Source organism: Streptomyces sp. NPDC005496 (genome assembly GCF_042872045.1).
Taxonomy (GTDB): Bacteria; Actinomycetota; Actinomycetes; order Streptomycetales; family Streptomycetaceae; genus Streptomyces.
This window is the reverse complement of record NZ_JBIAJQ010000004.1, coordinates 338,036-391,498: the sequence shown is the minus strand read 5'-3', so window position 1 is coordinate 391,498 and position 53,463 is coordinate 338,036. Positions and strand designations below refer to the sequence as shown.

Sequence of the window (53,463 nt, the reverse complement as noted above, 5' to 3'; positions counted from 1 at the left end):
CACTCCGCCCCTGAGCAGAACTGGATCCCATGAGCGTCATCAGCGTCGGTCAGGCCGTCGTCCTCGGAGCCGTCGAGGGGGTGACCGAGTTCCTGCCCGTCTCCTCCACCGGCCACCTGAAGATCACCGAAGGGCTGATGGGCATTCCCGTCGACGACGACGCCGTCGTCGGGTTCTCGGCCGTCATCCAGGTCGGCGCGATCGCCGCCGTGCTCGTGTACTTCTTCAAGGACATCGTCCGGATCGTCTCCGCCTGGGGCCGCGGGCTGCGCGACCCCGAGCAGCGCCACTCGCACGACTACAAGTTCGCCTGGTGGGTCATCTACGCGACCATCCCCATCGTCGTCGTGGGCCTGGCCGCCAAGCCGCTCATCGAGGGGCCGCTGGCCTCGCTGTGGGTGGTCGCCGGCTCCCTGATCGCGGGCAGCGGGGTCATGTGGGCGGCGGACCAGATGGGGCGGCACAAGCGAGGGGAGGACGACACCTCCTTCAAGGACGCGATGCTGGTCGGCAGCTCGCAGATCCTCGCCCTGCTCTTCCCGGGGTTCTCCCGCTCCGGCGCCACCATGTCGACCGCGCTCCTCCTCGACCTGGACCGGGTCGCGGCCACCCGGCTCTCCTTCTTCCTCGGCATCCCGGCGCTGACCGGCGCGGGACTGTACGAGCTCAAGGACGCCCTGGGCGCGGGGGTCGGCGCCGCCCCGCTCGTGGCCGGGACGGTCGTCTCCTTCGTGGTGGCGTACGGCTCCATCGCCTGGCTCCTGAAGTTCGTCGCCAAGCACTCCTTCAACGCCTTCGTGATCTACCGGATCGCCGTGGGCCTGCTGCTGTTCGGGCTGCTGGGCGCGGGGGTGCTCTGACTCCGGGGACGGTACGAGCCCCGGGGAAGAGCCGGACGGGGCGTCGGAGAGCGCGTCCCTGGGACGAGGTTGAGAGCGCGACGGTGCGCGCCTGCGGGACGAACTGGAGGACGACGGTGCGCCCGGCGGACGAGCCTGAAGGCGCGATGCGTGCCCGGGGGACGAGCCAGGTCGCGGGGCGCGCGGCACAATGGCGATCATGTCCGTGCCCTCGTCCTCCCTCACCTTCCTGCCGGTCCTGGAACGCGTCGCCTCCGAGATCGCGCAGCGGCCCGGCCGGGGGCGGCCCGCCGACTACATCCCGGCGCTGGCTGCCTGCGATCCGCGCAGCTTCGGCATGGCCGTCGCGGAGCTGGACGGCACGGTGTACGGAGTGGGGGACTGGCGGCAGCCGTTCTCCACGCAGTCCATCACCAAGGTCTTCACGCTGGCGCTCGACCTGGCCCGTGAGGGCGACGAGCTGTGGGAGCACGTCGGCCGCGAGCCGTCCGGCAACCCCTTCAACTCCCTGGTGCAGCTGGAGTACGAGAACGGCATCCCGCGCAATCCGTTCATCAACGCGGGCGCGCTCGTCGTCACCGACCGGTTGCAGACCCGGACCGGTGACGCGGCGGGCGTACTGCTGGACTTCCTGCGCGAGGAGAGCGGCAACCGGGACCTCACCTTCGACGCCGACGTCGCCGCCTCCGAGGCCGCGAACGGGGACCGCAACGCGGCGCTCGGTCACTTCATGGCGTCCTACGGCAACATCGGCAACCCCGTGCCCGTGCTCCTGGAGCAGTACTTCCGGCAGTGCTCGGTCGAGGCGTCCTGCGCCGACCTCGCGCTGGCCACGGGTTTCCTCGCCAGACACGGCGTCCGCGCCGACGGCTCCCGGCTGCTGACCCGCAGCCAGGCCAAGCAGGTGAACACGGTCATGCTGACCTGCGGCACGTACGACGCGGCGGGGGACTTCGCCTACCGCGTCGGGCTGCCCGGCAAGAGCGGTGTCGGCGGCGGCATCATCGCGGTCGTACCGGGCCGCTGCACGCTGTGCGTCTGGAGCCCGGGACTGGACGAACGGGGCAACTCGGTGGCGGGCGTCGCGGCCCTGGACCGCTTCACGACACTGACGGGGTTGTCGGTGTTCTGACCGACGACGGAGTCCTCCGGGCTCGTTGGCGGATCCCGTCGACTCCGGACGACCGGCGCTGGGCCCGTCGCCGTCGGCAGGGGTGAGGACCGAGGGCAGGTCACCCCGGCGGTGCCGCGACCTTTCGGGTGTTCCGCCCGCCGGGTCAGCGGCCCGGGGCGTGGGGTCTGCGGCGTAGGGCCAGGGCCACCGCTCCCGCGCCCACCACCGCCGCGCCGACGATCGCCACCGTGTCCCACCAGCCGCCGTCGTCGGAACCGTCGGAGGCCGGGGACGCCGCGGCGGGGCCTGCCTGCGCCGTCGCCGGGGCGGGAGACGACGCGTCGGCGGTGGCCGGAGGCGACGAGGCGGCCGGGGTGGCGCGGGACGGTACGAGGGTGCCGACCGGGGTGACCCGGTCGGCCGCGGCGAAGCCCCAGTCGAGCAGGGAGCGGGCCTCCTCGTACACGGCGTGGGGGCCGCCCGCCCGGGGGTTCATCACGGTGACGACGAGGGTGCGCCCGCCCCGGTGCGCCGCGGCCACGAGCGTGCTGCCCGCGTTGGTGGTGTAGCCGTTCTTCACGCCGATCAGACCCGGGTACGGGGCGACCCCGTCCGCGCCCGTGAGCAGGCGGTTGGTGTTCTGGATGTCGTAGGACCAGCCCCCGGCGGGGAACTTCGCCCGCACGGTGGCGCAGTAGCGCGCGAAGTCCGGGTTGCGCAGCCCGGCCCGGCCGAACACGGCGAGGTCGTACGCCGACGAGACCTGGCCGGGCGCGTCGTAGCCGTCGGGGGAGACGACCCGGGTGTCGAGGGCGCCGAGCGCGCGGGCCCTGGCCTGCATCTGGACCGCGGTCGACTGCCAGCCGCCGTTCATCGCGGCGAGGACGTGCACGGCGTCGTTGCCCGAGTTCAGGAAGACGCCGCGCCACAGGTCGGCGACGCGGTAGGTGTGCCCCTCGGCGACCCCGACCCGGCTGCTGCCGTCGCCGATCCCGGCCAGGTCCGCCCCCTTGACGGTGTGCTGGACGCCTCCGGGCAGGACGGGCAGCACGGTGAGGGCGAAGAGCGTCTTGAGGGTGCTGGCGGGCGGCAGGGGCCGGTGCGCGTCGTGCCCGGCGAGGACCTCGCCGGTGCGGGCGTCCGCCACCAGCCACGAGAGCGCGGAGACCTCGGGAAGGGCGGGCGCCCCGGCGCGCGGCAGGACCTGGGTTCCGGGGCTGTGCAACGACGGCGACCGCGAGGCCGTGGGTCTCGCCGCCCCCGGGTCCGTCCCGACGCGGGCGGCGGCGGAGCCCGGCGCGAGAGCCGGCAGCCCGACCGCACAGACGACGGAGCACGCGATGGCGACGCGGGATGAGAATCCGATGGTCATATGATCAACGTAGGAATGCTCGCGCCGTCCGACGGGGTGCCAGGGCCGGGCCACGGGGATCCAGCACCCGGATGCCGCACGGTGGGCCTCAGGCGGCGGGCAGCGTCGGCTGGATCCGGCGCAGGAACGTGGCGTTGTCGGGCGTGGCCCGCAGCCGCTCCAGGAGGGTTTCGAGGTTCGCCTGGCCGTCCCGGGTCCCGAGGGCGCGGCGCAGTCCTCGTACGGCTGTCAACTCAGGTGCGGGGAGCAGGAGTTCCTCGCGCCGGGTACCGGACGGGACGATGTCCACGGCCGGGAAGACGCGCCGGGAGGCGAGGGTCCTGTCCAGGCGCAGCTCCATGTTGCCGGTGCCCTTGAGCTCCTCGAAGAAGAAGTCGTCCGCCCGGGACCCGGTCTCGACCAGGGCCGTGGCGAGGATGGTGAGGGAGCCGCCCTCCTCGGCCAGGCGTGCGGCGCCGAAAAGCTGCTTGGGCCCCTGGAGTGCGGAGGCGTCGACGCCTCCGCTGAGGGTCCGGCCACCGGCGGCGGCCGCGTTGTTGTGCGCGCGGCACAGCCGGGTCAGGGAATCCAGGAGTATGACGACGTCCTGGCCGGCCTCGACGAGCCGCTTGGCCCGCTCCACGACGAGTTCGGCGAGCGCGATGTGCTCCTTGGGCGTCCGGTCGAAGGTCGAGGCGAAGACCTCGCCGCGCACCGAGCGCCGCATGTCGGTCACCTCCTCGGGCCGCTCGTCGAGCAGCACCACCATGAGGTGGCATTCGGGGTGGTTGCCCGCGACGGCCGCGGCGATCTGCTGGAGCAGCACCGTCTTGCCGGTCTTGGGCGGCGCGACGATCAGGCCGCGCTGCCCCTTGCCGACGGGCGCCAGGAGGTCGACGACCCGTCCGGTGAGGGCGCTCCCCGGGTGTTCGAGGCGCAGCCGCTCACGGGGGTGCAGCGGGGTGAGATCCCGGAAGTGCGGGCGGTGCCGCAGCTCTTGGGGCGTACGGCCGTTGATCAGCCGTACTTCGGTGAGGGCGCGGGAGGCGCCGCGTACGCCCTCGACCGTGTCGCCCCTGCGCAGGCCGTGGCGGCGGATCAGCGCGACGGGGACCTGGACGTCGGACGGTGTAGGCTCGCAGCTCGCCCGGCGCAGGTACCCCTGCCCGTTGTGTGCGATGTCGAGGACACCGGTGGCCTGGGCCGGGAGCTGCTTCTTCACCTGGGGGTGTTCGAGTGTGATGGTCATGCGGGGTCCTTTCCAGGACGGTTTCACGAGGTCATGAGGAGGGGAGGGGGAGGGCCGGCGAGACGGGGTCGCGCACGCCTCGTGCGGCGGGAAGGCATCACCACGGGTGCGGCGGACGGCCGGAACGACGAAGGACGTCAGGGCCGTGCTCATGTGCAGGAGGTGGTGCCGGGAAGCCGGGAATCGCCGGTCCGTGCGGGACGGGCGCCACAGCTGAATGAGAGGGAGTTGGCACCGGCGCCCCGAGCGGGGCGTACACAAGTGCTGATGGCAAGGTACCACAGAAGGCGAGCCGGGCGGAGAAACGGCGGGCAGGGGAGTGACGCAACGGCTGCTCGGTGCCGCTGTGTTCTCGGTCCTTCCGCAGGTCAGGGTGGGTGTGGGCGGTCGGCTCGATCTCGCGCTTCTCGGGATGTCGCGTAGGTCCGGGAAGGGATGCGGCACGACCCCGGCGCGGCGGGCGAGCCGCGCGACGGTAGGGCCGCATGACAGCGTGGCCCGGATGGTCCGCGTGACCTGCATGGCCGCATGGCGCGCGCCAGGCCGTTGCGCCCGTTGCCCCGTCGACTCCGTTGTCCCCGTCGACCCCATCGACGCCGTCGGGCGAGCGGGACTCGCGGACGGGTTCCGGCCGAGGTCGGCCCCCGCGCGTTCTTCCTCCGCCGACCCGCTGCGCGCCGCGCCGCGAGCGGGCAGAATCGGCCCTCGCACGGTCCGAACTCCGCGTGTCAGTCAGGAGATCTGGGTGGAGACCACGTCCGGCGTGCCGCACACCATGAACGCGGCCGGTGGCTGCCCGCACCCCGCCAACGCGCGTCTGCTGGCGCGGGGTGCCGTCGCGCCGGTCGTCCTGCCCGGCGGGGTCGAGGGCATGGCCGTGCTCGGACACGACGCGCTCAGGGATTTCCTGGCGCACCCCGAAGTGGCCAAGAACGCCCGGCACTTCACGGCCCTGCGCGAAGGGCGGATAGCCGAAGGCTGGCCGCTGATGACCTTCGCCACGGTCCCGGGCATGACGACCGCGGACGGCGAGGACCACCGGCGGCTCCGTTCACTCGTCAGCAAGGCCTTCACTCCCCGCCGGATCGAGGAACTGCGCCCGCGAATCGAGGAGTTGACCGAGCGGCTGCTGGACGACCTGCGACGGGCCGCCGCCGCGGAGGGCGGCGTCGCCGACCTGCGACGGCACTTCGCGCTGCCGCTGCCGATGGGGGTCATCGGTGAACTCCTCGGTGTGGACACCGAGTTCCGGGACCGGCTGCACCACCTGTCGAATCAGGTGGTGGCCACCGACATCGGGCCGCAGGAGGCACTCGCCGCGAACCGGGAACTGGTGGAGGTGCTGAGTGCCGTGGCGGCCGCGCGGGCCGAGCGGCCGGGGGACGACCTCACCAGCGCGCTGATCGCGGCCCGCGACGAGGACGGCGGCCGGCTGAGCGGGCAGGAACTCATCGGCACGCTCGTGCTGATGATCATCGCCGGGCACGAGACCACCCTGAACCTGGTCACCAACGCGGTGCGCGCGCTGTGCGGCCACCGCGACCAGCTGGAGACCGTCAGGCGCGGGGACGCGAGCTGGGCGGACGTCGTCGACGAGACCCTCCGCTGGGACGCGCCGGTCAGCTACTTCCCGTTCCGCTACCCGGTGCGGGACCTGACCGTCGACGGCACGCTGATCCCCGCCGGCACCCCGGTCCTCGCCGGGTACTCGGCCGCCGGACGCGACCCCGCCGCGCACGGGGAGGACGCCGACCGGTTCGACGTGACCCGCCCCCGCAGGCCCGGCGCCGTACGGAACCTCTCCCTCGGGCACGGGGCGCACTACTGTCTGGGCGCCCCGCTGGCCCGGATGGAGGCGACCATCGCCCTGGAGCGGCTGTTCACCCGCTTCCCGGACCTCGCCCTCGCCGTGCCGGAGGAGGAACTCCCGCGGCCCGCCAGCTTCGTCGGGAACAGCGTGCGCGCGCTGCCCGTGCGGATCTGAGCCCCTCACGCCCAGCCCGGAGAAATTCGTGGGAGGGATGTGTCGATCCGGCGCCGGTCCGTTCGTCGGTGGGGTGTCAGGACCCGTGAACACATGGAGGAACCATGAAGTACATGCTGCTGGTCTGCGGCGACGACACCGCCGACGCCTCCGGCATGGCCCCCGTCGAACCCTGGGTCGAGGAGCACGGCGCCGAGCGCGGCGTCCGCCTCCACGGCCACCGGCTCCAGGCGCCCGCCGACGCGGTCACCGTACGGGTGCGCGACGGGGAAGTGCTGCGCACCGACGGGCCGTTCGCGGAGACCAAGGAGTACGTGGCCGGGTACGACATCCTCGAGTGCGACAGCATGGAGGAGGCCGTACGCGTGGCCGCCGGGCACCCCGTCGCGACCGTCGGCGCCCTGGAGGTGCGGGCGTTCTGGGAGGACGAGGACGCCGTGGGGGAGATCCGGCGGATCGACGCGGAACTCACCCACGCGGCCCGCGAACGGGACCTCGACCGGGCGATGGCCTGCTACGCGCCGGACGTCGAGGTGTTCCACCCCATGAGCGGGCTGGAGGAGCGCGGCGTGGACGCCCTGCGCAAGGCCGAGGAGTGGTGGTTCTCGACGGTCGCCGGGCCCGTGGACCGGGAGGTTCTCGAATTCCGCGTCCGGGTCGACGAGAGCGTCGCGTTCAGCCACGCGCTGGTGCGGGTGCGGGCCGCGCGGACCACCGGCGAACCGCTGGACAGCGTGCTGCGGGTGACCACCGGCTACCGTGCCGCCGGGGACCGCTGGCAGATCGTCCACCAGCACTCCTCCGTGCCCTTCGACGCGGGCGTCCGGCCGTGAGGTACGTGCTGTTCGTCTGCGCCCCCGGCGACGGCGAACCCGGCCCGCGGGAGAGCGCCGACGACCCACGCCTCGCCTCGTACATCGGGGACGCGCGCGGCCGTGAGGTGGTCAGGGGCGGCGCCCGTCTGAGACCGCCCGCCGACGCCACCTCGGTGCGCGTCCGCGACGGCGAGGTGCTGATCGGCGACGGGCCTTTCGTGGAGTCCCCGCAGCAATTCGCCGGCTTCGACCTGATCGAGGTCGCCGATCTCGACGAGGCCGTCGCGCTCGCCGCGTGCCATCCCGCCGCGCGGAGCGGTGGTTCGGTGGAGGTGCGGCCGGTCTGGGAGTGAACGACGTCGAGGAGGCGGTCGCGACCGCCTTCCGCGAGGAATGGGGCCAGGTCGTCGCCACCCTGATCCGGGTGACCGGCGACTGGGACCTCGCCGAGGAGTGCGCGCAGGACGCCTTCGCGCAGGCGCTGGACCGGTGGCGGCGCGACGGGGTCCCGCGCCGCCCGGGCGCCTGGCTGACCACGACCGCCCGCCACCGGGCCCTGGACGTGCTGCGCCGGGAGGCGGTCGGGGTACGGAAGCTGCGGGAGGTGGCGATGTCCGTCCGGGACGAGGGACCCCGCGACCCCGACGAGGACGGCGGCGTGGAGGACGACCGGCTGCGGCTGATCTTCACGTGCTGCCATCCCGCGCTGCCCGTCGAGGCGCGGGTGGCGCTGACGCTCCGTACGCTCGCCGGGCTGACCACGCCCGAGATCGCCCGCGCCTTCCTGGTTCCCGAGGCGACGATGGCCCAGCGCCTCGTGCGCGCCAAACGCAAGATCCGCAACGCCGGCATCCCGTACCGCGTACCGCCCGCGCACCTGCTGCCGGAACGCACCACGGGCGTCCTCGGGGTCGTCTACCTGCTCTTCAACGAGGGGTACGCCGCCACGTCCGGGACCGACCTGGTGCGCACGGACCTGTGCGCGGAGGCCCTGCGGCTCGCCCGCGTCCTCGCCCGGCTGATGCCCGACGAGCCCGAGGTCCTCGGTCTGCTGGCGCTGCTGCTCCTGCACGACTCGCGGCGCGGTACCCGGGTCGACGCGACGGGCGCCCTGGTGACGCTGGAGGACCAGGACCGCGGGGCCTGGGACCGGGCGGCGATCGAGGAGGGGGCGGCGCTCGTCGAGACCGCGCTGCGCCGCGGGCGGCCCGGGCCCTACCAGATCCAGGCCGCCATCGCCGCCTGCCACACCACCGCGGCCACGGCGGGGGAGACGGACTGGGCCGACATCGCGGCCCTGTACGCGGAACTGGCACGCCGCGTCCCGTCCGCCGTGGTGCGGCTGAACCGGGCGGTTGCCGTGGGCATGGCCGAGGGACCCGGGCAGGGCCTCGCCCTGGTGGCCGAACTGGAAAAGACGGGCGAACTCGACGGCTACCACCTGCTTCCCGCCACCCGCGCCGACCTGCTGCGCCGCATGGGGCGTACGGCGGAGGCGGCCCGGGCGTACGACGAGGCCCTGGAGCTGGTGGAGAACGCGGCCGAACGTCGTTTCCTGGAGTGGCGGTTGAGGGAGTGCCGGCCCGTCGAGTGAGATGCCGAGTCCACGGGAGGAGGAGGGAGGGACGTACGTCGGATTCCCGTCCGCGGTGTGGGCGGGGCGCGTGCGTCGTAAGCTGCACGCGATGTTCACTCCCGACGGTCCGACCCTGCGCGAACTGGCCGTTCAGGCCCTCTCCTCGGTCGAGCACGGCTACGACCTGCTCGCGCCGAAGTTCGACCGCACCCCGTTCCGGACGCCCGACGCGATCCTCGACTCCGTGGCGCGTGCCCTCGCCCCGCTCGGCCCCTTCGGCAGCGGGCTCGACCTCTGCTGCGGCACCGGAGCCGGCGTGGGTGTGCTGCGCGGGCTGTGCCAACAGGACGTGACCGGGGTCGACATCAGCGCCGGGATGCTGGCCGTCGCCCGGGAGCGGCACGGCGGTTCGTCGCGGGTGTCCTGGGTGCGGGGCGACGCGCGGGCGCTGCCCTTCGGGCCGGCCTTCGATCTGGTCGTCAGTTTCGGGGCGTTCGGCCACTTCCTGCCCCGGGAGCTGCCGGGCCTCTTCGCCGGGGTGCACTCCGTGCTGCGGCCGGGCGGACGTTTCGCGTTCCCCGTCGCCGCCCCCGCCCCGCCGAGCTCGCCCTGGTACTGGGCGCTGCTCGGGTTCGACGCGGTGATGCGAGTGCGCAACGCCGTCCGGCGCCCGGCGTTCGTCATGTACTACCGGACGTTCCGGCTGGGCGAGGTGCGGCGGGAGCTGGAGCGGGCGGGCTTCGCGGTGGAACTCCACGCCCTGCCCGAGTTCGGCCGCAGGCGCGACGGGAGCCCTCGCTGCCGGATGGTCGTGGCCACCCGGACGACGGCGACCACGACCGGCTGAGCCCCCTCCTCCACCGCCGCCTTCTCACCTGAGCTCTTCACCCGACTCCTGACCCGAACTCCTGTGCCGGACAGGCGACTTCGTCGTCCGGGTCCTCGGGGTGCACCGAGCCGTCAAGTCAGTCCGTTTTCCGGACCCGCACAGGTTATAGTGAGTCCGCTTTTCAAACTCACCAACCCATCGCCCTGGGAAGGGCCGACCGTGCGAGGAAACGCGATGAGGGCTCCGACAGCCACTGCACCGCCTGGCAGCACGCCCGCCACGAAGGACACCGTGGCCCGGATCGACCCCCTGTGGTGGTCCTGGGACGGGGCGCACGGCGGACACGCCGCGGCCGCCGCCCTCACCGCCGTACGCGAGCACCTCACCGGGGGCGCCGACCCCGTCCGCTCCCTGACCGCTCACTTCCTGGCCCCCGTGGACGCCCGGCCGCTGCGACTCGCCGTGACCGCCGCGAAGTCCGGACGTCGCGCGGCGACCTGCGCGTTCACCGGGCACCAGGACGGCACCCCGGCCCTCTTCGGCTCCGCGGTCTTCGGTCCGGCGCGCCCGGGACCCGCGTACGACGGACTTCCCGCGCCCGACGTGCCGCGCCCCGAGGACTGCCGACTCCTCGACCTGCCGGTCGGGTTGGCGCCCTTCGCCCGGCAGCTGGAGATACGCCCGGCGACCTCGGACCTCCCGCTCGCCGGCGGCGAGCGCGCCGAACTCGTCGCGTGGGTGCGGTGCACCGACCGCCGGCCCCTGGACGAGGCGACGGTCGTGACCCTGACCGACGTCCTGCCGCCCGCCCTGTACGCGTGCTGGCGCGTCCCGCAGCCCGTCCCGACGGCCGAGCTGACGGTGCACTTCACCGACGCGCTCACCGGCGGCGCCCCCGAGGGCTGGGCGCTGGTGCGGATGCGCACCGAACGGGCGGGCGGCGGCTGGGCGATCGACGACAGCGCCGTCTGGTCGTCCGACGGCCGCCTCCTCGCCGTGGCCCGGCAGGCCCGCGTCGTACTGGATCCGACGCCGGGCACGGACCCCGGCGCCCCCGCCGACTCCACCTCCGCAAGGGAGACCTCGTGAACGCCCCCACCGCCCTGCGCGACGCCGCCCGCTCCTCAGGGCCGACGCGCGGAGAACGCCCGCTGCCGGTGCTCATCGCCGCCTGCCTCGGCCTGTTCACGGTCTTCCTGCAGACCACGCAGACCATCGGCACACTCAGCGCCGTCCAGGACGACCTGGGCGTCACCGCGGCCGACCTGGTGTGGGTGCCCAGCATGTACACCCTGGTGGTCGCCTCCTGCGTCCTCGGCGCGGGCGCCCTCGCCGACCGCTGGGGCCGGCGCGCCGTGTTCCTCGCCGGAGCCGCGACGATGGCCGCGGGCGGGGTGGTGCTGGTCCTCGCGGGAAGTCTGGCCGCGGTGCTGGCCGGTCAGGCGATCGCCGGTGTGGGCGGCGCGCTGATCACGCCCAGTTCGCTGGCCCTCGTCACCCACGCGGTCCCCGACCCCAGGCGGCGGGCGGGCGCGATCGCCGCCTGGGCGGCGGCTTCGGGACTCGGCCTCGCGATCGGGCCCCTCACCGCGGGTCTGGCCCTGCGCTGGTGGACCTGGCACACGGCCTTCTGGCTGAACGCGGTGGTAGCGGTCCTCGCCGCGGCCGTCGCCCTGCGCTACGTCCAAGAGTCCCGCAACGGCTCCCAACACATCGACTGGGCGGGCCAGTTCACTGCCATCGGCGGTCTCGCCCTGATGGTCTACTGGCTGATCGACGGCGGCCACCACGGATACGGATCCGGGCGTGCCCTCGCGGCCGCGGCGGGCGCCGTGATCCTGCTCGCCGCGTTCGTCGTGGCCGAACTGCGCGGGCAGGCGCCGATGGTGGACCTGCGCCTGCTGCGCGACCCGTCCTACGGTGCCTCGCTCCTGCTCGCCGCGGCCGTCCTGTTCGGCTTCGTCGGCCTGTCCCTGCTCGAAGTGCTGTGGCTCCAGCGGGTGCGGGGACTGACCGCCCTGGAGGTGGGCGTCCAACTCCTCGCCCAGTTCGGCACGTTCATCGCCGCCTCGGTGCTGGCCGGAGTGCTCGTGCGGCGCCTGGGACCGCGCGCGCTGATCGCGGCCGGGCTGCTGCTCGCGGCCACGGGGGCGGCTCTCTTCGCCCGAGTCGAGCCCGGCACGGGGTTCGGCGGGTACGCCGCCGCCCTCGTCGTCTTCGGTCTCGGCTGCGGCCTCGCCAACGCCCCGTCCACCGCTCTCGCCGTCGGCCACGTCCCGCGCGGCCGGGAGGGCGAGGCGGGCGGCACGGTCAACGCGGCCCGGCAGATCGGCGCCGTCCTCGGCACCAGCGTCCTCGGCACGCTGATGACGTCACGGTTCGAGGACCGCGTCCTGGAGGTGCGCGATCCGCGGACCGCGTTCACGGACGCCGTGAGCGGCGCCGTGTGGGTCGTGGTCGCGGTCATGCTGGCCGGTACGGCGGTGGCGCTCGGCCTGACCCTGTGGTCCCGGACCCGCGGTAAGGCGGCGGCCGTTCCGGCACCGGCCGCGGAAACCCGGAGGACCGGCGGCACACCCGGAACCCCTTAGCGGGCCCGGGAAGGGCCGAGCCCGGTCGCCCTCCGCGGAAGGCGACCGGGCCGGGGCGTCAGCTCTTGATGAAGTCGAGCAGATCGGCGTTGAAGGCCTTCTCGTACTCGCCCACCAGGCCGTGCGGGGCGCCCGGGTAGACCTTGAGGGTGGCGTCCTTGACGAGTTCGGCCGTCTTCAGCGCGGCGGCGCCGATCGGCACGATCTGGTCGTCGTCGCCGTGCGCGACGAGCGTCGGTACGTCGATGCGCGCCAGGTCCTCGGTGAAGTCGGTCTCCGAGAACTGCTTGATGCAGTCGTAGGCACCCTTCACGCCGACCTGCATGCTCCACAGCCAGAACGAGCGGCGCATGCCCTCGGAGACGGCGGCGCCGGGCCGGTTGAAGCCGAAGAACGCCTCACTCAGGTCCCAGTAGAACTGCGAGCGGTCCGCCTCGACGCCCGCGCGGATCCCGTCGAAGGCGTCGATGGGCGTGCCCTCGGGGTTCGCGTCCGTCTTCAGCATCAGCGGGGGCACCGCGCCCAGCAGTACCGCCTTGGCCACCCGGGAGGTGCCGTGGCGGCCGATGTAGCGGGCCACCTCGCCGCCGCCGGTCGAGTGGCCGACCAGGACGACGTCGCGCAGATCGAGCTTCTCGATCAGCTCGGCCAGGTCGTCGGCGTACTGGTCCATGTGGTTGCCCTGGAAGGGCTGGCCGGAGCGGCCGTGTCCGCGGCGGTCGTGGGCGATGGCGCGGAAGCCGTTCTCGGCGACCAGGCGGAGCTGGTTGTCCCAGGTGTCGGCGTTGAGGGGCCAGCCGTGGCTGAAGACGACCGGCTGACCGCTGCCCCAGTCCTTGAAGAAGATCTCGGTGCCGTCGGAGGTGGTGAACGTGCTCATGTCGCTTGCCTTTCGGAGGGCGGACGGGGTGCGTCCGGTCGGGTGATGCGGTCTCCGCGCGCCGGTCGCGCGACGCGGCGCGGGGAGCGCCGGGAAGCCGGTACGGGCGCGGAGGGGCCGGTGGGGGAGGCGGCGCGCGGAGCCGATGCGCTGTCCGCGGTCTCCTGCCGGCCGGGGTCGATGGTCAGCGCGGGACCGGCGGGATCGACGGTGTCCGTCCCGGCCCCCGGTCCAAGTGCGGAGCCCGCCGCCCGGCGCGGTGGCGCGGGCAGGGCGCGCGTCCCGTACGGGCCGCCGTGCCCAGGAGGGCCGGGACGGCCCGAGCGCGCCACGAAGGCGGGGTGGCGTCGGCGGTGGACGGGCCGTGACCGGTGAGAATCCGGGCGGGCGGTCCGCCGAAGGAGTGACCGGATACGGCTGGCTCCCGCTCCGGTGTCGCGCCCGGCGGCGCCGGAAGGATCCGGTTCCGGATGGCGACCGTCGCGGGACGCTCGCCGGGCCCGGCGAGCGCGTCGAGGCCGTCCGGCCGGGTCCACGCGACGGCCGTGGACCCTGTCTGCCCGAGGTGCGCGGCCCGGTGGTTCGGGTCGCCCGGCGGCAGCCCCTGCCCGGGGGCGCGGACGACCGGGACCCGCTCGGTGGAGCAGGCCCGCTCGGTCCGCTGTGCGTCGTGGGTGGACATATCCAGCACGTTAGGCGTCCGCGGCCGTCAAGGAATCTGTCACATGACTGCATCTCGCCGCCGACCGTCGTGCCGGCGTCCGGGCACCTCGCCACTTCGGCACCTCACACCGGCGTCGGCCCTCCCGGCGGGCCGGGGCAGGGATGTGCGGCGGTCCCGGGAGTCCGTCGGTGCGTGTGCCACCCGGGGTGACCGGCGCACCGCAGGCCGGAAGCCGCCTGCTTCCAGGGCAGAAGTCCTGTCCCGGCCGGGTCAGAAGCAGGGCCCCGTGCGGCACAGGCAGCCTCGCCCTGCCGGCGTCGTGAGCCGAGTGCTTTCCGGTTGAGGCTTCCTGCCACGGCCACGGCAGAAGCCGGACTCCTCTCGGCCGGGAAACCCTGCATCGGCCGCGTCGTGAAATCGGCCGCCGCCGGAGGAGCCCCCGGTGGCCGTGGGGGAGACCGGGCCGCCCCGCGTCAGAAGTCGGCGTCCCGGCCTGTCCCCCCAGCGCCGGCGTCACCGCCGCCTCCGGCCCCAGCGCGCCCCCCGCGCACCGCCTCGGCGAAGCGCGCCTCACCCAGCGTCGCGCGCAGCCGGCGCTCGTTCCGTCGCCGGAGGGGGTCACCCGGCCGCGGGAAGGGTGAACTCGTACACCAGGGCGTCCTGTTGCGCCTCCACGACGAGGTCGGTGACCTCCAGCGGCCGGTCGTACTGGTCGTGCACCCGCCGGGTGACCCGCACCGACCGCGGCGATCGCGTGATGGTGTCCCGGTGGTGGAGGGTCAGTCCGGCCCTGCGCATCCAGTCGTAGGCCCGGCGCAGGTGCGCGGAGCCGCTGCCGTCCGCGCGGTCGCGGTAGCGGGCCAGTTCCTCGACCTCGGCGACGGCGACCGCCGAGAACGACGTCACGGCGGTGCGCAGCCCCTGCCCGTCCGCGGTGGCCGACTCGTAGCGGTGGACCAACGTCGGCCGCCGGGGCGCGAGTCCGAGCGCCCGGGCGTGCTCCGGCGGCGGAGGCTCCCAGGCGACGCTGGTCCGGTGGACGGCGCACGGCTCCGCGGTGTGCGCGCCGACGGGGAAGTCCAGGGAGGGCACGTGCTCGGCGGTGGTGCCCGGCAGCGTGGCGTGGCTGCCGCGCCGGTCGGTGGAGACCAGTCCGCTGCCGCGCAGCATCTGCAGGGCCTGGCGGACGGTCTCGCGGCTGACGTCGAATCGCGCGGCGAGAACCCGCTCCCCGGGCAGCCGCTCCCCGGGCGGGATGGCGCCTTCCCGTAGTTCGTCGAGCAGTTGGGTGGCGACGCGCCGGTAACGGGGTTCGTGGTCGGGCGTGTGGACGGTGCGGGCCATGTCCGCGCCTCCTGTTGGTGACAAGGCGTAGCCGTGCGGGCTCATTGCGCGACCACGTCTATCATTGGTCTAAAACACTAGGGAAGAGCGGCTCGTCGGTTCGGCCGGTTTCCACCCGCGCCCGCCCACGGCCCATGGAGCCTCAGAGGGCGGCGTACACGGCTTCCACGAGCGCCCTCTTGCGCGGGTCGTCCGCGATGTGCGGGCCCATGCGGTTCATCACGTAGCCCAGCGAGACGCCCGCCTCCGGATCGGCGAGGCCGCAGGAACCCCCGAAGCCGTCGTGTCCGAAAGCCCTCGGGTTCGGCCCGTACGAGCCATTGGGCCCGCTGAGCCACAGCCCGAGCCCGATCTCCGTCTCGTGCGCGAAGCCCGCGCCCAGCACCAGGTCACGGCAGCTGCCCTGGCCCTCACGCACCCGCTCGGCGGCAGCCGCCGACAGCACCTGACGCGAGCCGTACGAGCCCCGCGACGCGAAGATCCCGTACAGCGCCGCGACCGCGCGGGCCGTGCCGTGGCCGTTGGCCGCGGGTATCTCGGCAGCCCGCCACCACGAGGTGTTGGCCTCGGCGGCACCCACCGGCGGATTGGTCAGCGCGGCCAGCGCCGCGGGCGCCAACTGGGCGAAGACGGAAGCCTGCTCACTCGTCGTGGCGGCCGGCGGATGCACCAGCTCCGCCACCCGGCCGGCCTCTTTTCCGGGCAGTCCGATCGTGAAGTCGATCCCGAGCGGCCCGGTCACCTCCCGCTCCAGGAAGGCGCCCGGCAGCAGCCCCGAAACCCGCCGTACCACCTCGCCGACCAGGAAGCCGTAGGTCAGCGCGTGGTACCCGGAACGCGTCCCCGGCTCCCACCACGGCTCCTGCGCCGCCAGCCGGGCTACCGTCAGCTCCCAGTCGCACAGTTGCTCCAGCGAATGCGGCTCGCGCAGCCCCGAGAGCCCCGCCCGGTGGGACAGCAGATGCCGGACCAGGACCGACTCCTTGCCCGCCGCCGCGAACTCCGGCCAGTACGCGGCCACCGGGGCGTCCAGGTCCAGGAGCCCCCGGTCCGCCAGGATGTGCGCGCACAGCGCCGTCGGCCCCTTCGACGTCGACCACACGTTCACCAGCGTCTCGCGCTCCCACGGGCGGGTGCCCGCCGCGTCGGCCCAGCCGCCCCACAGGTCCACCACGGTCTCCCCGTCCCGGACGACGGCCACCGCCGCGCCCAGTTCCCCGCGCTCGCGGAAGTTCTCCTCGAACGCCGTGCGGACCGAGGAGAAGCGCGCGTCGCAGTGACCGTGCACCTGAGGCACTTGCGGGGACATGGAACCTCCGTCGTCCGTGGATGACGCGGAACGCGGGCGCGCGCTCCGGCCGAACCGAACGTACCGACTGGTCGGACTGGAGGGAAGGCGCCGGATCACGTCACTCGATCCTTCACTCCGCGATCTTCCGCATGTCACCCAACACCCCTACGCTGCCGAGCGGTTGACCACCGAGGCACAGGAGGCAGGGGGAACATGCCCAGACTTGCGAAGGCGTTGACGCGTACCGGGATCACGGTGACGGCGGCGGCCGTGCTCGCGCTGACCGCCGCACCGCCGTCGACGGCCGCGGACCCGGCGTACTCGTCCACCACCTGGGTGGGCGTCCACAACGCCTACGAGAAGAGCAAGTACCCCTATTTCGCGGACGCCTTGGACTCGGGCGCCGGAATGCTCGAACTCGACGTGTGGACCAACGTGTTCGGCTCCTCCTGGCGGGTCTCGCACAGCAACCCGCTCGGCAACGACAACAACTGCGAGAACGCCGCCCGGGCCTCCGAACTGCGCACCAAGACACGCAACCGCGACCTCGGCGGCTGCCTGTCCGACATCAGGGCCTGGCACGACGCCCACCCCGGCCACCGGCCGATCCAGCTCAAGGTCGAGATGAAGGACGGCTTCCAGTCCAGGAACGGCCGCGGCCCCGCCCAGCTGGACGCCCTCCTCACCGCCAAGCTCGGCGACGCCCTGCTGCGCCCCGCCGACGTGACCGGTTCCCACCCCGACCTCGACACGGCCGTCCGCGCCGACGGCTGGCCCGCCCGCTCCGCCCTCGCCGGCAAGTTCGTCGTCGAGCTGATCCCGGGCACGGTCGAGGAGGGCAACCCCGCCGACACCCTGTGGACGGACCGCGAGTACGCCCAGTACCTGCGCGACCTCGCCGCCGCCGGACGCCTGCGCGAGGCCGCCGCCTTCCCCGCTGTGCACGGCGCCGCCGCCGGCGACCCGCGCACCCGCTACGCCGACGCCTCGATCCGCCCCTGGTTCGTCGTCTTCGACGGCGACGCCGGTGCCTACACCAACGGGTCGGTCGACACCGCCTGGTACGACGACCGGCACTACCTCCTCGTCATGACCGACGCCCACAACGTGGCCCCCGCCATCGACGGCACCAACCCGACGCAGGCCCAGGCCCTGGACCGGGTCGGCCTGCTGGCCGGACGGCACGCCAGCGTGGTCTCCGCCGACTGGTACCCGTTGCCAGCCGTCCTGGCCACCGTCGTACCGCGCGGGACAGCGGGCTGAGAGGGGCGCGGCCGGCCCGTGCCGCGGCGCCTCAGAGGTGCCGCGGCAGCCAGCGCAGCTTGGCCTCCTCCTGGTACGGGCCGCCGCCCTCGTGGTCGTTGAAGTCGTACACCTCGATCGTCCTGTCCTCGTGCGCCCACGCGTTGAAGGCGGCGTAGACGGTCGAGGGCGGGCAGGTCTGGTCCTCCAGCGCCACCGAGAACAGGGCGGGTGCCCGGCCGCGGGCGGCGAAGTGCACCCCGTCGAAGTACGCGAGCGTGCTCATGACCCGCTCGGTGCGGCCGCGGTGCGTCTTGAGGTACCTGCCGATCTCCCGGTAGGGGTCGCGGTCCGTCAGGGTCGTCGCACGCGGGAAGTCGCACAGGAACGGCACGTCCGGGGCGACCGCCGCCAGGTCGGGCACCAGACCGCCGACCGCGATGCTGATGCCGCCGCCCTGGCTCGCGCCCACGACCGCCGTGCGCGCCGGGTCGGTCAGCGGATGGGCGCGGGCCGCCTCCACGGCACGCACGGCGTCCGTGTAGAGGCGCCGGTAGTAGTAGCTCTCCGGGTCCTCGACCCCGCGCGTCATGAAGCCCGGGAACGCGGGCGCGCTGCCCACCGGGTCGGGCGTCTCACCGCCGCCCCAGGCGCTGCCCTGGCCCCGGGTGTCCATCACGAAGTGCGCGAACCCGGCCGAGGCCCACAGCAGGTGCGTGTGCGGCAGGCCGCGCCCGCCGCCGTACCCGATGAACTCCACGACCACGGGCAGCGGCGCGTCCGTGCCGGCCGGCAGCGTCAGCCAGCCCTTGACCGGGTGCCCGCCGAAGCCGGCGAACGTCACGTCGTACTGCTCGACGGTCCTGAGCGGCGTCCGCACCGGCTCGAAGCGCGCGTCCAGCTCGTGCCGGCGCGCCTCCTGGAGGGTGTCGGCCCAGAAGGCGTCGAAGTCCTCGGGCTCGGCCGACGCGCTGCGGTAGCCGCGGAGCTCGTCCAGGGGGAGGTCGAACAGGGCCATGAAGGGCCACCTTTGACATCGGGGTGCGGATGATCACACCGTACGGGCGCGGTCCGCGCGCCCGCCAGATCCCTTCGGGACCACCGACCCGAAGGGGTACGGAACCGGGATCGGGCGGCGCGTGTCAGACCCCGGCGCTACGTTTTCCTCATGACGGACTTCGTACTGGTGGCAGGCGCGTGGCTGGGATCGTGGGCGTGGGACGAGGTGGTGCCGGAGTTGCGCGCGGCCGGATGCGGCGCGCACGCCCTGACGCTGTCCGGCGTCGCCGAGCGGCAGGGACAGCCCGCGGGACAGCGGACACACGTGGAGGACATCGTCGGCGAGGTGGAGCGCCTCGACCTGCGTGACGTCGTCCTCGTCGGACACAGCTACGCGGGCATCCCGGTCGGCCAGGCCGCCGAGCGCATCGGCGACCGGCTCGCCCGCGTGGTCTTCGTCGACTCCGAGATCCCCGTCGACGGCGCCTCGTTCGCCTCCAACTGGTGGCAGGGCGAGGAGCGCTTCGAGGCCGGGCTCGCCGAGAACGGCGGCTTCTGGCAGCCGCTGAGCGCGGAGGAGTACGACGGTCAGGGCCTCAGCAGCGAGCAGATCGCGCGGCTCGCGGCCGGCGCGACACCGCACCCGGGCGCCAGCCTCACCGAACCCGCCGTCCTGACCCGCCCGTTGGGCGAATTGCCGGCGACCTACGTCAAGTGCCTCCTGGACGGCCCCGAGCCGAACGACGACGTGGCGGAGTCGCTCAAGAGCGAGCGGTGGCGCCTGGTCGACATGGACACCGGGCACTGGCCGATGTTCTCCCAGCCGCACGAACTGGCGAGAATTCTGCTCGACCAGCGCCGCTGACGGACCGACCCCGAGGTCCGGCACACCGCCCAGGGGACCGCCGGGACCCAACCCCCGGCGTGCCGGGCGGAGTTCGCGAGGGATCACGGCGCCGCACGACTGATCCGCGGCCCGCGTGGAACCCGCTCCTGTACCGGCCCGCCGAGGGAGGTCCCCCGTCCCCCGCACCGGGCAGCCCGGCCATGAGCGATCCCGAAAGGCAGGAGCCATGAGCAGCGGCACGCGTACCGTCACCGCAGGCGTCGACGGCTCACGGGCCGCGCTGGACGCCGCCGACTGGGCGGCCAGGGAGGCCGAGCGCCGTCGCCTTCCGCTGCGCCTGCTGCACGCGGGCGCCGAACCGGCCGCCCCCGCCCCGCTCCAGGACGTCGACCTCCCCGCGCGCACCCTGCTCGACCGGGCCGCGGTGCGGCTGTCGTACGCCCACCCGGCCCTGGACATCGTCGCCGACCACGTCGAGACACCCGTCGTCCCGGCGCTGCTCGACGCCGCGGCCGAGGCCGAGGCCCTGGTGCTCGGCTCCTGGGGCGCCACCGGATTCACCGGTTTCCCGGTCGGCTCGGTGGCGCTCGCCGTCACCTCCGCCGCCGCGCATCCGGTCGTCCTGGTGCGCGCGGGCGAACTCCCCGAGGACGAGCGGATGCCCACCGTCGACGGCACCCCGCCGCACCGCGCCCCCTACCTGCCGGTGGTCCTCGGTCTCGACCCGGACCGCCCCGCCGACGAACTCCTCGCGTACGCCTTCGAGACGGCCGCCGCCCGCTCGGCGCCGCTGCACGTGACACACACCTGGACCACGCCGCCACCGCCGCGCGGCTACGTGCCCGGCGCGCCGCCGCCCGAGGACGCCCCCGAGCGGGAGGAGGGCAGGCGGCGTGTGCTGACGAGCACCCTGCAACCGTGGCGGCACAAGTTCCCGGAGACCACCGTCACCGAGCACGTCGTGCACGGCCGGCCCGGCCCGCACCTGCTGAAGGAGTCCCGCCGGGCCGGGCTGCTGGTCGTCGGCCGACGCGCCGACACGGCCGGTCTCGGCCGGGCCGCCCGTGTGCTGGTCCACCACTCCGCGTGCCCCGTGGCGGTGGTCCCGCACCGCTGACCGCTGACCGCTGACCGCTGACCGCGGACCGTCGGCCGGGACCGCACGCGCACCGAAGCCCCGGGCGCGCCGACGGCGGACGCGGCACGCGAGCCCCGAGACGTCGGCTCGAGGTACCGGGGCCCGCCGACCCGCCGACCGGGCCGCGGTCGGCGAGCGCACGGGCTGAGCGGGTCGTCCGTTGAGCGGCTGGTTCAGCCGAAGCGCTCGATGCGGATGCGGTCCACCGGCTGACCGGCCCCGACCAGCAGCCGCGACGCGTGTTCCGCGAAACCGTTGGAGCCGCACACATAGGCCTCCCACCCACCGGCGGGCGCGTCGGCCAGGAGCGGCGCCACATGTGCCGCCGACAGGCGGCCGACCGGGACGCCCCGCGGTGCGCTGCGCGTGAAGACGGTCGTGGTCTCCTCGCCGTACTCCCGGGCGTAGATCAGCTCCCGCGGGCCACGCGCGGAGACGAGCAGCCGCAGCGGGACGGACCGACCGCTCGCGCGGCGGTGCCGCACCATCGACATGAGCGGGACGACACCGGAGCCCGCGCCGATCAGGAGGGCCGGCCGGTCACCGGGCCAGGCGAAGAAACCGCTGACCGGACCGCGCACCTGCACCACGTCCCCCGGCCTTGCCACCGTGTGGAACCAGCCCGAGACCTCACCGCCGTCGACATGGTCGAGGGTGAGCTCGATGTGCCCGCTGTCGTCGGGCGCGGACGCGAGGGAGTAGTGGCGCTGGGCCGTGTACCCGTCCGGCGCGGTGAGCCGCAGCATCAGGTGCTGTCCCGGCAGGTGCCCCGTCCAGCCGGGCACGGCGAACCGGAACGTGGAGGCGTACGGGGTCTCGCGGCGGATCCCGGTGAGCGTGGCGTCCTGCCAGTGGGTCGCGGCCTGCTCGCTCACGGCGATCCGGCCGGGCACGGCGAACGGGGTCGGGGGCACGAACGTCTCAGTCACCGGAGTACCGCTGCTCTTCCCAGGGGTTGCCGCGCGCGTGGTAGCCGTTCTGCTCCCAGAAGCCGGGCTCCTCGTGGTCCAGCAGCCGGATGCCCGCGATCCACTTGGCGCTCTTCCAGAAGTACAGGTGGGGCACGATCAGCCGGGCCGGGCCGCCGTGCTCGGCGGGCAGCGGCTTCCCGTCGTACTCCCAGACGATCCAGGCGCGCCCGCCCCTCAGGTCGGCCAGCGGGAGGTTGGCCGTGTAGCCCGTGTGGGAGTACGCGACGGCGTGGGTGGCGGCGGTGTCCGGGCGGACGGCGTCGAGGAAGGCGTCCAGGGACACGCCGCCGAAGCGCACGCCGAACTTCGACCAGCTCGTCACGCAGTGGATGTCACCCTCGTACACCGACGACGGCAGCGCGTGGGCCTCGTCCCAGTCCCAGCCGCGGGGCTCGGCGACCAGACCGTCGATCCGGAAGCTCCAGTCGGCCGGCGCCAGCTCGGGGGTGACCTCGGCGGACAGGACGGGCCAGTCGTCCCCCGCGTCGTACTGGCCGGGCGGCAGACCGGCGTTGTGGACGCGGGGGCGTCCGGTGAAGCCTCGGGTGACGTTCATGACGGTGGTGCCTCCAGGCCGTCCCGGGGACGGCGCGGGGTCGATCGCGAGCGGTGTGCGGGGTGGCGCGGCCGTCCGCGGGCGGGCGCCCGCGCGGGTCCGTGCGTACGCATTCAACCGTACGCGGAAGGCGGCCCCGACCGGCGCCCCTGTGGACGGCGGCCCCGATCGTTGCGGCCGTATGAACACTCCGCGGCGCCGGGAATAGCGGTGTCGTGATCTCCCTTGCCACAGATGCCGACGCCGGTGGGTCCCCGACCGGCGACTGCGAAGGGAGAGTGAGGCAGACCATGCCCAAGGCGTACGTGTTCACCCGGTACGGCGGCCCGGAGACCGAGTCCCTCGTGGACCGGGAGCGGCCGAGTCCCGGCCCCGGTGAGGTCCTGGTCGCGGTGCGCGCGGCCGGTGTGAACCCCGTCGACTTCAAGCAGCGCGCCGGCTACCGGCGTCCGGGCGGTCCCGCACGCGAGCTTCCGGCGGTGTTCGGCAACGAGGCCGCCGGTGTCGTCGTGGAGACCGGCCCCGGGGTGACCGGCTTCGCCGTCGGGGACGAGGTCTTCGGCAACCCGGTGGACGGCGCCTACGCCGAGTACGCGGTGCTTCCGGTGGCGGTGACCGCCCACAAGCCGGCCGCGCTGTCCTTCACGGACGCCGCCGTGCTCCCGGTGGCCGCGGCGACCGCGTACGACGGCCTCCGGCAGCTCGGTCTGGCGCCCGGGGAGACCCTGCTGGTCACCGGGGCGGGCGGCGGGGTCGGTGTCGCGGCGCTTCAGCTCGCCCGGGCCTTCGGGCTGCGCGCGGTCGGCGTCGCGAGCGAGGGCAAGAAGGACTTCGTCGAGTCGCTGGGCGCCGTGCACGTCCCCTCGGGCCCGGGACTGGCCGAGCGGGTGCGGGCCGCCGCGCCGGACGGGATCGACGCGGTCTTCGACCTGGTCGGCGGCGAGGCCCTCGAAGCGGCGGCGACACTGCTGCCGGACGCCTCGAAGCTGATCACCGGGGCCGACCGGGAGACGGTCGCGCGGCTGGGCGGCGCGGCCGTCGCCCGGGCCCGCACCGCCGCCGTGCTCGACGAGGTCGCGCGGCTCGTCACCGACGGCAGCCTCGACCCCTTCGTCACACGGACGTTCCCCCTGGACCGGGCGGGTGAGGCGCTGCGCCTCGTCGAGGACGGCCACGCGCGCGGCAAGACCGTGATCGAGGTGGCCGCGTGAGCGCCGGGGCGAGCACCGAACGGCAGCCCCTCGGCACGGACCCGGGCAGGGCTCCGGAGCGGCACGTCCTGGACAACCCGGCCCTGGCCTCGCTGACCGGGCCGCACGCCCACTTCGCGGAGCGCCGCGGCCGCGTCCTGCGTTACCCGACCGACGTGTCGCCGTGGCTGGCCCTCCCGGACGAGCCCGACGCCGACGACTGGGCGGATCTGGCGGCGCTGGTCGGTCCCGGCGGGGAGGCGCCCCTGGCCGGGTTCCAGGGGCGGACACCGCCGGGCTGGGAGGTGACCTTCAGCCTGGAAGGCGTCCAGCTCGTCGACGACGGCATCCCCGCGGCGCCGGACGCGGAGGCCGTACGCCTCGGGCCGGACGACGTGCCGGAGATGCTGGACCTGGTGCGGCGCACCAGGCCCGGGCCGTTCCTGCCGCGCACCGTGGAACTCGGCACCTACCTCGGGATCCGCCATGGCGGCGCGCTGGTCGCGATGGCGGGGGAGCGGCTGCACCCGCCGGGCTGGACCGAGATCAGCGCGGTCTGCACCGACCCCGACTTCCGGGGCAAGGGCCTGGCCGGGCGGCTCGTCCTGGCCGTCGCGCACGGTGTCCGCGAACGCGGCGAGACCCCGTTCCTGCACACGAGCGCGGCCAACACCGGCGCCATCCGGCTGTACGAGGCACTCGGCTTCCGGCTGCGGCGCACCACCCGCTTCATGGCGGCCCGGGTGCCGGAGCACGCGCCGGACGGGCACACCCCCGCCGCCGTATGACGTGAGCGGCCGGCCGGACGAGGGCCGCTCCGTGGCACTCCGCTCGCCGAGGACGGCGAGTTGGGGCCGCGGGGCGCGTCCGCCCGGGCCGAGCGTGTCTCAGCCCGCGGACGGGTGGTCTTCCCGGGCGTCCGGTGCCGCGTCGTTGTACCGCAGCAGGTACTCGGCGAACCGCGTCAGGTCGTCCTCGGGCCAGCCGTCGAGACGCTCGCGGAACGCGCTCCGGCGGCTCTCGGTCACCTGGACGAGCAGCGCGCTGCCGGCCGGTGTCAGATGCAGCACCTGCACACGGTGGTCGTCGGGATCGAGGCGCCGCTCGATGAGCCCGGCGCGCTCCAGACCGGCCACCTGCCGGCTCACCGTGGACTTGTCCAGCGCGTAGTGCGCGGCGAGGTCGGTGGCCCGGCAGCCGCCGCGCTCCTCCAGGTGCCCGAGCAGGGTGTACGACACCAGCGACAGCTCGGGGTGCATGCGCCCCGCCGAGGCCCGGGCGCGCCGGGCGAACGCCGTCATCTCGCGCTGGATGGTCTCGACGGCGGCGTCGGCGGAGCGGGGGAGCTTCGCCCCGTCGCGGGCCGCCGTCCCGCGGACACCCCGGCGGGCCGGGGCGCCGGGGCCGTCGGCACCGTCCCGGCCGGGGGCGGTGGGCTCTTCGGATGTGGTCACGGCGACTCCCTCACTCTCCTGGTTGTATAGTACAACTGGATAAGGAGTTGTAAATGCCAACCAATGGAGGAGGCCCCGTGGTCGCCGGCCTGCGCTCACCCGCCCTGCGCCATGTGCTCACGCACTTGGTCACCCCGCTCCTGATGTGCCTCGGCATGGGGCTCGCCTACCTGGGGGCCTTCGCCACCCCGGAGCCGAACCACCTGCCCGTCGCCGTCGTGGGCATCGGCCCCGAGACGAAGGTCTTCGCCCAGACCGTCAAGGACGAGGCCGGGGACGCGCTGGACGTCCGGACCGTCGCCACCCGCCCCGAGGCGGTCGACCTCCTGCGGTCCCGCGACATCACCGGCGCCTACGCCCCGGGCAAGGCGCCCGAGCTGCTCGTCGCGACCGCCTCCTCGGACATGGGCGCCCTGTCCGTCGAGAAGGTCTTCACCCCGGTCGCCGCCCGGCAGGGTGAACCCCTGAAGATCACCGACGTGGCGCCGACGGTCCGCGACGACCCGACGGGCCAGGGCCTGTTCTTCCTGCTCGTCGCGCTGAGCATCGGCTCCTACGCGTCCGTCGCCGCCCTCGGCGCGGCGGGCGCGGCTCTGCCCCTGCGGATACGGAGCCTGCTGGCCGTCGGCGTGTCCGGCGTCGTCAGTGCCATCGGCGCGCTGCTCGCGGGACCGGTGTTCCACCTCGCGCACCACGACCTCGCGGGTGTGTGGGGGATGGGCTGGCTGTACTCCGCGGGCATCCTGTTCATCGGCGTCGGGCTCCACACCTTCCTCAAGCGGTGGACCACCCTCGCCATGATGGTGCTGTTCGTGATGCTCAACTTCACCAGCTCCGGCGGCCTGTTCCGGCCCGAGCTCCAGAACGGCTTCTTCGGCACGCTGCACGCGTTCTGGAACGGCGCGGGTTTCGTCGAGGGCGTCCGCGGTCTCCTCTACTTCGACGGCGACGGGCTGTCCGGCGCCGCGGGGACGCTCGTCGTCTGGCTCCTGGCCGGTCTGCTGCTCACCGCGGTCGCGGGCGCGGCCGAGCGGGCGCGTGCCCGGCGGGCCGTCCCGGGCTCCGAGCCGGCGCCGGAGGCGGCAGCGGCGGCCCCCGCGCCGGCTCCGGACGAGGAGGCGGAGGAGGAGCTGGAGGAGTCGGTGGCCGTCTGATCGTTCCTGTAATGTGGCCTCGCGGTTGTGGACGGCCCCAACCGACAAGTCGCCAGGAGGTGAGACCCATTACCGCTGTGTCAGGTCGGGTGCTCTCCCTTCGAGGCAACGCGGGTCGCCTGCTCTAGGTGATCGCGAGAGCGCCCTTCGGTTCATCGAAAGGCCCTCGCTCTCCATGCCCTTTCTCGCACCTTCCGCCGTAGTGGCCGCACTTCGTACCGCAGGCTGTGTATTCGCCGAGGACGAGGCGGAGTTGATCCTCTCCACCGCCCGTGACCAGGACGAGGTCGCCGCCATGGTGGCGCGCCGGGTCGCCGGGCTGCCCCTGGAACACGTCGTCGGCTGGGCCGAGTTCCACGGACTGCGCATCACCGTGGACACCGGTGTCTTCGTGCCCCGCCGCCGCACCGAGTTCCTGGTCCGCCAGGCCGTCGCCCACGCCCCGAAGGCGGCGGTCGTGGTGGATCTGTGCTGCGGCTCCGGCGCGGTGGGCGCCGCGTTGGCCGTCTCCCTCGGACGGCCCGAGCTGCACGCCGCCGACATCGATCCCGCCGCGGTGCGCTGCGCCCGCCGCAACCTGGCCGAACTCGGCGGCCGGGTCCACGAGGGCAACCTGTTCGAGGCGCTGCCCGAGGGCCTGCTCGGCCGGGTGGACGTGCTGGCCGCGAACGTGCCCTACGTCCCGACCGGCGAGGTCGGTCTGCTGCCCCCGGAGGCGCGTGACCACGAGCCGCTGGTGGCGCTCGACGGGGGCGCGGACGGTCTGGACGTCCTGCGCCGCGTCGCCGCCGGGGCCGCCCGCTGGCTCGCGCCCGGCGGCTGCCTCCTCGTGGAGACGAGCGAACTCCAGGCGTCCGCGGCCGTGGACGCCTTCACCCGCGGCGGCCTGACCGTCCGGCTGGCGGTGTCCGAGGAGATGGAGGCCCACGTCGTCCTCGGCGTCCGGCCGGGCACACCCTAAGGGCGCCGTGTGAGCTGGGTCCCTCCGGTTATGCAACTAGTTGCAAAAGCGCTGTGCGGTCGTCTACAACAGACACACCACACCGCGCACGGAGGGCCCGATGAGCCGTTACCCGCACCTGCTGAACCCGCTCGACCTGGGATTCACCACGCTGCCCAACCGCGTGATCATGGGCTCCATGCACGTGGGCCTGGAGGAGGCCGAGCGCGGCTTCGAGCGGATGGCGGAGTTCTACGCCACCCGGGCCCGCGGCGGCGTCGGACTCATCGTCACCGGCGGCATCGCGCCCAACGACGCGGGACGGCCCTACGAGGGCGGGGCGAAGCTGACCACCGAGGCGGAGGCCGAGCAGCACACGGAGATCACCTCGGCGGTCCACCGCGAGGGCGGCCGGATCGCCCTGCAGATCCTGCACTTCGGGCGCTACGCCTACCACCAGGACCTGGTCGCCCCGAGCGCCCTCCAGGCGCCGATCAGCCCCTTCCCGCCGCACGCGCTCACCGACGCCGAGGTCGAGCAGACCATCGACGACTACGCGCGTGCGGCGCGGCTGGCCCGGCGCGCGGGCTACGACGGCGTCGAGATCATGGGCTCCGAGGGCTACCTGATCAACGAGTTCATCGCGGCGCGGACCAACCGGCGCGAGGACCGCTGGGGCGGCTCGTACGAGAACCGGATGCGTTTCCCCGTGGAGATCGTCCGGCGGGTGCGCGAGGCGGTCGGCGACGACTTCATCATCATCTACCGGCTCTCCATGCTCGACCTGGTGCCCGGGGGATCCTCGCTGGAGGAGGTCGTCACCCTGGCGAAGGCCGTGGAGGAGGCAGGCGCGACGATCATCAACACCGGCATCGGCTGGCACGAGGCGCGGATCCCGACCATCGCGACCTCGGTGCCGCGCGGCGCGTACGCCTGGGTCACCAAGAAGGTGATGGGTGCCGTGTCGGTGCCCCTGGTGACCACCAACCGCATCAACACCCCGGAGATCGCAGAGCAGTTGCTCGCCGACGGGTACGCCGACATGGTGTCGCTGGCGCGTCCGATGCTCGCCGACCCCGACTTCGTCGCCAAGGCCGAGGCGGGCCGCCCCGAAGCCATCAACACCTGCATCGGCTGCAACCAGGCCTGCCTCGACCACACCTTCGGCGGCAAGATCACCTCCTGCCTGGTCAACCCGCGCGCCTGCCACGAGACGGAGCTGGTGCTGGCGCCGACCCGGCTGCGCAAGCGCGTCGCCGTGGTGGGCGCGGGTCCCGCGGGGCTCGCCTGCGCGGTCTCCGCGGCCGAACGCGGTCACGACGTCACCCTCTACGACGCCGCGGGCGAGATCGGCGGCCAGCTCAACGTGGCCCGCAAGGTCCCCGGCAAGCAGGAGTTCGACGAGACGATCCGCTACTTCCGTCACCAGCTCGAACTGCACGGCGTGGACGTCCGGTTGAACACCCGCGTCGGCGCCGAGGACGTCTCCGGATTCGACGAGGTCGTCGTCGCCACCGGCGTCAGCCCGCGCACCCCCGACATCCCCGGTGTCGACCACCCGAGCGTCGTCGGCTACCTCGACGTGCTGCGCGACGGCGCCCAGGTCGGCGAGCGCGTCGCCGTCCTCGGGGCCGGCGGCATCGGCTTCGACGTCGCCGAGTACCTCACCGACGCGGGCGACAAGGCGAGCGAGGACCCGGCCACGTACTTCCGGAACTGGGGCGTCGACATGGACTACCGGGCCCCCGGCGGCCTCACGGAGCCCGAGCGGCCCGCCCCGCCGCGCACCGTCCACCTGCTGCAGCGCAAGGCCACCAAGGTGGGCGCCGGACTCGGCAAGACGACCGGCTGGATCCACCGTACCGAGCTCAAGCACCGCGGCGTGAGCATGGTGCCGGGGGTCCGGTACGACCGGATCGACGACGCCGGACTGCACATCACCGTGGACGGCCTCAGCCAGGTCCTGGAGGTCGACACCGTCGTGCTGTGCACCGGCCAGGAGCCCCGGCGCGACCTCTACGAGGAGCTGAGCGCCGCCGGCCGCAGCGTCCACCTCATCGGCGGCGCCGACGTGGCCGCCGAACTGGACGCCAAGCGCGCCATCAAGCAGGGCACGGAACTGGCGGCGGCACTCTAGAAAGGCGGGAGGGCGGCCCGGTGGGCGGCCCTCCCTAGGATGAGGCCATGTCACTGCCGCACGCGATCCTGACCGCCCTGCTGGAGAAGCCGTCCTCGGGGCTCGAACTGACCCGGCGGTTCGACAAGTCGATCGGCTACTTCTGGTCGGCGACGCACCAGCAGATCTACCGCGAGCTGGGAAAGCTGGAGGCCGAGGGGTTCATCCGCGCGCTGCCCGCCGAGCAGCCGGCCCGGGGCCAGAAGAAGAGCTACGAGGTGCTGACGGCGGGCCGCGCCGAACTGGCCCGCTGGACCGCCGCACCGCAGGACCCGAAGCCGCTGCGCGACACCCTGCTGCTGCGGCTGCGGGCCTCCGCGGTCGTCGGCACCGACGGCATCGAGGCGGACCTGCGCCGCCATCTCGACCTGCACCGGCGTCAGTTGGCGGAGTACGAGGAGATCCAGGAGCGCGACTTCCCGCCCGGCAAGGACGGACCCGAGCACCGTCTGCGGCACCTCGTCCTGCGGGCCGGGATCGACCTGGAGACGTTCTGGACCCAGTGGCTGACCCAGGCGCTGGCGGAGTTCGAACAGGCCGGGCAGCGGACCGGCAACGCACAGGAGGCCGTCACGCCGGCCGGAGCCGACCGACGGCCGCCCGTGTGACCGGCACCGGACCCGCGGTCAGAGGCGGTGCGGCTTCGAGCGCCGGCGCAGGAACCAGGCCGCCGCCACGGTGCCCGCGGCCACCAGCGCGCCGCCGCCGGCCAGGGTGAGCGTGCCGTAGTCCTTGCTGGCGCCGCCCACACCGCCCATGACGCCGCGCGAGGGGGAGGCCGTGGCGGAGATCGTCGGAGCCGAGACGACGATGGACTGGGTGCCCGCCGTGGTGCCGTTCTGGCAGACCACGATGACCGTGTAGGTGCCCGAGCGCACGCCCGACCAGCTGGCCATCTGGCTGTTGCTGGTCCCGGTCAGCGCCGCCTGGCGGCCCTGGGCGAAACTCGACTGGCTGCTGGTGAGCAGCGAGGCGTTGCCGAAGCTGCCGCCGCTGCCCGTGCAGGCGCTGGTGGTGACGGTGACCGTGGAGCCGCTGGTGCTCACCGAGATTCCCGCACCCCACGCGGCGGCCGAGCCGGCGGACAGGGTGAGGGGAAGCGCGGCGGCTGCGGCCACGGTCAGGCCGGAGCGGAGGAATATCTGAGTTGAACGCATAGGACTTGCCCTCCAGCGGCACGGTGGCGGTACATCCCATGAGCCGCCTTGATCGGGAAGCGGCCGTGCTGCCTCAGGGAGAGCCAACGCGCCCCGGACCGGTACCGCACGCGGAGGGGGACCGGGCAGGTGACGAACTCCTTCGGACGGCGGCCCCCGACCCGCCCGCGCGCCGCGCTCACCAGGTACGGCCGGCCTGGAGCAGCCGCTCCCGCACCAGGGCGACATGCGGATTGTCCGGCGCCCCGGGGCGCCGGACGAGGTACGCGGTGTTGATCGGCGGGTCCTCGGGCGAGAGGAGGGCCACCAGCGCCCCCGAGGCCAGCTCCTCCAGGCACAGATAGCGGGGGAGCACGCTGATCCCGGCACCGGCGGCCACCGCCGCCCGTACCCCGCGCAGGTCCGGTACCGTGACCGCCGCCTGCCCGCTGAGACGGACCCCGAAGACGTGCCGCCAGTACCGGCGCGCGATCGGCAGATCCTCCGCGTACGACACCAGCGGTACCCCGTGCAGGGCCGCCGCCCCCTCGGCCGCCACCCGCTCGGGACCGATGCGCTCGGCCCACGCGGGCGAGGCGACCAGCACGAACTCCTCGTCGCCCAGAGGCGCGGACGTCAGGGAGCGTCCGCGCGGCCTGGTCGTGGCGATCACCAGGTCGAAGCGGCCGCCGCGCAGCCCCTCCAGCAGTTCGTCGGTCAGCCCCGTGCTCACCCGCAGCCGTACGCCCCGGTCCGTCAGCGGGGCCAGCGCGGGCACGGCACGCGTGCACAGCAGCTCCGCCGGGCCCGCCAGATGCACCGGCTCGGGTGTCTGGTCCGCGCCGGGTCCGCCGCGCTCGGCGACCGCCGCCAGCGCGTCGAGGGGCGCCGCCACCTGCGCGGCCAGCTCGTCCGCCACCGCCGTGGGCACCACCCCGCGCGGCCGCCGCTCGAACAGCTCACGGCCGAGCTGCTCCTCCAGCGCGCGCATCTGTGTCGTCACCGTCGGCTGGGAGAGCCCGAGCAGGCGCGCCGCGCCGGTGAACGAACCGGCGCGGTGGACGGCGAGGAAGGTGCGCAGCTGGGAGAGGTCCAGCGGGGAGGCATCGGAATCCCTATGGGTCATGAGGACAACCCTAGTCTCCGCCTATCGGCCGGCTCCCGTCGTCACCGTCCGCTCCGCCGAGAGCCCGCCCCAGGTGCCGTCGGGCAGCTTCGCCCGGATCCGCACGCGGTGCACGGCCCCGGCCTCGCGTCCGACGTAGAAGCTGTGCGTCGCCCGCCCGGCCGGCGGGGTGCCGCCCCACACGAGCGAGGTCGCGGTGCGCCCGTCGAGCACGATCCGGTACTCCGTGATCACGCCGTCCGTCTCCGGGGGGTCCCAGGACAGGTCGATGTAGTACCCGCCGTCCGCGCGGTGGGTGGCGGCGCGGAAGGCCGTGGGCGCCGTCCCCCGGCCGTCGTCGCGGCCGGCGGCCGTGGTCAGCCGGACGGGCTCGCTGGGGGGCGAGACGTTGTCTGCGGCGTCACGCGCCCGCACGGTGAACGAGTACCGGGTCCCCGGGCGCAGTCCGGTGACCACGGCGGCCGTCTGCCCGCCGCCCACGCTGTGGATCTTCGAGGCGCCCTGGTAGATGTCGTACGAGGCGACACGCCGGTCGTCCGCCGACGCCTCCCAGGACAACTGGACCGCCCGGCCGCCGGCCACCTTGCCGTGAGGGCGGCCTGGGCGGGTCGGGGCGCGGCCGTCGGCGGTGCCCGCCGCGGGGGTCGTTGCGCGCACGCGCCTGCTGGGGGGTCCGGCGTCGCCGTCGGCGGTCCGCGCCCGGACCGTGAAGACGTAGGTGGTGGCGGGGGTGAGCCGGGTGACGTCCACCATGTGCTCCGTACCCGGCACCTCCTTCACCTTCCGGGTGCCGCGGTACACCTCGTACCGGTCGACCTCGGGATCGCCCGTGGCCAGGTTCCACATGACGTGCACGCTGGTCGCGCTGCCCGCCGCCGCCGTGACGCCCGCCGGGGCCGACGGCAGCCGGCCCCTCTCGTCCCCGTCCTGGCCGCCCCAGCCGCAGGACGCCACCAGGAGCAGCGAGCCGCAGATCACCGGAATGGGTGTGCGTCGCACGGCACTGCCTTCCCTCGGCGGGATTGGTCTGTACCTGTATGCCATGCCGGCGCGGCCACATCAAGGGGGCGGGTCGAGAAGGGGAGCCGTTCGCCGGGGCCGCGGGCGGCTCCGTATGCTGAACTCCGACACGGCGTGAACTCGCCTTCCATCCAAGGGAGTTCATGTCCAACGGCGCGGGCCGCTGTCGTCGCTGAATCCGCGCCGGAGAGGCCGGCCGAGCGGGCCGGGCCGACCAGGTCCGGCCTCTCGGCCGACCACCCCCGCGAGGCGGGCGTGTCGGCACCGCGCCATGCGCATCCGGGGCACGCGGTGCTCCCTCGCCGTGCACCGTCCGGACCCTCACCGGTGGCCGCTCTCGGTGACCCACCCCAGATTTGGGTGAGTGCCCGTCAGTGTCGCCCAGGAGAGGGTTCTTTATCGTGCGTGTCCAGTCGCTGACGTTGGCCGCGGCCGGCGCCGCCCTGCTCGCCCCCACCACGCTGCCGGCGAAGCCGCCGCCCGCCGTACCCGCCGCCGGGCCCCAGCGGCCCGCGGCGCGTGAGGAGTCCGTACGCGCCGGTGACCTGCTGGCCGAGGTGCGCGACTGCGCGCCGGTCTCCAGGGGCCGCTACCGCAGCGACGACGCCGCCCCGGCGGACATCCCGGTGTGCGGCAAGCGCGGAGCCGTGTTCTGGAAGAGCGACCTCGACATCGACTGCGACGGCCGCCCCGGCCCCCGCTGCAACGGGCGCACCGACCCGCTCTTCTCGTCCATGACCGCCTTCCAGCAGTCCGACGGACGCTATCTGAGTGCCGAGACCCTGCCCTACATCGTCGTACCGGCCCCCGGCCCCGTCTGGAACCACCGCGACCACGGGATCCGCGGCGGCTCCGTCGCCGCCGTCATCTACCGGGACCGCGTCCAGTACGCCGTCGTCGGCGACGTCGGGCCCCGCGACATCATCGGTGAGGCGTCCTACGCCGCCGCCCGCGGCCTCGGCATCCGCACCGACCCGCGGGGCGGCGGCGTGCCCTCGGGGGTCACCTACATCGTCTTCAAGGACTCGGTGGTGTCGCCGATCGAGGACCAGCGGGCCGCGGTCACCCGGGGGAAGGCGCTGGCGCGCAAGTTCCTCGACGCGAACCGGGACTGAGCGCCCGCCGACACCGCCGCCGGCCCACGCGGGACGCGGCGAGCCTCCGGCCCGAGGAGGGCCGGAGGCTCGCCGCCCGACTCCCGGCGCTCACTCCTTCCGGTACGCGTACGCCTCGGCCGCCGCGGCCTCCACCGCCGCGAGGTCCGCGCCCGCCGAGGCGGTGACGACGGCCGCGACCGCCCCCTCGACGAAGGGCGCGTCGACCAGCCGCGTGTTCTCCGGCAGCTCGTCGCCCTCCGCGAGCAGCGCCTTGACGGTGAGGACCGCGCTGCCCAGATCCATGAGGACGGCGACCCCGGCGCCCCGGTCCACGGAGGCCGCCGCCGCGGAGATCAGCTCCGAACTGGTGCCCAGGCCGCCGTCCGCGGTGCCGCCCGCGGGCGCCACCGGGGCGGTCGTGCCGCCGCCGGCCAAGCCCACCGCCAGCTCGGCGACCGAGGCGGCGACGGCGGCGCTGTGCGACACCAGGACGATCCCGACCAGCTTGTCGTCACTCACCGGACACCTCCGCGAGAGCGGCGAGGAGCAGGGCGGACGACGTGGCGCCCGGGTCCTGGTGCCCGATGCTGCGTTCGCCCAGGTAGCTGGCCCTGCCCTTGCGTGCCTGGAGCGGTGTCGTCGCCTCGGCGCCGTCGTTCGCGGCGGCCGCGGCCGCCGCGAAGGACTCCCCGAGGGCGTCCACGGCCGGCACCAGCGCGTCGATCATGGTCTTGTCGCCGGGCGCGGCTCCGCCCAGCGCCATGACCGCGTCCACCCCGGCCCGCAGCGCCTCCGCGAGCTGCTCCTCGGTGACCTCGGCGGCGTCCCCGAGCGCCTTGCCCGTACGGCGCAGCAGGGTGCCGTACAGCGGTCCGGACGCGCCGCCGACCGTCGAGATCAGCTGCCGGCCGGCGAGGGTCAGGACGGCGCCGGGGGTGTCCGGGGCGTCCTTGTCCAGCGTGGCCACCACGGCGGTGAAGCCGCGCTGGAGGTTGCTGCCGTGGTCGGCGTCGCCGATCGGTGAGTCCAGCGCGGTGAGCCGTTCGGCCTCGCGCTCCACGGAGGCGGCGGTGGCCGTCATCCAGCGTCGGAAGAAGTCGGCGTCGAGCACAAGGTCTCCTTGCGTGGTACGAACGTTGACCGGATGCCTGCCCCGCTCACATGCCCCAGCGCAGACCCGGGGTCTTCACCGGCGCGTCCCACAGGCGCAGCAGGTCCTCGTCCACCTGGCACAGGGTCACCGAGGCGCCCGCCATGTCCAGGGAGGTGACGTAGTTCCCGACGAGGGTGCGGGCCACGGCGACACCGCGTTCGGCCAGCACCCGCTGGACCTCCGCGTTGAAGCCGTACAGCTCCAGGAGCGGGGTCGCCCCCATGCCGTTGACCAGCACCAGCACGGGATTGCGCGGGTCGAGGTCCTCCAGGACGGCGTGCACCGAGAAGTCGGCGATCTCCCGCGAGGTCATCATCGCGCGCCGCTCCCGGCCGGGCTCGCCGTGGATTCCGACACCCAGCTCCAGCTCGCCGGGCGGCAGGTCGAAGGTGGGGCTGCCCTTGGCGGGCGTGGTGCACGCGGCCAGCGCCACCCCGAAGCTGCGGGAGCTCTCGTTCACCTGCCGGGCGATGGCCTCGACCCGCTCCAGCGGCGCGCCCTCCTCCGCGGCCGCTCCGGCGATCTTCTCGACGAAGAGGGTCGCGCCGGTGCCGCGCCGGCCGGCCGTGTACAGACTGTCGGTGACGGCGACGTCGTCGTTGACGAGGACCTTGGCGACCTGGATGCCCTCGTCCTCGGCCAGTTCGGCGGCCATGTCGAAGTTGAGCACGTCGCCCGTGTAGTTCTTCACGATGAACAGCACGCCCGCGCCGCTGTTCACGGCGGCCGCCGCCCGCAGCATCTGGTCCGGCACCGGCGAGGTGAAGACCTCGCCCGGACAGGCCGCCGACAGCATCCCCGGACCCACGAATCCGCCGTGCAGCGGTTCGTGCCCGGATCCGCCGCCCGAGATGAGCCCGACCTTTCCGGCCACCGGCGCGTCGCGCCGGACGATCACCCGGTTCTCCACGTCGACCGTCAGCTCCGGATGAGCCGCCGCCATGCCCCGCAGGGCGTCCGCGACCACTGTCTCCGCCACGTTGATGAGCATCTTCATGGGTACCTCCTGATGAGATCAGCCTCTTGCAGTATCGGCGCTCAGGAGGCGGTGGTCACGTGCGGCGCCGATCCGGACGGATCAGGCGGCGGGGCGGCGGGCCGGCGCGGGCACCGGAGAGGTGTCCGGAAAGCGCGGCGGGCCGGGATCCGGCCGCCCGTGGGGGCGGCCGGATCCCGGCCCGGTTCAGGGGGCGGAGAGGTGTCTCAGCCGAGCTTCTTCAGCAGTTCCGCGGCGAGCGGGGCGGAGGAGGACGGGTTCTGTCCGGTGACCAAATTGCGGTCGACCACCACGTGCGGTGCCCACGGCTCGCTCTCCTGGAAGTCCGCGCCCGCCTCGACCAGGCGGTCCTGGAGCAGCCACTTCGCCTTGCCGGCGAGTCCGGCCTGCGTCTCCTCCGCGTTGGTGAAGCCGGTCAGGCGGTATCCGGCGAAGGCGTTGCGGCCGTCCTCGCCCTGCGCGGCGAGCAGCGCGGCGGGGGCGTGGCAGACCACGCCGAGCGGCTTGCCCGACGTCAGCGCGAGGGTGAGGAGGCGTCCGGAGACCGCGTCGACCGCGAGGTCCTCCATCGGGCCGTGCCCGCCGGGGTAGAACACGGCCGCGTAGTCGTCGAGCCGCACGTCCTCCAGCCGGATCGGCTCGCGGAGCGCGTCCATCGAGTCCAGGGCCCCGGCGATCCTGTCGGCGTTGTCCTGTCCGCCGTTGGCCTCGGGCGCCAGGCTCGCCCGGTCCACGGTGGGGACGACCCCGCCGGGTGTGGCGACCACGATCTCGTGGCCCGCCGCCGTGAACGCCTCGTACGGGGCGACCGCTTCCTCGGCCCAGAAGCCGGTCGGGTGCTTGCTGCCGTCCGCCAGCGTCCAGTGGTCGGCGCCGGTCATCACAAAAAGAATCTTCGACATACCGCGACGGTAGGCCGTACGGCCCATAGGTGACCAATAGACATGCCATTCGCTGCCATAGGACTTCCAATGGGCCGGAGGGAATACGTGCGGGCCGCACCGACCGGCAAGGCGGGCCGCCTCCCGTCGGGGAAGGCCGTGCACTGCTCCCGGAACTACCCGCGTACGGCGGTGCGTTGCTCCAGGACGCGCAGCGCCCGTTCCGCCCAGGCGATGTTCTCCCGCTCGAACGAACGGCCCCGCATCAGCGTCAGATACGGCCCGACCCGTTCCGCCTCGGCGAGGTACGCGTCCTCGGTCCGCCCGTCGAGGAGGCGGGCGCGCAGCCGGTCGTAGCGGGCCAGCTTCGCGCGGGCCCCCTCCAGCCGCTCGGTGATCGACGCGCGTACGGCGTCGGGATCGCCCTCGTCCACCGCGTGCACCTTGACCAGGAGCTCGTCCCGGATGGCCGTGGGCCGGGGCGGGGCGCCGGTGAAATCGCGCAGGGCACGGCGCCCGGCGTCCGTCAGCGAGAACATCCGCTTGTCCGGCCGGCGCTCCTGGCGCACGAGCCGCGCCTCGATGAGCCCCTCGGCGGCCATGCGGTCGAGTTCCCGGTACAGCTGCTGGGGCGTCGCCATCCAGAAGTTGGCGATCGCCGCGTCGAACCCCTTGGCCAGGTCGTAGCCCGATGCCTCGCCGTCCAGAAGCGCGGCCAGGACCGCGTTGCGCAATGCCATGCCCGCAAGGCTAGATGTCCGGCCGCCGACGCGAGTAATCTCTTCCACACCTATTCAATTAGTTGACTATGAGAGGTGGGCGCGATGCATCCCTTCCGCAAGGCGGTGGAGGCCGGCGACCACGCCGCGATCGAGGCGCTGCTGGCCGAGAACGTGGTGTTCACCAGCCCGGTGGTGTTCAAGCCGTACACCGGCAGGGCGATCACCGCGGCCATCGTCCGCGGCGTCTCGCGCGTCTTCACCGACTTCCACTACGTCCGTGAGATCGGTGACGCCGACGGCGTCGACCACGCCCTGATCTTCCGGGCGAAGGTGGGCGACAAGGAGATCGAGGGCTGCGATTTCCTGCACCTCGACGAGGACGGAAGGATCGACGACTTCACGGTGATGGTCCGCCCGCTGTCGGCCGCCCAGGCCCTCCAGGAGGCGATGGCCGCGCAGTTCGAGCAGATCTCCCGGGAGGCGATGGGCGCCGCGGAGTGACGACGGCCGGCGGAGGCGGTGCCTCCGCCGGTCCGGACTACCGTCGCCGAAGCGGTGCGACGCCCGCCCCCTCGCTCCGGCTCGTCTTCCCCCGGAACGCCGGGTGGGCACCGAGCCGCCGCACATAACCCCGGAGGTGCTCGTACGGGGCGAGGGCGCCGGGAGCGTCGAGATGGACGAGGGCGGCCCAGAGGTCCACGTCCGCGGCACTCATCTCGTGGCCCAACACGTAGGGAGACGAGGCGAGTTGCCCGTTCAGTCGGTCCAGCGCGGCCGACCGGCGCCCTGGCCGGGCGTCCGGGGTGACCTCCGTGTCGAGGAGCTCGCGCAGGGCGTCGATGTCCGCCGCGTGGGCCGGCGGACGGAGGGCGGGGACCTGTGCCCCGGTGCGGTCCGCCAGGCCGGCCAGGTCGCGCAGGATGTCCGGCGTGTGGTTGCTGACCACACGTCCGGTCCACCGGTCGCACAGCGCGGGCACGGCGAGCGGGCCGTCGTAGTGGTGCCAGGTGGCCTCGTAGGCTCGGCGCAGGGAGGCGGAGCAGTCCGGGCCGCCAGGGGCAGCGGGGCCCGCGGGAAGGGTGGCGACGAAGTCCCCGAGGCCCAGCAGGTCGACGGTGACCGCGACGCGCAGCGAGCGCGGACAGTCCGGGGACAGGTACAGCTGATAGCGGTGCGGGGCCGGGTAGAAACCGCCGGCGAGACCGACGCCGATCCGGTTGTGGACGTGCTGCTGAGCGCCGGCCGAACCCGCGCCGCGGGGCCGGGGGAGCGCGTCGAGCGGCGCGGCCGCGCGGAAGGACGACGCACACCGGGCCGGGGCACCGGCGTCGGCGGACTCCGCGGGGGAGGACTGAGTGCCGGGTGTGTCCCCGACGCCGGAACAGGCGCCGGTGGGGTCGGTGGTTCCGGGCTCGGGCGTGCCGGTGCGGGGAGTGCTCGTGCTGGAGGCGTGCGACAGGGTCTCGGGCATGACTCTCCATGGGTGAGGAAGTCCCGGCCGCCTCGTGGGCGCCGTGACGAAACGGAGTGACCGCGCTTCTCTCGTACCGGTCCGGGATCGCCGGAACCGGGACCTGTCCGGCCTCTCCCGTCCGCCTCGCGACGTCAGGCACGCTCGCTCGCGCGCCGGGCGCGGGCCCGCGTACGTGCGGTGCCGGGCTCGTCGCCGGGCACGCCGGGAGCGCGGACCCGAGTATGCGAAGGTGCCTCGCGGGCAGCGACGCGGAGGGCCGGACGGTCCTTAGTACGCGCTGGAGACACGCAGCAGATCGATGTGCAGGCGCCTCGTCAAGTCGTTCCTGGGCATTCCCACCGGTCCACGCTCGGGGCTCGCGAGACGCGAGACCACGCTTGTCCCGCCGCACCGGCGGAACCCGGTCGTCACCCGGGGCACCCCGTCGCGGTGGAAGGGTTGCCTGCCAGCGGGCCGGGGCCGATGACCGTACGAGCACGAACACTCGCGGGGCGCTGACAATCGTGACCGTCCTCAGCAGTGTCGCCGCGCCCCGGGGGAGCGTCAAGAAGGCGTCCGCGCCGTCTCACGACGTGGTCGGCGGCATGCCCGACTCCCGCGGCGCGGCGTACAGTTCGGCGGAACAAAGGGCGCGGCCGCTTGGTTGCCGCTCTGGAGGGCACCGAGTGCGGAGGCGGAGGTGGGAGCGATGGGAGTCGCGTCGCCCGCGTTCCGCCGTCCCGTGGTGACGTTCACCCCACGCGGCTGTGTCCGCCTGTACTCCCGGCCGCACATCGACCTGCTGCGCGTGGCCGGCGCGCTCTGTCGTCCCTGACCGTGCACCCGCGCCGCCGCCCCCACCGGACGAGGGCCGGCGATCTCCCATGGTCGACCAGGAAGGCACCCCTCCGTGTCCCCGAACTCCCCGCTGCACCTCGCCGTCGCGCTCGACGGCGCGGGCTGGCACCCGGCCGCCTGGCGCGAGCCCGAGGCCCGCCCCCAGGAGCTGTTCACCGCCCGCTACTGGGCCGATCTCGTCACCGAGGCCGAACACGGCCTGCTCGACTTCGTCACCATCGAGGACTCCCTCGGACTCCAGTCCTCCCTCCCCGCCGGCCCCGACGCACGTACCGACCAGGTGCGCGGCCGGCTCGACGCGGTGCTCGTCGCAGCCCGCGTCGCCCCGCTGACCCGGCACATCGGACTGGTCCCCACCGTCGTCGCCACACACACCGAGCCGTTCCACATCTCGAAGGCCGTCGCCACCCTGGACTACGTCAGCAACGGCCGCGCGGGCCTGCGCGTCCAGGTGTCGGCCCGGCCGGACGAGGCCGCCCACTTCGGCCGCCGTACGGTCCCCGGCCTCCCCGCCGAGGTACCCGGCACGGCCGCCGCCCCGGATCAGGCCGCCGAGCTCTTCGAGGAGGCCGCCGACTACGTCGAGGCCGTGCGCCGCCTCTGGGACAGCTGGGAGGACGACGCGGAGATCCGCGACACCGCCACCGGCCGCTTCATCGACCGCGACAAGCTGCACTACATCGACTTCGAGAGCAGGCACTTCAGCGTCAAGGGGCCCTCGATCACCCCCCGGCCCCCGCAGGGCCAGCCCCTCGTCGGCGCACTCGCCCACCAGACCCCCTCGGGCGCCCCGTTCCGTCTGCTCGCCGGCTCCGCCGACCTCGGATTTCTCACCCCGCACGACAGCGGCCAGGCCCGCGACCTCGTCGCCGCCGTCCGCACCGCCCGGGCCGCCGGCGGACGCGCCGAGGAGCCGCTCCACCTCTTCGGCGACCTCCTGGTCTTCCTCGACGAGGACCCGGCCGCGGCGGCCGCCCGCCGCGACCGCCTGGACGACCTGGCGGGACACCCGTACACCGGTGACGCACCCGTCTTCACCGGGACGCCCGCACAACTGGCCGACCTGCTGACGGAGTTGAGCGAGGCCGGACTGTCCGGCTTCCGGCTGCGGCCCGCCGTCGCCGGTCACGACCTCCCGGCGATCACCCGGGGCCTGGTGCCCGAACTCCAGCGCCGCGAGGTGTTCCGGCACGCGTACGAGAGCGACACCCTGCGCGGCCTGCTCGGCCTCGCCCGCCCCGCGAACCGCTACGCCACCGCCTGAGCCCGAGGACTTCCAGCCATGAGCAAGCCGTTGACCACGTCGTCCGACAAGCCGCTGAAGCAGATCCACCTCGCGGCCCACTTCCCCGGAGTCAACAACACCACCGTGTGGAGCGACCCCGCGGCGGGGAGCCACATCGAGTTCGATTCGTTCGCGCACTTCGCGCGGACCGCCGAACGCGCCAAGTTCGACTTCCTGTTCCTCGCCGAGGGGCTCAGGCTGCGCGAACAGGGCGGACGCATCTACGACCTGGACGTCGTGGGCCGCCCCGACACCTTCACCGTCCTGTCGGCCCTCGCCGCCGTCACCGACCGCCTCGGCCTGACCGGCACCATCAACTCCACCTTCAACGAACCCTACGAAGTGGCCCGGCAGTTCGCGAGCCTCGACCACCTCTCCGACGGGCGGGCCGCCTGGAACGTCGTCACCTCCTGGGACGCCTTCACCGGGGAGAACTTCCGCCGCGGCGGCTTCCTCCCGCAGGAGGAGCGGTACTCCAGGGCCAGGGAGTTCCTTGCGACCGCCCACGAACTCTTCGACTCCTGGCACGGGGATGAGATCGCCGCCGACCAGCAGAGCGGCACCTTCCTGCGGGACGCGCGCGCCGGCGCCTTCGCGCACCGGGGGCAGCACTTCGACATCCAGGGCCGGTTCAACGTCCCGCGCAGTCCGCAGGGGCGCCCCGTGATCTTCCAGGCCGGCGACTCCGAGGAGGGGCGGGAGTTCGCCGCCGCCGACGCGGACGCCATTTTCAGCCGGCACAGCACCCTGCAGGCGGGCCGCGCGTTCTACAGCGACGTCAAGGGACGCCTGGCCCGCCACGGCCGCACCCACGACCAGCTGCTGATCCTGCCCGCCGCGACCTTCGTCCTCGGCGACACGGACGCCGAGGCGGAGGAGATCGCCCACGAGGTGCGCCGCCTCCAGGTCAGCGGAGCGACCGCGATCAAGCACCTGGAGTTCGTCTGGAACCGCGACCTGTCCGGGTACGACCCCGACGGCCCGCTGCCCGACATCGACCCCGACCCCGGCGAGCACACCGTCGCCCGGGGCCGCGCCCAGGTGCGGATGTACCGCGACCCGGTCGCCACCGCCAGGGAGTGGCGCGAGCTCGCCGCCGCGAACAAGTGGTCCATCCGCGACCTCGTCATCGAGACCGGCAACCGCCAGACCTTCATCGGCTCCCCGGCCACGGTCGCCGAGTCCATCGACTCCCTGGTCCAGGCGGACGCCGCCGACGGCTTCATCCTGGTCCCGCACATCACGCCCGGCGGACTCGACCCCTTCGCCGACCGGGTCGTACCCCTCCTCCAGGAACGCGGCGTCTTCCGGCACGACTACACGGGCACGACCCTGCGCGACCACCTCGGCCTGGCCGAGCCCGCCGCCCGGCGCTCCGACGCGGAGGCGGACCGCGTGGCGTCCTGACGCCGGACAGGTCGCCGTGCTAGGGCCTGTCTGACAATTCCCGTCTGCCTCGCGACGCCATGCACGCACTCTCGCCGCACCGGGCGCAGACCCAAGTACGTCCAGTACGAGGCTCTACGCCCGGCACGCCGAGAGCACGCACCTGACGCCGCGAGGCCGCCCTCCGGGCGACGACGGGAATTGTCAGACAGGCCCTAGTCCAGCAACTCCCGGACCAGCGCGGCGACCTGCGCCACCTCGATGAGGAAACCGTCGTGGCCGTACGGCGAGACGACCGTGCGCAGGCCGTCCGCCGTGCCGATCCCGGCCACCAACTCGGCCTGCTGGTACGGGGGATAGAGACGGTCGGAGTCGACCGCGGCGACGAGCGTCCGAGCGGTCACCCGGCGGAGCGCGGCGCGCGTACCGCCGCGGCCCCGGCCGACGTCGTGACTGTTCATGGCCTCGGCCAGCGCGACATAGCTCCCCGCGTCGAAGCGGCGCACCAGCTTGGCGGCATGGTGGTCCAGATACGACTCCACCCGGTACCGGCCGCCGCGCCACGGGTCCTCCGCGTCCTGCGGAGCACGCCCGAAGCGGGCCCGCAGCTCCGGCTCGCTGCGATAGGTGACGTGGGCGAGACGGCGCGCCAGGCCGAGCCCCGCGTGCGGACCGCCACCGGGCCCGGCGTCGTGGTAGTCGCCGCCGCGCCACCCCGGGTCGGCGCGGACCGCGTGGACCTGGGCCGCGGCCCACGCGATCTGTTCGGCGCTCGCCGCGGCCGTGGTCGCCAGCAGCAGGAGCGCCGCCGAGCGCTCCGGATACGACACGGCCCACTCCAGGGCACGCATCCCGCCCATCGAGCCGCCGATGACCAGGGCCCACCTGCCGATGCCCAGCGCGTCCGCCAAGTCGGCCTCGGCGGCCACCTGGTCACGCTGCGTCAGAAACGGGAAGGCGCCGCCCCAGCGCCGTCCGTCGGGCCGCCGGGAGGACGGACCCGTACTGCCCTGGCAGCCGCCGAGCACGTTCGGGGCGACGACGAACCAGCGGTCGGTGTCGAGAGCCCGGCCGGGGCCCACCAGCCCGTCCCACCAGCCCGGCGTCGGATGGCCGGGACCGGCGGGACCGGCCACGTGGCTGTCGCCGGTGAGCGCGTGCAGCACCAGCACCGCGTTGGACCGGTCCGGCGCGAGCCGACCCCAGGTCTCGAACGCCAGGCGCACCCCGGGCAGTTCACCGCCCGCCTCCAGGGGCAGCGGCCTCTCCCGGACGTGCCAGTGGCGCCGCCCGGGCGGGTCCCCCTCCCGCCAGGCACCCGAGGCAGGCGGGAGGGGGAGCGGAGACGTCGTCGGTACGGTGCTCAGGACGCGCCCTTCGCCGCCCGGAAGCCGGCCTCCAGGTCCGCCTTCAGATCCGCGAGGTTCTCGATGCCGACCGACAGGCGCACCAGCCCCGGCGAGGTCCCGGTGGCGGCCAGGCCCTCCTCGTCGAGCTGGCTGTGCGTCGTGGACGCCGGATGGATGATGAGGCTGCGTACGTCACCGATGTTGGCGAGGTGGCTGAACAGTTCGACCGCGTCCACGAACCGCTTCCCCGCCTCGACGCCGTCCCGCAGTTCGAAGGCCAGCACCGCGCCCGCACCGCGCGGCAGGTACCGCTGCGCGGCCTCGTGCCAGCGGTTGGACGCGAGCCCCGGATAGTGGACGGCCGCGACCTCGTCGCGCTGCTCCAGCCATTCGGCCAGGGCCTGGGCGTTGGCCGAGTGCCGCTCGATGCGCAGACTGAGCGTCTCCACGCCCTGGAGGAGCAGGAACGCGGAGTGCGGGGACAGCGCGGGGCCGAGGTCACGCAGCAGCTGTACCCGCAGTTTGACGGCGAAGGCTCCCGGGCCGAGCGCGGGCCAGTACCGCAGCCCGTGGTAGCTGGGGTCGGGCTCGCTGAAGTCCGGGAAGCGGTCGGCGTGCGCGCCGAAGTCGAAGGTGCCGCCGTCCACGACGACACCGGCGATGGTCGTCCCGTGCCCGCCGAGGAACTTGGTCGCCGAGTGGACGACGATGTCGGCGCCGTGCTCGATCGGCCGCAGCAGGTACGGCGTGGGCACGGTGTTGTCCACGATCAGCGGGAGGCCCGCCGCGTGGGCGACGTCCGCGACGGCCCGGACGTCGAGGACGTTGCCGCGCGGATTGCCCAGCGTCTCCGCGAACAGGGCCTTGGTGGTGGGCCGGATCGCCGCCCGCCACGCCTCGGGGTCGTCCGGGTCGTCGACGAAGGACACCTCGATGCCGAACTTCGGCAGGGTGTGGCGGAAGAGGTTGTACGTGCCGCCGTACAGGGACGTGCTGGAGACGATGTGGTCGCCGGCGCTCGCCAGGGTCAGGATCGCCAGGGTCTCCGCCGCCTGCCCGGAGGCGAGGGCCACGGCGGCGACACCGCCCTCCAGCGCCGCGACGCGCTGCTCGAAGACGTCCTGCGTGGGGTTGTGGATGCGCGTGTAGATGTTGCCGGGCTCGGCGAGGGAGAACAGGTCCGCGGCGTGCCGGGTGTCGCGGAAGACGAACGAGCTGGTCTGGTAGATGGGCACCGCCCGCGCCCCGGTCGTCGGGTCCGGCACGGCACCGGCGTGGACCTGCTTCGTCTCGAACGACCAGGCCGAGGTGTCGGGCCCGGCGGGTTCCTCCTCGGGGGTGTGACCTGCGGTGACGGAGTCGATCGGCTGGCTCATGGTTCTCCCTGGTGCGGTGTGCGAGGGCGCGCGAGTGGGCGAGGGCGTGGCGTGGCGGCAGCCGTCGGGGGCGCGCCACGGGGGCGGAGCGGACGGGTACCGGACAGCGCTTCGGGCGCCGATTCCTGGCGGGCTCAGTCGACGCCGGGACACCCGGTGGTGGTGACGCGCGCGTGGTCGACGTACCGGCGGGTCACGAGGACGGTCGGGCGGCCGGTGCCCGGGCGTCGGAGAGCGGCCGGCCGCCGGGCGGGCAGGGGAGGGGACGGCCGGCGCGGGGCCGCCGGGATTCCGGCGCGCTCAGGCGACATGGGCGCCGCCGCCGGGGTGCGGTGCGAGGAACTTGCTGAAGCACACGCTGAACGGGTTGCGGTCGTACGGCGCGTAGGGCGGCACGCGGTGCCAGCCCTCCCGCGCGTAGAGGGCCCGGGCCTCCGGCTGCAGGGCGCCCGTCTGGAGCCACAGCCGCTCGACGCCGAGCTCCCGCGCCGTCGACTCGACGGCGCCGAGGGCGGCCCTGGCCAGGCCGCGCCCGCGGTGGTCGGCGTGCACGAACACGCGCTTGACCTCGTGCCGGTCCGGCAGCCTGCGCAGGGACGCGGTCACCACGGGGACGTCGTTCGCGTAGCCGATCCAGGTGACGACGATCTCGTCCGCCGACGGCTGCGGCGCACGTACGCGCCGGTGCTCGACGGGGGCGTAGCGGGGGGCCAGTTCGGCGGACATCAGCTCGCGCAGCCGGACCGCCGCGGCGGCGTTCCAGCTCTCGGACTCCCACCTCAGGGTGGCGGACGGCAGGCTCATGGTGCTTCCTCGCGGGGGACGGGCACGGGGTGCGGACGCCCGTGGACCTGCATGGTCACCCCGGCCGAGGACGCGTGTCCTCCCCTTCGGCGCGATGTTCGCAAGACGGAAACAGTGCGTTCGCAGAAGCCCGGCGCGACTCGGCGCGCGCCTTGGCGCGGCTGCCCGACGGCCTGGTGATGCCGGGCCGGCCGCTCCGGTCAACGGCCTTGTGACGCCGGCCGTTCGCTCCCGCCCCGCCCGTCCCGCCCGTCGTGTCGGCCGCTCGCGGGGCAGCGCACACCTCACCACCGGGGCACCCGGCGCCGGCCCCGGTGGACGAGGCGGCCCCGCCAGCCGTGGGGCCGCGGGCGCGGCCCCGGAGTGCTCTCAGTGGGCGCCCGAACCGCCGCCGCCGAAGGAGCCGCTGGAGCCGCGGCTCCACCGCTGCCTGGTCCGGTCGCGGCTCGGCCGGGAGGCGATGTTGCCGTGCGCCGCCAGCTCGTACGGCGTCAGCCGCCGGCTGCTGCGGGGCACCTCGTCGGGCTCGCGGTTCTCGCTGACCTCGAAGACCGGGCCGCTCTCGGGCGGTTTCGGCTGTTCCTCGGGCCCCGGCCGGTCGTTCTCCCTGCCGCGTATCCGGCTGTCCATCCACATGGCGCCGGCCAGCAGTGCCACGACGGCCAGCCCGATCGCGAGCGGCGCGAAGCCGGCCACCAGACCGCGGTCCGCAGCCATGTCGATCCCTGGTGTGCTCATGGCGCATCCGTCCCTCGTGTGGTCCTGGCGCGCGAGTACCCCCCGGCCCACGGGCGAATCGGAATGACAAATTCCGATCGGTCGGCCGCCGTCCCGGCGGGGCGTGGCCGTGGACGCCGGGTTTGACAAGGGAGACCGGGGCAACCCGGACCAGGTGACCTCAATGACATCTGAGCAGGAGCTCTTCCGGTTCCTGGAGGACCGTTTCACCTGCGCGCAGTCGTGCACGGAGTGTGCGCGGGCGTGCGCGCTGCGCGCGAGCCTCGTGGAACCGGACGGGCCGAAGGAACAGGAACTCGTCCGCCGCAAGGGCATCATGTGCGCGGAGGTGTGCGACGCGACGTGCCGCATGCTGTCCGAGCAGGCGGGCCTGGACGAGGCGGGCATGCGCGTCCAGCTGGAGTGGTGCCGGGACGTCTGCCTGGAGTGCGCCGACGTCTTCGACGACCACCCCGGCGCGCAGGACAGCGCCAAGGCCTGCCGCGAGTGCGCCCAGGCTTGCACCGACTTCATGGCCACGCTCCGCTGAGACCGGGCTCTCGCGGCTTCGGGTCCGGCACTTGGGCGGCACCGCCGGCATTTCCGGCGCGCGCGACGTCGACGGGGCCGGACCGCCGTACGCACCGGCGAAACGCGGCCGTCCTGCCTGGGTCGTCTCAGCCGCTGTCCGTGCCGGGTGACGTCAGTCGCCGTCCGCGCCGAGGTGGTCTCAGTCGCCGCCCCTGTCGAAGCGGTCTCAGCCGGCCTCGGTGCCAGAGCCGTCTCGGTCCGCTTCCACGCCCGTGAGGGGGCGGCCGACCCGGACGTTCCAGCGGTCCGCGCGGCCACTGAGTTCCGTGGCGGTCAGCGGCGGTACGTCGATCCGCCAGAACGCCGTCTCGGGCACCCCGAGCGCCCTCACCACCGCCGCCCGTACGACCTCCGGTTCCACGACGGCGATCACGCGTCCCGAGAGCTGCGCCGCCGCGTCCAGCCGCCCGGCGACCCGGTCGCACAGGTCCCGCACCGACTCCCCGCCGTGCGGAGCGGCCTTGGGGTCGGCCAGCCAGCGCACGACCGCGTCCGGCTCCCTCGCGCCCACCTCGTCCAGCGTCGCGCCGCGCCAGCGACCCACGTCGAGACCGGCCAGCGCGGCCACCTCGACGGCGTCCAGGCCGAGCGCGCCCGCGCTGTCACGGCAGCGCGCGCTGGGGGAGACCCACACCTCACCCCTCGCCGTGAGCGTGCCGGCGGCAGCCCGCGCGAGCCGCAGACCGGCCGCGTCGGCGGGGCAGCCGTCGTCGAAGCGCGCCTCGCGCAAGGCCCTGCTGGACGCCGCTGAGATCAAGGTCACTCGGGTCGTCATGGATCCGCTTTCGTGGTCGTGATGGTGCCGTCCCCGTGCCCAACCTCCGTGCGCGGCGGGCGAGTTGACGACCCGCGGGCGCCCCGGGGCGCGCTCCTCCGGACTCATGCGCCCTTGGCCGGGCCTCCGCTTCGCGGTACGGTCTCGACGATATTGACGACGGTCCGGCGGAAGCCCGGTGAGAATCCGGCACGGTCGCGCCACTGTAAGCCAGGCAACGGCCGCCCCCTCCAAGGGCGGTGAGGGCCCGGCAAGTCAGACCCGCAGCCGTCGTCCTGTGCACCACCACGATGGGACGCGAGTTCCCCAGGAGGTCCTGCCACATGGCGCAGTCCGTCGCTCAGCCGGCCGTCACGCCCACCGCCGTTCCCGCGAAGCTGCCGATCAGCGCGATCGCCCCCTGGGCGGTCTTCTTCGGCATCCTGATGCTGGTCCTGCTCTACTTCGTCGGCGCCGAACAGGGCGCCACCTCGCTCGTCTCCGGTGAGAACGTGCACGAGTGGGTGCACGACGCCCGCCATCTGCTCGGCTTCCCCTGCCACTGACGGCGACAGGGAAGCGTACGAGTCGATGAACTCGGCAACAGTGAGAAACCTGCTGGTGCGCGGCATGCTGGCGGGTCTCGCCGCCGGCGTGCTCGCCCTGGTCGTCGCGTACTTCCTCGGCGAGTCGCGGGTGGACGCCGCGATCGCCTACGAGGAATCGCACGCGCACCATCACGAGCACGGCATGGAGGCGGTGACGCGCACCATGCAGTCCACCGGCGGCCTGGCCACCGGTGTGCTCGTCTACGGCGTCGCCTTCGGCGGCATCGCGGCCCTCGCGTACTGCTTCGCCCTCGGCAGGATCGGCCGCTTCGGGCCGCGTGCGAGCGCGCTGCTCCTTTCGACGGCGGGGCTCGTCGCGGTGTACGTCGTGCCGTTCCTCAAGTACCCGGCGAATCCGCCGGCGGTGGGGGACGCCGACACGATCGGCAAGCGCACGACGCTGTACTTCCTGATGACGGTGCTGAGCGTGCTGCTCGCCGTCGCCACCGTCATCCTGGGCAAGCGCCTCGCGCCCCGACTGGGCAACTGGTACGCCACCTTGGCGGCGGGCGCGTTCTTCGTCGCCGCCGTGGGCCTGGCGTACGCGTTCCTGCCGGCGTTCGACGAGGTGCCCAAGGACTTCTCGGGCACCTTGCTCTGGCAGTTCCGGCTCGCCGCGCTGGCGATCCAGGTGACGCTGTGGACCTCCTTCGGGCTCGTCTTCGGCGAGCTGGCCCACCGGCTGGCGGTCGGCGGGACGCCCCGGGTGACGGGGCAGGGTGAGGAGAAGGCGTCCGCCGCCCCGGCGGCTTCCGCGGCGCCCTGAGCGTGCACGAACGACGGGCCCCGGACGACCGGGGCCCGTCCGCACGCGCCGGAGGGACGCTTCCGGCCGGAGCCGCGTGCCGGTGCCCGGTGAGCGCGCGTCTCACCTCAGCCGTTCGAAGCCGTCCAGCATCGCGGTGAGACCGGTCTCGAACCGCGCGGCGGCATCCTCGTCGGCGCCTTCCGGCTCCGGGTGCCGCACCGCCACGCTCAGTGCGTGCCCGACGGTGAACTCCCGTAGACAGCGCGCGACATGGGCTGCCTGCGACGGATCGAAACCGGCGGCTGCGAGGTGCCCGGTGAGCCGTGCGCACACGTCCGCCGCCGCCCGTGAGCGCACCGGGTGCGTCGCGAACACCGCGACGGCGTGCGGGTGGTCGAGCAGGGTGGCCCGCAGTCGCAGGCAGTACTCCCCGGCCACGGTCCGCCAGGACTCCTCCCAGGGCAGCGATTCGAGGTCGGCCTCGGCGAAGAGGAGTTCGGCGACGCCGTCGAAGAGCGCGTCCTGGTCCTCGAAGTAGCGGTACGCGGCCATCGGGTCGACCCCGAGGCCCGCGCCGAGCTTGCGCATCGAGAAGGCGCGCAGGCCGTTGACGTCGATCAGCGCCAGGGCCGCCGCGGCGATGCGGGAACGATTCAGCGCCGGTCTGGGAGGAGGGGGCGTCGGGCCGGTCCCCGCTGCGTGTCTGTCGGTCTTCATGAGACGAGTCGGTCCAGGTTCGTGGTCGGGCCGCTTCCGGCACCGTTCGGAAACCGGTCGGGGGGCCGGTTACGGAACTCCCCGCATGCTACGTCCGGCGCGTCGTCCGGAACATGGGCGGTACGGCGGCACGGGCGCTCGCGTGCGCCCTCGCCGGGGCCGGGCCGCACGAGCCTTCGCGTATGCCCCGCCTGGACCGGGCCGTACGAGCCTTCAGTGCGCCCTCACTGGGACCGGCGGGACCTGCCGCTCCCTCCCGGCGCGTCATCGGCATTCCCAATTTCTGGAACGAGTTCTACTGTGTGCGCCGTCGAGTCCGGGTGGGACCTGCCGATCCACTGGGAGCCAGGAGGCGCCGTGCATCTCGAATACACGCCCGAGCAGCAGCGGTTGCGGACCGAACTGCGCGGCTACTTCGCCCGGTTGGTGCCGGACAACGCCTACGCCCGCCACGGCGAGCCGGCGGCCCAGAAGCGCTTCTACCGCGAGACCGTCCGCCGCCTCGGCGCGGACGGCTGGCTCGGCGTGGGCTGGCCCCAGGAGTACGGCGGGCGCGGACTGAGCCCCATGGAGCAGTTCATCTTCTTCGACGAGGCCGCCCAGGCGGGGGTGCCGCTGCCGCTGATGGCGCTGAACACGGTCGGCCCGACCCTCATGCGGTTCGGCACGGACGAGCAGAAGGCGTACTTCCTGCCGAAGATCCTCTCCGGTGAGATCGACTTCGCCATCGGCTACAGCGAGCCCGACGCGGGCACGGACCTGGCGGCGCTGAGGACGAAGGCGGTGCGGGAGGGGGACGAGGCCACCGGCCACTACACGGTGAACGGCCAGAAGATCTGGACGACCAACGGCGACACCGCCGACTGGGTCTGGCTCGCCGTGCGCACCGATCCGGACGCGCCGCCGCACAAGGGCATCACCATGCTGCTCGTGCCGACCTCCGACCCCGGCTACTCCTGCACCCTCATCAACACCCTCGCCTCGCACGACACGACGGCGAGTTACTACGAGAACATCCGTGTCCCCGCCTCGCGCCGGGTCGGCGAGGAGAACAAGGGCTGGCAACTGATCACCAACCAGCTCAACCACGAGCGGGTGACCCTCGCCGCCCACGGGACGATGGCGATCCGCGCCCTGCACGACGTGCAGCGCTGGGCGATGGAGACCAAGCTCGCCGACGGCCGCCGCGTGGTCGACCTGCCCTGGGTGCGGCGGCGCCTCGCCCAGACGCACACGCGGCTCGACGCCATGAAGCTCCTCAACTGGCAGATGGTGAACGCCGTCCAGGAGGGCACCCTCACCCCGCAGGACGCCTCCGCCGTCAAGGTGTACGGGTCCGAGGCACGCCGGGACGCCTACGCCTGGCTGATGGAGGTCGTCGCCGCGCCGGGGGCACTGAAGGAGGGCTCGGCGGGCGCCGTCCTCCACGGCGAACTGGAGCGCGGCTACCGCTCGGCGGTGATCTTCACCTTCGGCGGCGGCAACAACGAGATCCAGCGCGAGATCATCGCGTGGATCGGGCTGGGCATGCCGAGGGTGCGCCGGTAGAAGCGGGGCGGCGGAGGTCGGAGCGCCGTACTCAGGGCCGGGGCTCGGGGTGGTGCCGGCTGGGGCCGTGGTGCCGGGGGTGCGTCGTGCCCTCGGCGCGGGCCGGGGCGCGTGACGGCTCGGCGCCCTCGGGACGCACCCCGGCCAGGGTGAGGGCGAGAAGCCGGTCCACCGCGGCCTCGGACGGCAGGTCGCCCGCCGCGGCCAGGGCGTGCAGGCAGTAGCTCGCGAGTTCGGCGGGCGCGATGTCGTCGCGGACGGCGCCGGCCCGGGCGGCCTCGGCCAGCAACTCCTCGATCATGCCGTGCAGTTCCCGCTGCGCCTCGACGACCCGGTGGTCACGGTGAACGCCGACAGGTCCCCGTCATGGTGCTTGCGCGACACCCGGGTGAGGAGTGCGAACGCGGGTCCGCGGTGAACGGTGCGGAGCCCGGACGGCGGCCGGGGCCGAGCGGGCCGGACGTCCGGCCCGCCGCGGCGCGGGTCAGAGCCGGCCGAGGATGCCCTTCAGCTGCTCGACCTCCGCGGACTGGCTGGTGACGATGTCGCCGGCGGTCTTCACGGCGTCGGCGTTCTCACCCTTCTTCTGCTCGTCCTCGGCCATGCCGATCGCACCGTTGTGGTGGTCGATCATCATCTCGGTGAACATCTCGTCGAACTCGGCGCCCTTCATGCCCTTGAGACGCGCCATGTCCGTGCCGGACATCATGCCGTCGCCGCCGCCGTGGTCCATGCCGGGCATGGATTCCATGGAGGTCGGCTCGTTCCAGGACGTGAGCCAGCCCTTCATCGTGCGGATCTCCGGGGCCTGAGCCTTCTCGATCTTCGTGGCGAGCTTCTTGACCTCCGGGTCAGAGGCACGGTCGGGGGCGAGCCGGGCCATCTCCAGCGCCTGCTCGTGGTGCGGGATCATCATCTGGGCGAAGGCGACGTCCGCGTCGTTGAAGGAGCCGGCCCGGGCGCTCGCCGACGCGGAGCCGTCGTGGCCGCCGTGGGCCGTACCGCCGCTGCCTCCGTCGCCGCCGCAGGCGGTGAGGAGCAGCGCACCGGCGGCGAGGGCGCCCGCGGTGACGGCTCGGCGGACGGGCGTGCGGCGCTGGGCGCGGGTGTGGGAAGTCATGGTGAATCCACCTCGTGTGCTTGGTTCTTCGGCTGTTCCGGCGCAGGCGAACCCGCGGGAGCGCATGGCGGCGCGCCCGACGGGAGGCGGTACGGCCTACAGCCGCAGAACCGACAGACGGGTGAGATCGGGCCCGCGGGGCGGCGGATCGGGCCGCGGTACGCCGACGATCCGGGCGAGCAGTCCGGCCGACCGCTCACGGCGGCGGGCGAACGCCGACGCGAGGAGCGCGGTGATCACCCACGCACCGAACAGCACCGCCATGCACAGCGAGAGCATGTCCATGGCCATGGCCGGTTCGTGAGAGGAGGACGAGGCCGACGTGGCCGCGAGGCCGGCGTCATCGAGAACGCCGCCGGTGGCGGCGGGTTCGTTCCCGTGACCCGGGTCGGCCGTGTGCGAGGTGTCCGCACGCATCGCCTGCGTGTGGGACACGGTGCTCATCGTGGCGTGGGACGACTCGCGGGGATGGCCCACGGTGTGCATGACGAAGACGCCCAGGGCGAGCACGACGACGAGCAGCAGATGCCCCATGGCACCTGCCGCGCGTACCTGGCGCCTCGCCCTCACGGGTGACTCCGTCATCGGCTGCTGCGGACCTGTCACCCCGACAGTACCGAAGGGACGGGCCCGAAGCCGCGCACGGGTGACGGTCGCAGCGCGAATGCGGGGGAGCGGCGGAGAAGCCTCACCGGGAGGCGGCCGGGATCCCTCCCGTGCCTTGAGGAGCGGCGACGGGCGCGGCCACACTGACCGGATGGACGCCGAACAGCGCGGGGCCGACCCGGGACTCTTCACCCCC

General features: G+C 73.7%; 55 protein-coding genes, 1 pseudogene and 2 riboswitches (1 of these 58 running past the window's edge). Of the genes and pseudogenes, 28 read left to right on the top strand and 28 right to left on the bottom strand.

The features are described from left to right. The first annotated feature begins 29 nt into the window (after positions 1–29). Together ACFYQQ_RS14225 and ACFYQQ_RS14220 are read left to right on the top strand one after the other, a co-directional pair. Positions 30–860: an undecaprenyl-diphosphate phosphatase gene (locus ACFYQQ_RS14225; protein WP_356165601.1), complete on the top strand. Its 831-nt coding sequence runs from the start codon at positions 30–32 to the stop codon at positions 858–860. Between the two features lie 190 nt (positions 861–1,050). Next, a complete protein-coding gene (locus ACFYQQ_RS14220) occupies positions 1,051–1,992 on the top strand; it encodes a glutaminase (protein ID WP_355790215.1) in 942 nt (313 codons plus the stop codon). 145 nt (positions 1,993–2,137) lie between these two features. Here ACFYQQ_RS14220 and ACFYQQ_RS14215 read toward each other — a convergent pair whose 3' ends face one another. Both ACFYQQ_RS14215 and rho read right to left on the bottom strand, forming a co-directional pair. Further along, positions 2,138–3,346: a D-alanyl-D-alanine carboxypeptidase gene (locus ACFYQQ_RS14215; protein ID WP_356238389.1), complete on the bottom strand. Its 1,209-nt coding sequence runs from the start codon at positions 3,344–3,346 to the stop codon at positions 2,138–2,140. Between the two features lie 88 nt (positions 3,347–3,434). Further along, entirely contained in the window at positions 3,435–4,574 is a 1,140-nt protein-coding gene (rho, locus tag ACFYQQ_RS14210; RefSeq protein ID WP_356238387.1) for a transcription termination factor Rho, read from the bottom strand. Positions 4,575–5,349: 775 nt separating this feature from the next. On the opposite strand from rho, the gene ACFYQQ_RS14205 reads away from it, so the two are divergent. From ACFYQQ_RS14205 to ACFYQQ_RS14175, 7 genes are all read left to right on the top strand, one after another. Continuing rightward, on the top strand, positions 5,350–6,558 hold the full coding sequence (locus tag ACFYQQ_RS14205) for a cytochrome P450 (protein ID WP_388904782.1): 1,209 nt from the start codon (positions 5,350–5,352) through the stop codon (positions 6,556–6,558). A gap of 104 nt (positions 6,559–6,662) precedes the next feature. Continuing rightward, positions 6,663–7,391 (top strand): nuclear transport factor 2 family protein, encoded by a 729-nt coding sequence (locus ACFYQQ_RS14200; RefSeq protein ID WP_356238385.1) that lies wholly within the window; start codon positions 6,663–6,665, stop codon positions 7,389–7,391. Continuing rightward, positions 7,388–7,726 (top strand): YciI family protein, encoded by a 339-nt coding sequence (locus ACFYQQ_RS14195; protein ID WP_355794220.1) that lies wholly within the window; start codon positions 7,388–7,390, stop codon positions 7,724–7,726. Before ACFYQQ_RS14200 ends, ACFYQQ_RS14195 begins: the two co-directional genes overlap by 4 nt. Then, positions 7,717–8,967 (top strand): RNA polymerase sigma factor, encoded by a 1,251-nt coding sequence (locus ACFYQQ_RS14190; protein ID WP_356238740.1) that lies wholly within the window; start codon positions 7,717–7,719, stop codon positions 8,965–8,967. Before ACFYQQ_RS14195 ends, ACFYQQ_RS14190 begins: the two co-directional genes overlap by 10 nt. Before the next feature lie 91 nt (positions 8,968–9,058). After that, positions 9,059–9,796: a class I SAM-dependent methyltransferase gene (locus ACFYQQ_RS14185; RefSeq protein WP_355787523.1), complete on the top strand. Its 738-nt coding sequence runs from the start codon at positions 9,059–9,061 to the stop codon at positions 9,794–9,796. A gap of 216 nt (positions 9,797–10,012) precedes the next feature. Beyond that, on the top strand, positions 10,013–10,867 hold the full coding sequence (locus ACFYQQ_RS14180; RefSeq protein WP_355787526.1) for a thioesterase family protein: 855 nt from the start codon (positions 10,013–10,015) through the stop codon (positions 10,865–10,867). After that, positions 10,864–12,369, top strand: coding sequence for an MFS transporter (locus ACFYQQ_RS14175; protein WP_388904632.1), 1,506 nt, complete (start codon positions 10,864–10,866; stop codon positions 12,367–12,369). Before ACFYQQ_RS14180 ends, ACFYQQ_RS14175 begins: the two co-directional genes overlap by 4 nt. Positions 12,370–12,427: 58 nt before the next feature. Here ACFYQQ_RS14175 and ACFYQQ_RS14170 read toward each other — a convergent pair whose 3' ends face one another. The 4 genes from ACFYQQ_RS14170 to ACFYQQ_RS14155 form a co-directional block, all read right to left on the bottom strand. Next, positions 12,428–13,249 carry an alpha/beta hydrolase gene (locus tag ACFYQQ_RS14170; protein WP_356165577.1) on the bottom strand — a complete coding sequence of 274 codons (822 nt, stop codon included), beginning with the start codon at positions 13,247–13,249 and terminating at the stop codon, positions 12,428–12,430. 184 nt (positions 13,250–13,433) lie between these two features. Continuing rightward, positions 13,434–13,931: a hypothetical protein gene (locus ACFYQQ_RS14165; RefSeq protein WP_356238381.1), complete on the bottom strand. Its 498-nt coding sequence runs from the start codon at positions 13,929–13,931 to the stop codon at positions 13,434–13,436. Positions 13,932–14,531: 600 nt separating this feature from the next. Further along, entirely contained in the window at positions 14,532–15,257 is a 726-nt protein-coding gene (locus ACFYQQ_RS14160) for a GntR family transcriptional regulator (RefSeq protein ID WP_388904630.1), read from the bottom strand. A 142-nt stretch (positions 15,258–15,399) separates the two neighbouring features. After that, positions 15,400–16,566, bottom strand: coding sequence for a serine hydrolase domain-containing protein (locus tag ACFYQQ_RS14155; RefSeq protein ID WP_356238377.1), 1,167 nt, complete (start codon positions 16,564–16,566; stop codon positions 15,400–15,402). 195 nt (positions 16,567–16,761) lie between these two features. Here ACFYQQ_RS14155 and ACFYQQ_RS14150 point away from each other — a divergent pair, with 195 nt between their 5' ends. Beyond that, positions 16,762–17,811 (top strand): phosphatidylinositol-specific phospholipase C domain-containing protein, encoded by a 1,050-nt coding sequence (locus tag ACFYQQ_RS14150; protein WP_356165565.1) that lies wholly within the window; start codon positions 16,762–16,764, stop codon positions 17,809–17,811. Between the two features lie 31 nt (positions 17,812–17,842). On the opposite strand, the gene ACFYQQ_RS14145 is transcribed toward ACFYQQ_RS14150, so the two are convergent. Next, positions 17,843–18,808, bottom strand: a complete 966-nt coding sequence (locus ACFYQQ_RS14145) for an acetylxylan esterase (RefSeq protein ID WP_355786144.1) — start codon at positions 18,806–18,808, stop codon at positions 17,843–17,845. Positions 18,809–18,958: 150 nt separating this feature from the next. Between ACFYQQ_RS14145 and ACFYQQ_RS14140 the strand changes: the two genes are divergently transcribed. Further along, complete coding sequence (locus ACFYQQ_RS14140; RefSeq protein ID WP_388904627.1) at positions 18,959–19,654, top strand: alpha/beta fold hydrolase; 696 nt, start codon at positions 18,959–18,961, stop codon at positions 19,652–19,654. Between the two features lie 208 nt (positions 19,655–19,862). Further along, positions 19,863–20,753: a universal stress protein gene (locus ACFYQQ_RS14135; RefSeq protein ID WP_356165556.1), complete on the top strand. Its 891-nt coding sequence runs from the start codon at positions 19,863–19,865 to the stop codon at positions 20,751–20,753. Between the two features lie 194 nt (positions 20,754–20,947). Here the strand turns inward: ACFYQQ_RS14135 and ACFYQQ_RS14130 are convergent, their stop codons facing one another. Together ACFYQQ_RS14130 and ACFYQQ_RS14125 are read right to left on the bottom strand one after the other, a co-directional pair. Then, positions 20,948–21,703, bottom strand: a complete 756-nt coding sequence (locus ACFYQQ_RS14130; protein WP_356165553.1) for a ferredoxin reductase — start codon at positions 21,701–21,703, stop codon at positions 20,948–20,950. Beyond that, positions 21,696–22,301: a sulfite oxidase-like oxidoreductase gene (locus ACFYQQ_RS14125; protein WP_356165550.1), complete on the bottom strand. Its 606-nt coding sequence runs from the start codon at positions 22,299–22,301 to the stop codon at positions 21,696–21,698. The genes ACFYQQ_RS14130 and ACFYQQ_RS14125 overlap by 8 nt, the downstream gene beginning before the upstream one ends. A 290-nt stretch (positions 22,302–22,591) precedes the next feature. On the opposite strand from ACFYQQ_RS14125, the gene ACFYQQ_RS14120 reads away from it, so the two are divergent. Both ACFYQQ_RS14120 and ACFYQQ_RS14115 read left to right on the top strand, forming a co-directional pair. Next, entirely contained in the window at positions 22,592–23,512 is a 921-nt protein-coding gene (locus ACFYQQ_RS14120) for an NADP-dependent oxidoreductase (RefSeq protein WP_388904624.1), read from the top strand. A 68-nt stretch (positions 23,513–23,580) separates the two neighbouring features. After that, positions 23,581–24,279 carry a GNAT family N-acetyltransferase gene (locus ACFYQQ_RS14115; RefSeq protein WP_355794425.1) on the top strand — a complete coding sequence of 233 codons (699 nt, stop codon included), beginning with the start codon at positions 23,581–23,583 and terminating at the stop codon, positions 24,277–24,279. A gap of 99 nt (positions 24,280–24,378) precedes the next feature. Here the strand turns inward: ACFYQQ_RS14115 and ACFYQQ_RS14110 are convergent, their stop codons facing one another. Further along, positions 24,379–24,792 carry a MarR family winged helix-turn-helix transcriptional regulator gene (locus ACFYQQ_RS14110; RefSeq protein ID WP_388904781.1) on the bottom strand — a complete coding sequence of 138 codons (414 nt, stop codon included), beginning with the start codon at positions 24,790–24,792 and terminating at the stop codon, positions 24,379–24,381. A 206-nt stretch (positions 24,793–24,998) separates the two neighbouring features. Here ACFYQQ_RS14110 and ACFYQQ_RS14105 point away from each other — a divergent pair, with 206 nt between their 5' ends. The 4 genes from ACFYQQ_RS14105 (at position 24,999) to ACFYQQ_RS14090 (ending at position 29,823) form a co-directional block, all read left to right on the top strand. Further along, positions 24,999–26,099 (top strand): hypothetical protein, encoded by a 1,101-nt coding sequence (locus tag ACFYQQ_RS14105; protein ID WP_388904622.1) that lies wholly within the window; start codon positions 24,999–25,001, stop codon positions 26,097–26,099. A gap of 175 nt (positions 26,100–26,274) precedes the next feature. Continuing rightward, entirely contained in the window at positions 26,275–27,060 is a 786-nt protein-coding gene (locus ACFYQQ_RS14100) for a putative protein N(5)-glutamine methyltransferase (RefSeq protein ID WP_388904620.1), read from the top strand. A gap of 100 nt (positions 27,061–27,160) precedes the next feature. Continuing rightward, the gene (locus ACFYQQ_RS14095) at positions 27,161–29,176 is read left to right on the top strand and encodes an NADPH-dependent 2,4-dienoyl-CoA reductase (RefSeq protein WP_355793909.1); all 2,016 of its coding nucleotides are present in this window, start codon (positions 27,161–27,163) and stop codon (positions 29,174–29,176) included. A 47-nt stretch (positions 29,177–29,223) separates the two neighbouring features. After that, positions 29,224–29,823: a PadR family transcriptional regulator gene (locus ACFYQQ_RS14090; RefSeq protein ID WP_356165538.1), complete on the top strand. Its 600-nt coding sequence runs from the start codon at positions 29,224–29,226 to the stop codon at positions 29,821–29,823. 18 nt (positions 29,824–29,841) lie between these two features. Here ACFYQQ_RS14090 and ACFYQQ_RS14085 read toward each other — a convergent pair whose 3' ends face one another. From ACFYQQ_RS14085 to ACFYQQ_RS14075, 3 genes are all read right to left on the bottom strand, one after another. Next, on the bottom strand, positions 29,842–30,372 hold the full coding sequence (locus ACFYQQ_RS14085) for a hypothetical protein (protein ID WP_356165535.1): 531 nt from the start codon (positions 30,370–30,372) through the stop codon (positions 29,842–29,844). 178 nt (positions 30,373–30,550) lie between these two features. Next, positions 30,551–31,477, bottom strand: a complete 927-nt coding sequence (locus ACFYQQ_RS14080) for a LysR family transcriptional regulator (protein WP_356165533.1) — start codon at positions 31,475–31,477, stop codon at positions 30,551–30,553. 21 nt (positions 31,478–31,498) lie between these two features. After that, a complete protein-coding gene (locus ACFYQQ_RS14075) occupies positions 31,499–32,476 on the bottom strand; it encodes a fibronectin type III domain-containing protein (protein ID WP_356238365.1) in 978 nt (325 codons plus the stop codon). A 422-nt stretch (positions 32,477–32,898) separates the two neighbouring features. Here ACFYQQ_RS14075 and ACFYQQ_RS14070 point away from each other — a divergent pair, with 422 nt between their 5' ends. Continuing rightward, positions 32,899–33,612 (top strand): glycoside hydrolase family 75 protein, encoded by a 714-nt coding sequence (locus ACFYQQ_RS14070; RefSeq protein WP_356165527.1) that lies wholly within the window; start codon positions 32,899–32,901, stop codon positions 33,610–33,612. Between the two features lie 90 nt (positions 33,613–33,702). On the opposite strand, the gene ACFYQQ_RS14065 is transcribed toward ACFYQQ_RS14070, so the two are convergent. The 5 genes from ACFYQQ_RS14065 to ACFYQQ_RS14045 all read right to left on the bottom strand — a co-directional run bounded on the left by ACFYQQ_RS14065 (position 33,703) and on the right by ACFYQQ_RS14045 (position 37,365). Beyond that, complete coding sequence (locus tag ACFYQQ_RS14065) at positions 33,703–34,113, bottom strand: PTS fructose transporter subunit IIA (RefSeq protein ID WP_356165524.1); 411 nt, start codon at positions 34,111–34,113, stop codon at positions 33,703–33,705. Then, the gene (gene dhaL / locus ACFYQQ_RS14060) at positions 34,106–34,705 is read right to left on the bottom strand and encodes a dihydroxyacetone kinase subunit DhaL (RefSeq protein ID WP_356165522.1); all 600 of its coding nucleotides are present in this window, start codon (positions 34,703–34,705) and stop codon (positions 34,106–34,108) included. Before dhaL ends, ACFYQQ_RS14065 begins: the two co-directional genes overlap by 8 nt. A gap of 46 nt (positions 34,706–34,751) precedes the next feature. Continuing rightward, positions 34,752–35,744, bottom strand: a complete 993-nt coding sequence (dhaK, locus tag ACFYQQ_RS14055; protein WP_356165520.1) for a dihydroxyacetone kinase subunit DhaK — start codon at positions 35,742–35,744, stop codon at positions 34,752–34,754. Positions 35,745–35,950: 206 nt separating this feature from the next. Further along, the gene (locus ACFYQQ_RS14050) at positions 35,951–36,646 is read right to left on the bottom strand and encodes a type 1 glutamine amidotransferase domain-containing protein (protein ID WP_388904616.1); all 696 of its coding nucleotides are present in this window, start codon (positions 36,644–36,646) and stop codon (positions 35,951–35,953) included. Positions 36,647–36,801: 155 nt separating this feature from the next. Further along, positions 36,802–37,365, bottom strand: coding sequence for a PadR family transcriptional regulator (locus ACFYQQ_RS14045; protein WP_355794558.1), 564 nt, complete (start codon positions 37,363–37,365; stop codon positions 36,802–36,804). Positions 37,366–37,449: 84 nt separating this feature from the next. Between ACFYQQ_RS14045 and ACFYQQ_RS14040 the strand changes: the two genes are divergently transcribed. Further along, complete coding sequence (locus ACFYQQ_RS14040; protein ID WP_355794560.1) at positions 37,450–37,848, top strand: nuclear transport factor 2 family protein; 399 nt, start codon at positions 37,450–37,452, stop codon at positions 37,846–37,848. A 37-nt stretch (positions 37,849–37,885) separates the two neighbouring features. Here ACFYQQ_RS14040 and ACFYQQ_RS14035 read toward each other — a convergent pair whose 3' ends face one another. Then, complete coding sequence (locus ACFYQQ_RS14035) at positions 37,886–38,818, bottom strand: glutathione S-transferase family protein (protein WP_388904613.1); 933 nt, start codon at positions 38,816–38,818, stop codon at positions 37,886–37,888. Positions 38,819–39,189: 371 nt separating this feature from the next. Next, positions 39,190–39,330, bottom strand: a riboswitch (SAM riboswitch). Positions 39,331–39,509: 179 nt separating this feature from the next. Here ACFYQQ_RS14035 and ACFYQQ_RS14030 point away from each other — a divergent pair. From ACFYQQ_RS14030 to ACFYQQ_RS14020, 3 genes are all read left to right on the top strand, one after another. After that, positions 39,510–39,635, top strand: coding sequence for a putative leader peptide (locus ACFYQQ_RS14030; protein ID WP_355791358.1), 126 nt, complete (start codon positions 39,510–39,512; stop codon positions 39,633–39,635). Positions 39,636–39,710: 75 nt separating this feature from the next. Then, positions 39,711–40,922 carry an LLM class flavin-dependent oxidoreductase gene (locus ACFYQQ_RS14025; RefSeq protein ID WP_355791355.1) on the top strand — a complete coding sequence of 404 codons (1,212 nt, stop codon included), beginning with the start codon at positions 39,711–39,713 and terminating at the stop codon, positions 40,920–40,922. Positions 40,923–40,940: 18 nt separating this feature from the next. After that, positions 40,941–42,350 carry an NtaA/DmoA family FMN-dependent monooxygenase gene (locus ACFYQQ_RS14020; protein ID WP_355791352.1) on the top strand — a complete coding sequence of 470 codons (1,410 nt, stop codon included), beginning with the start codon at positions 40,941–40,943 and terminating at the stop codon, positions 42,348–42,350. Positions 42,351–42,544: 194 nt separating this feature from the next. Here ACFYQQ_RS14020 and ACFYQQ_RS14015 read toward each other — a convergent pair whose 3' ends face one another. The 4 genes from ACFYQQ_RS14015 to ACFYQQ_RS14000 form a co-directional block, all read right to left on the bottom strand. Continuing rightward, positions 42,545–43,696, bottom strand: coding sequence for a homoserine O-acetyltransferase (locus tag ACFYQQ_RS14015; RefSeq protein WP_388904780.1), 1,152 nt, complete (start codon positions 43,694–43,696; stop codon positions 42,545–42,547). Further along, the gene (locus ACFYQQ_RS14010) at positions 43,693–45,054 is read right to left on the bottom strand and encodes a bifunctional o-acetylhomoserine/o-acetylserine sulfhydrylase (protein WP_355795031.1); all 1,362 of its coding nucleotides are present in this window, start codon (positions 45,052–45,054) and stop codon (positions 43,693–43,695) included. The genes ACFYQQ_RS14015 and ACFYQQ_RS14010 overlap by 4 nt, the downstream gene beginning before the upstream one ends. A 300-nt stretch (positions 45,055–45,354) precedes the next feature. Further along, positions 45,355–45,858 carry a GNAT family N-acetyltransferase gene (locus ACFYQQ_RS14005; RefSeq protein WP_356164382.1) on the bottom strand — a complete coding sequence of 168 codons (504 nt, stop codon included), beginning with the start codon at positions 45,856–45,858 and terminating at the stop codon, positions 45,355–45,357. A 369-nt stretch (positions 45,859–46,227) separates the two neighbouring features. Continuing rightward, entirely contained in the window at positions 46,228–46,596 is a 369-nt protein-coding gene (locus ACFYQQ_RS14000) for a DUF6479 family protein (RefSeq protein WP_355795990.1), read from the bottom strand. A 163-nt stretch (positions 46,597–46,759) separates the two neighbouring features. On the opposite strand from ACFYQQ_RS14000, the gene ACFYQQ_RS13995 reads away from it, so the two are divergent. Continuing rightward, complete coding sequence (locus ACFYQQ_RS13995) at positions 46,760–47,125, top strand: four-helix bundle copper-binding protein (RefSeq protein WP_355795993.1); 366 nt, start codon at positions 46,760–46,762, stop codon at positions 47,123–47,125. A gap of 207 nt (positions 47,126–47,332) precedes the next feature. Here ACFYQQ_RS13995 and ACFYQQ_RS13990 read toward each other — a convergent pair whose 3' ends face one another. Continuing rightward, the gene (locus ACFYQQ_RS13990; protein WP_355794398.1) at positions 47,333–47,941 is read right to left on the bottom strand and encodes a histidine phosphatase family protein; all 609 of its coding nucleotides are present in this window, start codon (positions 47,939–47,941) and stop codon (positions 47,333–47,335) included. 143 nt (positions 47,942–48,084) lie between these two features. Beyond that, positions 48,085–48,228, top strand: a riboswitch (cobalamin riboswitch). A 36-nt stretch (positions 48,229–48,264) separates the two neighbouring features. On the opposite strand from ACFYQQ_RS13990, the gene ACFYQQ_RS13985 reads away from it, so the two are divergent. Together ACFYQQ_RS13985 and ACFYQQ_RS13980 are read left to right on the top strand one after the other, a co-directional pair. After that, positions 48,265–48,486 carry a CbtB-domain containing protein gene (locus ACFYQQ_RS13985; RefSeq protein WP_355794397.1) on the top strand — a complete coding sequence of 74 codons (222 nt, stop codon included), beginning with the start codon at positions 48,265–48,267 and terminating at the stop codon, positions 48,484–48,486. A 25-nt stretch (positions 48,487–48,511) separates the two neighbouring features. Further along, complete coding sequence (locus ACFYQQ_RS13980; RefSeq protein WP_355794396.1) at positions 48,512–49,294, top strand: CbtA family protein; 783 nt, start codon at positions 48,512–48,514, stop codon at positions 49,292–49,294. Positions 49,295–49,396: 102 nt separating this feature from the next. Here the strand turns inward: ACFYQQ_RS13980 and ACFYQQ_RS13975 are convergent, their stop codons facing one another. Continuing rightward, complete coding sequence (locus tag ACFYQQ_RS13975; RefSeq protein WP_355793377.1) at positions 49,397–49,993, bottom strand: TetR/AcrR family transcriptional regulator C-terminal domain-containing protein; 597 nt, start codon at positions 49,991–49,993, stop codon at positions 49,397–49,399. A 357-nt stretch (positions 49,994–50,350) separates the two neighbouring features. Between ACFYQQ_RS13975 and ACFYQQ_RS13970 the strand changes: the two genes are divergently transcribed. Beyond that, positions 50,351–51,541, top strand: a complete 1,191-nt coding sequence (locus ACFYQQ_RS13970) for an acyl-CoA dehydrogenase family protein (RefSeq protein WP_355793375.1) — start codon at positions 50,351–50,353, stop codon at positions 51,539–51,541. A 31-nt stretch (positions 51,542–51,572) separates the two neighbouring features. Here the strand turns inward: ACFYQQ_RS13970 and ACFYQQ_RS13965 are convergent. The 3 genes and pseudogenes from ACFYQQ_RS13965 to ACFYQQ_RS13955 form a co-directional block, all read right to left on the bottom strand. Next, positions 51,573–51,881 (bottom strand): annotated as a pseudogene (locus tag ACFYQQ_RS13965) (hypothetical protein); the annotation flags it as partial. A 144-nt stretch (positions 51,882–52,025) separates the two neighbouring features. Next, positions 52,026–52,661: a DUF305 domain-containing protein gene (locus ACFYQQ_RS13960; RefSeq protein ID WP_388904607.1), complete on the bottom strand. Its 636-nt coding sequence runs from the start codon at positions 52,659–52,661 to the stop codon at positions 52,026–52,028. Between the two features lie 96 nt (positions 52,662–52,757). Further along, positions 52,758–53,231, bottom strand: a complete 474-nt coding sequence (locus ACFYQQ_RS13955) for a hypothetical protein (RefSeq protein WP_355795436.1) — start codon at positions 53,229–53,231, stop codon at positions 52,758–52,760. A gap of 187 nt (positions 53,232–53,418) precedes the next feature. Here ACFYQQ_RS13955 and ACFYQQ_RS13950 point away from each other — a divergent pair, with 187 nt between their 5' ends. Next, positions 53,419–53,463, top strand: partial view of an oxygenase MpaB family protein gene (locus tag ACFYQQ_RS13950; protein ID WP_388904604.1) — the beginning only. It continues 828 nt past the right edge of the window; 45 of the gene's 873 nt are visible here — the first part of the coding sequence; it begins with the start codon at positions 53,419–53,421; its stop codon lies beyond the right edge, outside the window.

What these genes read in the sequence shown, in the direction of transcription:
- ACFYQQ_RS14185 (WP_355787523.1), top strand. Translation starts at nt 9,059, where the DNA reads ATGTTCACTCCCGACGGTCCGACCCTGCGCGAACTGGCCGTTCAGGCC.
- ACFYQQ_RS14205 (WP_388904782.1), top strand. Translation starts at nt 5,350, where the DNA reads ATGAACGCGGCCGGTGGCTGCCCGCACCCCGCCAACGCGCGTCTGCTG.
- ACFYQQ_RS14020 (WP_355791352.1), top strand. Translation starts at nt 40,941, where the DNA reads ATGAGCAAGCCGTTGACCACGTCGTCCGACAAGCCGCTGAAGCAGATC.
- ACFYQQ_RS14100 (WP_388904620.1), top strand. Translation starts at nt 26,275, where the DNA reads ATGCCCTTTCTCGCACCTTCCGCCGTAGTGGCCGCACTTCGTACCGCA.
- ACFYQQ_RS14125 (WP_356165550.1), bottom strand. Translation starts at nt 22,301, where the DNA reads ATGAACGTCACCCGAGGCTTCACCGGACGCCCCCGCGTCCACAACGCC.
- ACFYQQ_RS13975 (WP_355793377.1), bottom strand. Translation starts at nt 49,993, where the DNA reads ATGAAGACCGACAGACACGCAGCGGGGACCGGCCCGACGCCCCCTCCT.
- ACFYQQ_RS14045 (WP_355794558.1), bottom strand. Translation starts at nt 37,365, where the DNA reads ATGGCATTGCGCAACGCGGTCCTGGCCGCGCTTCTGGACGGCGAGGCA.
- ACFYQQ_RS13995 (WP_355795993.1), top strand. Translation starts at nt 46,760, where the DNA reads ATGACATCTGAGCAGGAGCTCTTCCGGTTCCTGGAGGACCGTTTCACC.
- ACFYQQ_RS14150 (WP_356165565.1), top strand. Translation starts at nt 16,762, where the DNA reads ATGCCCAGACTTGCGAAGGCGTTGACGCGTACCGGGATCACGGTGACG.
- ACFYQQ_RS14220 (WP_355790215.1), top strand. Translation starts at nt 1,051, where the DNA reads ATGGCGATCATGTCCGTGCCCTCGTCCTCCCTCACCTTCCTGCCGGTC.
- ACFYQQ_RS14110 (WP_388904781.1), bottom strand. Translation starts at nt 24,792, where the DNA reads ATGACGGCGTTCGCCCGGCGCGCCCGGGCCTCGGCGGGGCGCATGCAC.
- ACFYQQ_RS14005 (WP_356164382.1), bottom strand. Translation starts at nt 45,858, where the DNA reads ATGAGCCTGCCGTCCGCCACCCTGAGGTGGGAGTCCGAGAGCTGGAAC.
- ACFYQQ_RS14165 (WP_356238381.1), bottom strand. Translation starts at nt 13,931, where the DNA reads ATGTCCACCCACGACGCACAGCGGACCGAGCGGGCCTGCTCCACCGAG.
- ACFYQQ_RS13980 (WP_355794396.1), top strand. Translation starts at nt 48,512, where the DNA reads ATGAACTCGGCAACAGTGAGAAACCTGCTGGTGCGCGGCATGCTGGCG.
- rho (WP_356238387.1), bottom strand. Translation starts at nt 4,574, where the DNA reads ATGACCATCACACTCGAACACCCCCAGGTGAAGAAGCAGCTCCCGGCC.
- ACFYQQ_RS14105 (WP_388904622.1), top strand. Translation starts at nt 24,999, where the DNA reads ATGCCAACCAATGGAGGAGGCCCCGTGGTCGCCGGCCTGCGCTCACCC.
- ACFYQQ_RS14035 (WP_388904613.1), bottom strand. Translation starts at nt 38,818, where the DNA reads ATGCCCGAGACCCTGTCGCACGCCTCCAGCACGAGCACTCCCCGCACC.
- ACFYQQ_RS14050 (WP_388904616.1), bottom strand. Translation starts at nt 36,646, where the DNA reads ATGTCGAAGATTCTTTTTGTGATGACCGGCGCCGACCACTGGACGCTG.
- ACFYQQ_RS14010 (WP_355795031.1), bottom strand. Translation starts at nt 45,054, where the DNA reads ATGAGCCAGCCGATCGACTCCGTCACCGCAGGTCACACCCCCGAGGAG.
- ACFYQQ_RS14095 (WP_355793909.1), top strand. Translation starts at nt 27,161, where the DNA reads ATGAGCCGTTACCCGCACCTGCTGAACCCGCTCGACCTGGGATTCACC.
- ACFYQQ_RS14120 (WP_388904624.1), top strand. Translation starts at nt 22,592, where the DNA reads ATGCCCAAGGCGTACGTGTTCACCCGGTACGGCGGCCCGGAGACCGAG.
- ACFYQQ_RS14040 (WP_355794560.1), top strand. Translation starts at nt 37,450, where the DNA reads ATGCATCCCTTCCGCAAGGCGGTGGAGGCCGGCGACCACGCCGCGATC.
- ACFYQQ_RS14085 (WP_356165535.1), bottom strand. Translation starts at nt 30,372, where the DNA reads ATGCGTTCAACTCAGATATTCCTCCGCTCCGGCCTGACCGTGGCCGCA.
- ACFYQQ_RS14145 (WP_355786144.1), bottom strand. Translation starts at nt 18,808, where the DNA reads ATGGCCCTGTTCGACCTCCCCCTGGACGAGCTCCGCGGCTACCGCAGC.
- ACFYQQ_RS14090 (WP_356165538.1), top strand. Translation starts at nt 29,224, where the DNA reads ATGTCACTGCCGCACGCGATCCTGACCGCCCTGCTGGAGAAGCCGTCC.
- ACFYQQ_RS14180 (WP_355787526.1), top strand. Translation starts at nt 10,013, where the DNA reads ATGAGGGCTCCGACAGCCACTGCACCGCCTGGCAGCACGCCCGCCACG.
- ACFYQQ_RS14080 (WP_356165533.1), bottom strand. Translation starts at nt 31,477, where the DNA reads ATGACCCATAGGGATTCCGATGCCTCCCCGCTGGACCTCTCCCAGCTG.
- ACFYQQ_RS14160 (WP_388904630.1), bottom strand. Translation starts at nt 15,257, where the DNA reads ATGGCCCGCACCGTCCACACGCCCGACCACGAACCCCGTTACCGGCGC.
- ACFYQQ_RS14000 (WP_355795990.1), bottom strand. Translation starts at nt 46,596, where the DNA reads ATGAGCACACCAGGGATCGACATGGCTGCGGACCGCGGTCTGGTGGCC.
- ACFYQQ_RS14215 (WP_356238389.1), bottom strand. Translation starts at nt 3,346, where the DNA reads ATGACCATCGGATTCTCATCCCGCGTCGCCATCGCGTGCTCCGTCGTC.
- ACFYQQ_RS13960 (WP_388904607.1), bottom strand. Translation starts at nt 52,661, where the DNA reads ATGACTTCCCACACCCGCGCCCAGCGCCGCACGCCCGTCCGCCGAGCC.
- ACFYQQ_RS14225 (WP_356165601.1), top strand. Translation starts at nt 30, where the DNA reads ATGAGCGTCATCAGCGTCGGTCAGGCCGTCGTCCTCGGAGCCGTCGAG.
- ACFYQQ_RS14140 (WP_388904627.1), top strand. Translation starts at nt 18,959, where the DNA reads ATGACGGACTTCGTACTGGTGGCAGGCGCGTGGCTGGGATCGTGGGCG.
- ACFYQQ_RS14135 (WP_356165556.1), top strand. Translation starts at nt 19,863, where the DNA reads ATGAGCAGCGGCACGCGTACCGTCACCGCAGGCGTCGACGGCTCACGG.
- ACFYQQ_RS13985 (WP_355794397.1), top strand. Translation starts at nt 48,265, where the DNA reads ATGGCGCAGTCCGTCGCTCAGCCGGCCGTCACGCCCACCGCCGTTCCC.
- ACFYQQ_RS14200 (WP_356238385.1), top strand. Translation starts at nt 6,663, where the DNA reads ATGAAGTACATGCTGCTGGTCTGCGGCGACGACACCGCCGACGCCTCC.
- ACFYQQ_RS14170 (WP_356165577.1), bottom strand. Translation starts at nt 13,249, where the DNA reads ATGAGCACGTTCACCACCTCCGACGGCACCGAGATCTTCTTCAAGGAC.
- ACFYQQ_RS14155 (WP_356238377.1), bottom strand. Translation starts at nt 16,566, where the DNA reads ATGTCCCCGCAAGTGCCTCAGGTGCACGGTCACTGCGACGCGCGCTTC.
- ACFYQQ_RS13990 (WP_355794398.1), bottom strand. Translation starts at nt 47,941, where the DNA reads ATGACGACCCGAGTGACCTTGATCTCAGCGGCGTCCAGCAGGGCCTTG.
- ACFYQQ_RS14030 (WP_355791358.1), top strand. Translation starts at nt 39,510, where the DNA reads ATGGGAGTCGCGTCGCCCGCGTTCCGCCGTCCCGTGGTGACGTTCACC.
- dhaK (WP_356165520.1), bottom strand. Translation starts at nt 35,744, where the DNA reads ATGAAGATGCTCATCAACGTGGCGGAGACAGTGGTCGCGGACGCCCTG.